At 65.7% G+C, this 57,671-nt stretch carries 47 protein-coding genes, 3 tRNA genes and 3 pseudogenes (1 of these 53 running past the window's edge); 29 read left to right on the top strand and 24 right to left on the bottom strand.

Annotated features, from left to right (window positions below; all coding sequences use genetic code 11):
* On the top strand, window positions 1–2,167 hold the 3' portion of the coding sequence (locus tag AC1D14_RS17870; RefSeq protein WP_230119955.1) for a RecQ family ATP-dependent DNA helicase. It extends 35 nt beyond the left edge of the window; the window shows 2,167 of its 2,202 coding nt (coding positions 36–2,202); the start codon falls outside the window, past its left edge; its stop codon occupies window positions 2,165–2,167.
* On the opposite strand, the gene AC1D14_RS17865 is transcribed toward AC1D14_RS17870, so the two are convergent.
* The 4 genes from AC1D14_RS17865 to AC1D14_RS17850 all read right to left on the bottom strand — a co-directional run bounded on the left by AC1D14_RS17865 (window position 2,112) and on the right by AC1D14_RS17850 (window position 7,892).
* Window positions 2,112–3,671, bottom strand: coding sequence for an MFS transporter (locus AC1D14_RS17865; RefSeq protein ID WP_476968902.1), 1,560 nt, complete (start codon window positions 3,669–3,671; stop codon window positions 2,112–2,114). The genes AC1D14_RS17870 and AC1D14_RS17865 overlap by 56 nt on opposite strands.
* Window positions 3,668–5,296, bottom strand: a complete 1,629-nt coding sequence (locus tag AC1D14_RS17860; RefSeq protein ID WP_476968901.1) for a phytoene desaturase family protein — start codon at window positions 5,294–5,296, stop codon at window positions 3,668–3,670. Before AC1D14_RS17860 ends, AC1D14_RS17865 begins: the two co-directional genes overlap by 4 nt.
* Window positions 5,297–5,417: 121 nt before the next feature.
* Window positions 5,418–5,505: transfer RNA gene (locus AC1D14_RS17855), tRNA-Ser, on the bottom strand.
* 104 nt (window positions 5,506–5,609) lie between these two features.
* Window positions 5,610–7,892 carry a prolyl oligopeptidase family serine peptidase gene (locus tag AC1D14_RS17850; RefSeq protein WP_476968900.1) on the bottom strand — a complete coding sequence of 761 codons (2,283 nt, stop codon included), beginning with the start codon at window positions 7,890–7,892 and terminating at the stop codon, window positions 5,610–5,612.
* A 61-nt stretch (window positions 7,893–7,953) separates the two neighbouring features.
* Here AC1D14_RS17850 and AC1D14_RS17845 point away from each other — a divergent pair, with 61 nt between their 5' ends.
* Entirely contained in the window at window positions 7,954–9,933 is a 1,980-nt protein-coding gene (locus tag AC1D14_RS17845; protein WP_476968899.1) for an FAD/NAD(P)-binding protein, read from the top strand.
* Window position 9,934: 1 nt separating this feature from the next.
* On the opposite strand, the pseudogene AC1D14_RS17840 reads toward AC1D14_RS17845, so the two are convergent.
* From AC1D14_RS17840 to AC1D14_RS17825, 4 genes and pseudogenes are all read right to left on the bottom strand, one after another.
* Window positions 9,935–11,884 (bottom strand): annotated as a pseudogene (locus tag AC1D14_RS17840) (bifunctional metallophosphatase/5'-nucleotidase); the annotation flags it as partial.
* An 83-nt stretch (window positions 11,885–11,967) separates the two neighbouring features.
* Window positions 11,968–12,789: a VOC family protein gene (locus AC1D14_RS17835; protein ID WP_230119950.1), complete on the bottom strand. Its 822-nt coding sequence runs from the start codon at window positions 12,787–12,789 to the stop codon at window positions 11,968–11,970.
* 105 nt (window positions 12,790–12,894) lie between these two features.
* On the bottom strand, window positions 12,895–13,095 hold the full coding sequence (locus AC1D14_RS17830; RefSeq protein WP_230119949.1) for a hypothetical protein: 201 nt from the start codon (window positions 13,093–13,095) through the stop codon (window positions 12,895–12,897).
* 197 nt (window positions 13,096–13,292) lie between these two features.
* Window positions 13,293–13,380, bottom strand: a tRNA-Ser gene (locus AC1D14_RS17825).
* A 114-nt stretch (window positions 13,381–13,494) separates the two neighbouring features.
* Between AC1D14_RS17825 and AC1D14_RS17820 the strand changes: the two genes are divergently transcribed.
* The 8 genes and pseudogenes from AC1D14_RS17820 (at window position 13,495) to AC1D14_RS17785 (ending at window position 20,576) form a co-directional block, all read left to right on the top strand.
* Window positions 13,495–14,478, top strand: a complete 984-nt coding sequence (locus AC1D14_RS17820) for an NAD(P)H-quinone oxidoreductase (RefSeq protein WP_476968898.1) — start codon at window positions 13,495–13,497, stop codon at window positions 14,476–14,478.
* A gap of 150 nt (window positions 14,479–14,628) precedes the next feature.
* Window positions 14,629–15,243, top strand: a complete 615-nt coding sequence (locus tag AC1D14_RS17815; protein ID WP_230119947.1) for a PadR family transcriptional regulator — start codon at window positions 14,629–14,631, stop codon at window positions 15,241–15,243.
* Window positions 15,240–15,677 (top strand): annotated as a pseudogene (locus AC1D14_RS17810) (ABC transporter ATP-binding protein); the annotation flags it as partial. The gene AC1D14_RS17815 and the pseudogene AC1D14_RS17810, both read left to right, overlap by 4 nt.
* Before the next feature lie 287 nt (window positions 15,678–15,964).
* Window positions 15,965–18,065 (top strand): annotated as a pseudogene (locus AC1D14_RS17805) (carbon starvation CstA family protein).
* The gene (locus AC1D14_RS17800) at window positions 18,065–18,316 is read left to right on the top strand and encodes a YbdD/YjiX family protein (RefSeq protein ID WP_230119945.1); all 252 of its coding nucleotides are present in this window, start codon (window positions 18,065–18,067) and stop codon (window positions 18,314–18,316) included. Before AC1D14_RS17805 ends, AC1D14_RS17800 begins: the two are co-directional and overlap by 1 nt.
* Before the next feature lie 146 nt (window positions 18,317–18,462).
* On the top strand, window positions 18,463–19,140 hold the full coding sequence (locus AC1D14_RS17795) for a bacterial proteasome activator family protein (protein ID WP_230119944.1): 678 nt from the start codon (window positions 18,463–18,465) through the stop codon (window positions 19,138–19,140).
* Between the two features lie 7 nt (window positions 19,141–19,147).
* On the top strand, window positions 19,148–19,591 hold the full coding sequence (locus tag AC1D14_RS17790; protein ID WP_230119943.1) for a hypothetical protein: 444 nt from the start codon (window positions 19,148–19,150) through the stop codon (window positions 19,589–19,591).
* Between the two features lie 139 nt (window positions 19,592–19,730).
* Complete coding sequence (locus AC1D14_RS17785) at window positions 19,731–20,576, top strand: aldo/keto reductase (protein WP_476882231.1); 846 nt, start codon at window positions 19,731–19,733, stop codon at window positions 20,574–20,576.
* A gap of 105 nt (window positions 20,577–20,681) precedes the next feature.
* On the opposite strand, the gene AC1D14_RS17780 is transcribed toward AC1D14_RS17785, so the two are convergent.
* The 7 genes from AC1D14_RS17780 to AC1D14_RS17750 form a co-directional block, all read right to left on the bottom strand.
* A complete protein-coding gene (locus AC1D14_RS17780; RefSeq protein WP_476882230.1) occupies window positions 20,682–20,861 on the bottom strand; it encodes a hypothetical protein in 180 nt (59 codons plus the stop codon).
* Window positions 20,862–20,900: 39 nt separating this feature from the next.
* Window positions 20,901–21,866: a hypothetical protein gene (locus AC1D14_RS17775; protein WP_476882229.1), complete on the bottom strand. Its 966-nt coding sequence runs from the start codon at window positions 21,864–21,866 to the stop codon at window positions 20,901–20,903.
* Window positions 21,867–21,908: 42 nt separating this feature from the next.
* Window positions 21,909–22,301: an Hpt domain-containing protein gene (locus AC1D14_RS17770; RefSeq protein ID WP_230119939.1), complete on the bottom strand. Its 393-nt coding sequence runs from the start codon at window positions 22,299–22,301 to the stop codon at window positions 21,909–21,911.
* 160 nt (window positions 22,302–22,461) lie between these two features.
* Window positions 22,462–22,716, bottom strand: coding sequence for a hypothetical protein (locus tag AC1D14_RS17765; RefSeq protein WP_230119938.1), 255 nt, complete (start codon window positions 22,714–22,716; stop codon window positions 22,462–22,464).
* Between the two features lie 582 nt (window positions 22,717–23,298).
* Window positions 23,299–23,637, bottom strand: coding sequence for a hypothetical protein (locus tag AC1D14_RS17760; RefSeq protein ID WP_230119937.1), 339 nt, complete (start codon window positions 23,635–23,637; stop codon window positions 23,299–23,301).
* A gap of 123 nt (window positions 23,638–23,760) precedes the next feature.
* Window positions 23,761–23,934 carry a CsbD family protein gene (locus tag AC1D14_RS17755; protein WP_230119936.1) on the bottom strand — a complete coding sequence of 58 codons (174 nt, stop codon included), beginning with the start codon at window positions 23,932–23,934 and terminating at the stop codon, window positions 23,761–23,763.
* A 671-nt stretch (window positions 23,935–24,605) separates the two neighbouring features.
* Entirely contained in the window at window positions 24,606–24,977 is a 372-nt protein-coding gene (locus tag AC1D14_RS17750) for a hypothetical protein (protein ID WP_230119935.1), read from the bottom strand.
* 40 nt (window positions 24,978–25,017) lie between these two features.
* On the opposite strand from AC1D14_RS17750, the gene AC1D14_RS17745 reads away from it, so the two are divergent.
* Window positions 25,018–25,296: a hypothetical protein gene (locus AC1D14_RS17745; RefSeq protein ID WP_476968897.1), complete on the top strand. Its 279-nt coding sequence runs from the start codon at window positions 25,018–25,020 to the stop codon at window positions 25,294–25,296.
* A 136-nt stretch (window positions 25,297–25,432) separates the two neighbouring features.
* Entirely contained in the window at window positions 25,433–26,506 is a 1,074-nt protein-coding gene (locus tag AC1D14_RS17740) for a DNA polymerase IV (RefSeq protein WP_476968896.1), read from the top strand.
* Between the two features lie 96 nt (window positions 26,507–26,602).
* Here AC1D14_RS17740 and AC1D14_RS17735 read toward each other — a convergent pair.
* The 4 genes from AC1D14_RS17735 to tmk all read right to left on the bottom strand — a co-directional run bounded on the left by AC1D14_RS17735 (window position 26,603) and on the right by tmk (window position 30,248).
* Window positions 26,603–26,675 (bottom strand) — tRNA-Thr (locus tag AC1D14_RS17735).
* A 139-nt stretch (window positions 26,676–26,814) separates the two neighbouring features.
* Window positions 26,815–28,389 carry an alpha/beta hydrolase gene (locus tag AC1D14_RS17730; RefSeq protein ID WP_230119963.1) on the bottom strand — a complete coding sequence of 525 codons (1,575 nt, stop codon included), beginning with the start codon at window positions 28,387–28,389 and terminating at the stop codon, window positions 26,815–26,817.
* A gap of 63 nt (window positions 28,390–28,452) precedes the next feature.
* Window positions 28,453–29,595 (bottom strand): DNA polymerase III subunit delta', encoded by a 1,143-nt coding sequence (locus tag AC1D14_RS17725; RefSeq protein ID WP_230119933.1) that lies wholly within the window; start codon window positions 29,593–29,595, stop codon window positions 28,453–28,455.
* Window positions 29,592–30,248 carry a dTMP kinase gene (gene tmk / locus AC1D14_RS17720; protein ID WP_476968895.1) on the bottom strand — a complete coding sequence of 219 codons (657 nt, stop codon included), beginning with the start codon at window positions 30,246–30,248 and terminating at the stop codon, window positions 29,592–29,594. Before tmk ends, AC1D14_RS17725 begins: the two co-directional genes overlap by 4 nt.
* 86 nt (window positions 30,249–30,334) lie before the next feature.
* On the opposite strand from tmk, the gene AC1D14_RS17715 reads away from it, so the two are divergent.
* Entirely contained in the window at window positions 30,335–31,519 is a 1,185-nt protein-coding gene (locus AC1D14_RS17715) for a trans-sulfuration enzyme family protein (RefSeq protein WP_230119931.1), read from the top strand.
* A gap of 9 nt (window positions 31,520–31,528) precedes the next feature.
* The gene (locus AC1D14_RS17710; protein ID WP_230119930.1) at window positions 31,529–31,885 is read left to right on the top strand and encodes a DUF2516 family protein; all 357 of its coding nucleotides are present in this window, start codon (window positions 31,529–31,531) and stop codon (window positions 31,883–31,885) included.
* Window positions 31,886–31,926: 41 nt separating this feature from the next.
* Here the strand turns inward: AC1D14_RS17710 and AC1D14_RS17705 are convergent, their stop codons facing one another.
* Window positions 31,927–32,769, bottom strand: coding sequence for a class I SAM-dependent methyltransferase (locus AC1D14_RS17705; RefSeq protein ID WP_476968894.1), 843 nt, complete (start codon window positions 32,767–32,769; stop codon window positions 31,927–31,929).
* A 78-nt stretch (window positions 32,770–32,847) separates the two neighbouring features.
* Between AC1D14_RS17705 and AC1D14_RS17700 the strand changes: the two genes are divergently transcribed.
* Window positions 32,848–33,594: a phosphoglyceromutase gene (locus tag AC1D14_RS17700; RefSeq protein WP_476882226.1), complete on the top strand. Its 747-nt coding sequence runs from the start codon at window positions 32,848–32,850 to the stop codon at window positions 33,592–33,594.
* 71 nt (window positions 33,595–33,665) lie between these two features.
* On the opposite strand, the gene phoU is transcribed toward AC1D14_RS17700, so the two are convergent.
* Window positions 33,666–34,331 carry a phosphate signaling complex protein PhoU gene (phoU, locus tag AC1D14_RS17695; RefSeq protein WP_230120756.1) on the bottom strand — a complete coding sequence of 222 codons (666 nt, stop codon included), beginning with the start codon at window positions 34,329–34,331 and terminating at the stop codon, window positions 33,666–33,668.
* 209 nt (window positions 34,332–34,540) lie between these two features.
* Here phoU and AC1D14_RS17690 point away from each other — a divergent pair, with 209 nt between their 5' ends.
* Both AC1D14_RS17690 and AC1D14_RS17685 read left to right on the top strand, forming a co-directional pair.
* Window positions 34,541–35,722, top strand: a complete 1,182-nt coding sequence (locus AC1D14_RS17690) for a sensor histidine kinase (protein ID WP_230120798.1) — start codon at window positions 34,541–34,543, stop codon at window positions 35,720–35,722.
* Window positions 35,719–36,399 (top strand): response regulator transcription factor, encoded by a 681-nt coding sequence (locus AC1D14_RS17685; RefSeq protein WP_230120758.1) that lies wholly within the window; start codon window positions 35,719–35,721, stop codon window positions 36,397–36,399. The genes AC1D14_RS17690 and AC1D14_RS17685 overlap by 4 nt, the downstream gene beginning before the upstream one ends.
* A gap of 131 nt (window positions 36,400–36,530) precedes the next feature.
* Here AC1D14_RS17685 and AC1D14_RS17680 read toward each other — a convergent pair whose 3' ends face one another.
* Window positions 36,531–37,106 carry a hypothetical protein gene (locus AC1D14_RS17680; RefSeq protein WP_230120799.1) on the bottom strand — a complete coding sequence of 192 codons (576 nt, stop codon included), beginning with the start codon at window positions 37,104–37,106 and terminating at the stop codon, window positions 36,531–36,533.
* Between the two features lie 327 nt (window positions 37,107–37,433).
* Here AC1D14_RS17680 and AC1D14_RS17675 point away from each other — a divergent pair, with 327 nt between their 5' ends.
* The 6 genes from AC1D14_RS17675 (at window position 37,434) to rlmB (ending at window position 42,327) form a co-directional block, all read left to right on the top strand.
* The gene (locus AC1D14_RS17675) at window positions 37,434–37,916 is read left to right on the top strand and encodes a CarD family transcriptional regulator (RefSeq protein ID WP_026266570.1); all 483 of its coding nucleotides are present in this window, start codon (window positions 37,434–37,436) and stop codon (window positions 37,914–37,916) included.
* 106 nt (window positions 37,917–38,022) lie between these two features.
* A complete protein-coding gene (ispD, locus tag AC1D14_RS17670; protein WP_230120760.1) occupies window positions 38,023–38,805 on the top strand; it encodes a 2-C-methyl-D-erythritol 4-phosphate cytidylyltransferase in 783 nt (260 codons plus the stop codon).
* A 38-nt stretch (window positions 38,806–38,843) separates the two neighbouring features.
* Window positions 38,844–39,329 (top strand): 2-C-methyl-D-erythritol 2,4-cyclodiphosphate synthase, encoded by a 486-nt coding sequence (ispF, locus tag AC1D14_RS17665; RefSeq protein ID WP_230120806.1) that lies wholly within the window; start codon window positions 38,844–38,846, stop codon window positions 39,327–39,329.
* 99 nt (window positions 39,330–39,428) lie between these two features.
* A complete protein-coding gene (locus AC1D14_RS17660; RefSeq protein WP_230120762.1) occupies window positions 39,429–39,755 on the top strand; it encodes a hypothetical protein in 327 nt (108 codons plus the stop codon).
* Between the two features lie 32 nt (window positions 39,756–39,787).
* A complete protein-coding gene (gene cysS, locus AC1D14_RS17655) occupies window positions 39,788–41,242 on the top strand; it encodes a cysteine--tRNA ligase (protein ID WP_230120764.1) in 1,455 nt (484 codons plus the stop codon).
* A 92-nt stretch (window positions 41,243–41,334) separates the two neighbouring features.
* Window positions 41,335–42,327 carry a 23S rRNA (guanosine(2251)-2'-O)-methyltransferase RlmB gene (rlmB, locus tag AC1D14_RS17650; protein WP_230120771.1) on the top strand — a complete coding sequence of 331 codons (993 nt, stop codon included), beginning with the start codon at window positions 41,335–41,337 and terminating at the stop codon, window positions 42,325–42,327.
* 527 nt (window positions 42,328–42,854) lie between these two features.
* Here rlmB and AC1D14_RS17645 read toward each other — a convergent pair.
* The gene (locus AC1D14_RS17645; protein ID WP_230120773.1) at window positions 42,855–43,664 is read right to left on the bottom strand and encodes a carbon-nitrogen hydrolase family protein; all 810 of its coding nucleotides are present in this window, start codon (window positions 43,662–43,664) and stop codon (window positions 42,855–42,857) included.
* Between the two features lie 114 nt (window positions 43,665–43,778).
* Here AC1D14_RS17645 and glgX point away from each other — a divergent pair, with 114 nt between their 5' ends.
* Genes glgX through AC1D14_RS17630 form a run of 3 tightly spaced genes read left to right on the top strand, consistent with a single transcriptional unit; the run spans window position 43,779 to window position 46,763 of the window.
* Window positions 43,779–45,893 carry a glycogen debranching protein GlgX gene (gene glgX / locus AC1D14_RS17640; protein WP_476968893.1) on the top strand — a complete coding sequence of 705 codons (2,115 nt, stop codon included), beginning with the start codon at window positions 43,779–43,781 and terminating at the stop codon, window positions 45,891–45,893.
* 26 nt (window positions 45,894–45,919) lie between these two features.
* Window positions 45,920–46,402, top strand: coding sequence for a guanyl-specific ribonuclease (locus tag AC1D14_RS17635; RefSeq protein WP_230120777.1), 483 nt, complete (start codon window positions 45,920–45,922; stop codon window positions 46,400–46,402).
* Between the two features lie 4 nt (window positions 46,403–46,406).
* Complete coding sequence (locus AC1D14_RS17630; protein WP_230120779.1) at window positions 46,407–46,763, top strand: barstar family protein; 357 nt, start codon at window positions 46,407–46,409, stop codon at window positions 46,761–46,763.
* A gap of 10 nt (window positions 46,764–46,773) precedes the next feature.
* Here AC1D14_RS17630 and glgP read toward each other — a convergent pair whose 3' ends face one another.
* Window positions 46,774–49,392 carry an alpha-glucan family phosphorylase gene (gene glgP, locus AC1D14_RS17625; protein WP_230120780.1) on the bottom strand — a complete coding sequence of 873 codons (2,619 nt, stop codon included), beginning with the start codon at window positions 49,390–49,392 and terminating at the stop codon, window positions 46,774–46,776.
* Window positions 49,393–49,580: 188 nt separating this feature from the next.
* On the opposite strand from glgP, the gene AC1D14_RS17620 reads away from it, so the two are divergent.
* Genes AC1D14_RS17620 through AC1D14_RS17610 form a run of 3 tightly spaced genes read left to right on the top strand, consistent with a single transcriptional unit; the run spans window position 49,581 to window position 57,162 of the window.
* Window positions 49,581–51,596: an alpha-1,4-glucan--maltose-1-phosphate maltosyltransferase gene (locus AC1D14_RS17620; RefSeq protein ID WP_230120782.1), complete on the top strand. Its 2,016-nt coding sequence runs from the start codon at window positions 49,581–49,583 to the stop codon at window positions 51,594–51,596.
* 6 nt (window positions 51,597–51,602) lie between these two features.
* Window positions 51,603–53,399 (top strand): maltose alpha-D-glucosyltransferase, encoded by a 1,797-nt coding sequence (treS, locus tag AC1D14_RS17615; protein ID WP_230120795.1) that lies wholly within the window; start codon window positions 51,603–51,605, stop codon window positions 53,397–53,399.
* Window position 53,400: 1 nt separating this feature from the next.
* Entirely contained in the window at window positions 53,401–57,162 is a 3,762-nt protein-coding gene (locus AC1D14_RS17610) for a 1,4-alpha-glucan branching enzyme (protein ID WP_476968892.1), read from the top strand.
* Window positions 57,163–57,671: the final 509 nt, after the last annotated feature.

Raw genomic sequence — 57,671 nt, 5'->3', positions numbered from 1 at the left:
CGCCTCAAGCACTCCTTCCGGCACTACCACGGAAGTTTCCGGAACCCGCGGCCAGGCCTTGGAGGTCCTGCGGGAGCTGGTCGGCCACCCCGGCGCCGACTTTCACGACGGCCAGTTTGAGGCGATCGAAGCCCTGGTCGACGGCGGCCGGCGGGCGCTGGTGGTGCAGAGGACGGGCTGGGGAAAATCGGCGGTTTACTTCGTGGCCTCATTGCTGCTCAGGCGGCGCGGGGCAGGGCCCACTCTCATCGTTTCGCCACTTCTGGCGCTGATGAGGGACCAGGTGGCTGCCGCCGCCCGTGCCGGTGTCCGTGCCGTGGCCATCAATTCCGCCAACCAGCTGGAGTGGGACACTGTGCGCGAGCAGCTCGCGGCGGACCAGGTGGACGTCCTGCTGGTTTCGCCTGAGCGGCTCACCAATCCCTCGTTCCGTGAAAACCAGCTGCCCGAGCTGATCCGCCGCACCGGACTCCTGGTCATCGACGAAGCCCACTGCATTTCCGACTGGGGACACGATTTCCGCCCGGACTACCGGCGGATCGCTGACCTCATCACGCAACTGCCGGACACGGTTCCGGTCCTGGCCACGACCGCCACGGCCAACTCCCGCGTGGTCCACGACATCGAAGAGCAGCTGGGCGACGCAGTGCTCACCATCCGCGGCGCCCTGGGAAGGGAATCGCTGCGGCTCGGCGTGCTCACGCTGCCCGACTCCCGTGAACGGCTCGGCTGGCTGCTGACGCACCTGGCGGATCTGCCGGGCAGCGGAATCATCTACACCCTGACGGTGTCGGCGGCGGAGGACACGGCCCGTCTTCTGGCTGAGGCGGGCCACGAGGTGCTGGCATACACGGGCCGCACCGACCCCGCGGACCGCGAACGGGCTGAGCAGCTGCTCAAGGACAATGAAGTCAAGGCGCTCGTGGCCACCTCCGCGCTGGGCATGGGCTTCGACAAGCCGGACCTCGGCTTTGTGGTGCACCTCGGTGCGCCGTCCTCACCGGTGGCGTACTACCAGCAGGTGGGCCGTGCCGGCCGCGGGGCCGCCAACGCCGACGTCCTGCTGCTCCCCGGGGCGGAGGACCGGGACATCTGGCAGTACTTTGCCACGGCCTCCATGCCGTCGGAGGAGAAGGCCGCCGCCGTGCTCACAGCCCTTGCCGAGGCAGGGACGGCGGTGTCCACGGTGGCATTGGAGGCGCGCGTGGACCTGCGGCGGACCCCCTTGGAACTGTTGCTCAAGGTCCTGGCCGTCGACGGCGCAGTGGAGCGTGTGGGTGGCGGCTGGCGGTCAACCGGACTGACCTGGACCTATGACGCCGAACGCTACCGCCGCATCGCGGAAGCCCGGGTGGACGAGCAGGATTCCATGGTCATATACCAGGATACGGCCGGGTGCCGGATGGAATACATCACTTCGGTGCTGGATGATGAGACCGCCCACGCCTGCGGCCGGTGCGACAATTGCGCCGGCCAGTGGTTCCGGGCAGACATCGCAGCCTCGGCCACGGCGGCGGCCGGGCAGACGCTGAGCCGTGCAGGCATGGTGCTGGAGCCGCGGCTGCAATGGCCCAGCGGAATGGACCGGCTGGGCGTGCCGGTCAAAGGAAAGATCAAGCCGGACGAAAGTCTGGCCAACGGCCGCGTGCTTGCCCGTCTGACGGACCTGGGCTGGGGCGGGGCGCTGCGGGAACTCTTCGCCGCCGGTGCCCCGGACCGCGCCGTGGATCCCGGCATGCTGCAGGCCTGCGTCCAGGTGCTGCGCGAATGGGGCGCCGGCGACTCCCGCGTTCCGGGCTGGAGTGGCGCGGGGCGGCCGGCGGCCATCGTCAGCATGCCGTCGCGCGGCAAGCCGGCCCTCGTGGAATCCCTGGCCCGGGGCATCTCCGACATCGGCCGCATCCCGTATCTGGGCCAGCTGGAGATGGAACACGGCGGGCCCACGGGCGGCCGCGGCGGCAACAGCGCCTACCGTCTCGCCGGAGTGTGGGACCGGCTGGTGGTAGGGCCAGAACTGGGAACTGCCGTGGCCGGTCTTGGCGGCCAAAGCGTGATGCTCATTGATGACCTTGTTGACAGCCGCTGGACCGTTACCGTTGCCGGCCGTGCCCTCAGGCGGGCCGGCGCCGGGGCGGTTCTGCCGCTGGCGCTGGCCCAGGCCGGCTGACCTCGGCCCCGGCATGCCGGTGCAGCATCAGGCTGTCGGCCGTGCTGAGGAGCATCAGCAGGGCAATGGACAGGAAGGCCCCGCGGTAGGCGGCCAGGCCGCCGTCGCCCTGCCCCGCACCAAGCACGCCGCCTAATCCGGAGGCCAAAACCGGAGCGGCGTCGAAGACGCGGAGGAGGAGTGCGCCCACGGCGATGCCCGCTCCGGTGGCGAGCTGGACCAGCGTGGCAGATACGGCGTTGGCCGAGGTCAGCTGGCCCGGCACGATGTCTGCGTACTGGACGGAGGCGTAGGCCGAGAACCCGATCGACCGGAACGCCCCGCTGCAAACGAGGAGCACAAATATCAGGGGCTCCGGCGTTCCCGGATTGAGCAGGGCGCATAGGGCGAAGGTCGACGCCGACGCGAGGGAGGCAAAGACGAGGACGGACTTGAACCCGAAGCGTCTGATCAGCGGTGTGGTGGCGGGTTTGATGCCGATGTTCCCGATGAACACCGCCGCCACCATGATGCCCGCGTGCAGGGGGCTCCAACCGAATCCTTCCTGGAACATCAGCGGAAGGAGGAAGGGCACGGCGCTGATGGTCAGCCGGTAGATGAAGCCGCCGGTGTTAGTTGCCCGGAACGTCCGCGTCGAAAATACGGTCAGGTCGAACAGCGGATTGGCAGCCCGGCGCATCCACAGCGCCGCCGCTGCCAAGGCAACAGCTCCGGCTCCTACACTCAGCAGCGTCCATGGCCCCTCTGGATGGGCGCTGGCGAGCTCCAGGCCAACCACCAGCGCCCCCACTCCGGCTGTGGTGAGGACCAGTCCCAGCCAGTCGAGCCTCCGTGTCCGGTCGCCGGTCACGGGTGGCACGAGGCGGAGGGCGGCCAGGAAAGCCGCGGCGCCCAGGGGGAGGTTGACCAGGAAAATCCAGTGCCAGGACAGGTAAGTCGTCAGCGCGCCGCCCACCAGCGGCGCCAGCACCGGGGCCAGAAGCCCGGGCCACACGAGGTAGGCCGTGGCACGCAGCAGCTCGGCCTTGGGCGTGCCGCGGAGCACCACGAGAGTGCCTACTGGAACCATCATGGCCCCGCCGGCCCCTTGCAGAATGCGGCTGAGGGTCAGCATGGTCAGGTCCTGGCTCACGGCACAGAGCAGGGAAGCCACGGTGAAGAGAGCAATGGCCAGGCAGAAGATGCGGCGTGCTCCGAGCCGTTCCGCGAGCCAGCCGCTGAGCGGTATCCCCATGGCCACCGTCATCAGGTAGGCGGTCATGGTGATGTTCACGCCCGCGGCCGCCACATTGAAGTCGTCGGCGATGCTGGGAATTGCTGTGGTCAGCACCGTCCCGTCCAGGAACTCCATGAAGAAGGTGGCCGCCACGAGCAGCGCCAGCCGCGGGTTCCACGGATGGGCCGCCGTTGCCTGACCGCCGGCCGGGGCGCCGCCCAGGGCATTCTCTTTCGGCGCCCCGCCTTCCGGCATATCGCGTCCCGGGCCGTTGACCTCGCCGCTCATGAGTCCCGGGCCAGTGCTGAGTTTCGGGCCAGTTCCAGGACAGCCATGGCGGCGTTGTGCCCGCCGATGGCGCTCACGGCCCCGCCGCGGCGCGCACCGGAGCCGCACAGGAGTATGCGTTCGTCGCTGGTGGCCACGCCCCAGCGGCGGGCCGGACTGTCCAGCGGCGTACCGTCCTCGACGAACGGCCAGTCGAGGCCGCCGTGGAAGATGTTGCCGCGCGGCATGCCCACGGCCCGCTGGATGTCCAGAGTGGTCTTGGTTTCGATGCAGCCAGTGCCGTCCGGTGCGTGCATGATGAGGGGTTCAATGGGTTCGCCGAGCACCGAGTTCAGGGACCTGAGTACGGCCGCCTGCAGTTGCGCGCGCCGGGCCCCGTTGTTCTCCCGGGTGATGAGGCGGTCAGGGACGTGGAGACCGAAAACCGTGAGGGTCTGCGCGCCGGCGGCCTGCAGCTCCGGTGACAGGATGCTGGGGTCCGTCAGCGTGTGGCAGTAGATCTCGCAGGGCAGCGGTTCGGGGATGGCGCCGGACTCCGCTGTCCGGTACGCCTGGTCCAGCTGGTCCCACGTCTCGTTGATGTGGAAGGTTCCGCCGAAGGCGGCCTCCGGGGTGACCCCTTCGTCCAGGAGGCGGGGCAGCCTCCTCAGCAGCAGGTTCACTTTGACCTGGGAGCCTTCGCGGGCGTGGTTCGGGTTCGAAACTCCGGTGCCGGAACCCGCGGGTGGTGTCCGCAGCCGGTCCAGCACGGCCGGGGCAACATTGGCCAGCACCCAGCGGGCCGTCGCCGCACGGTCTTCGGCGGCGCGGCGGTAGCTCACGCATCCGCCGGGGTCGATCGCCGTCACTTCCGCGCCGGTCAGCACGGTGGCCCCTGCCTCGCGGGCGGCACGTTCCAGCTCCGAGGACACCGAGCCCATGCCCCCGATCGGAACATCCCAATCGCCAGTGCCCCCGCCGATCAAGTGGTAGAGGAAGCAAATGTTCTGCTGCAGGTCTTTCCCGCCGGCCTCCGCGAACGTGCCGATCAGGGCATCGGTCAACACGACGCCGCGCACCAGGCCGTGCTGGAGCTGGCCGGCGATGGCCTCGCCGATGGGCCGCTCCATCACGGCATCCCAGGCCTCCGAGGCCCCGGCAGCCGTCGCGACCCGGCGTGCCTCGGACCTCGTCCGCAGCGGGGACATCAGGGTGGGCCACAGCGCTTCGGTGAGCTTGCGGCAGCTGGCGTAGAACCTGGTGAACGCTTCGGCTTCACCGTCGGGGGCGCCGATGGCTGCGAACGACTCTGCAGTGCACGCGGCGTCGCCGCTGTCGATCAGGAGGCCCCGGCCCGGGTGCGACGGGTCCGGCGTGTAGGACGAATAACGACGGCGGGCCAGCCGGACCCGAAGTCCAAGGTCGTCGATGATCCGCTGCGGCAGGAGGCTGACCAGGTATGAGTAGCGCGAGAGGCGCGCGTCGACGCCGTCGAAGGCTTGGGCCGAGACGGCGGCGCCGCCAGCGTGGTCGAGTTTTTCCAGCACGAGCACGCGGAGCCCGGCCTTGGCCAGGTAGGCGGCTGCCGCCAGTCCGTTGTGTCCGCCGCCCACGACGATGGAGTCATATGCCTCGTTGCCAGTCATGCGATTATCCTGCCACCGGAGCGAGGAGCACCGCGCCACGCGTCCGCGACCCGGACGAAACAACGGCCATGCAAAACCCCGGGAACGCAAAAGACCCCGGTCCAGGGACCGGGGCCAAACGCGGAGACGGGGGGATTTGAACCCCCGGTGGAGTTGTGCCCCACACTTCATTAGCAGTGAAGCCCATTCGGCCGCTCTGGCACGTCTCCAATTGCTATTCCTAGCCCACCAAGGATACGCAGAACGGGCCACCCAGTGCAAAACGGCGTCAGAACGCGGCCTAGGAGAGCCGGCGGCGACGTTCCGCCCCGTGTCAGGCGGTCCCGCCCGCGAGGGACCTCCAGAGAAAATGCTGGCTGCGGCTCTGGAGCGCGGCGGCCTGCCTGTTGTCCGAGGCTCCGGCATGCCCGCCTTCAAGCGCCTCGTGGAACCAGACGTTGGGAATGCCCATGGCCTCCATGCGGGCGGCCATCTTGCGGGCCTGCACCGGGCCCACCCGGTCGTCCGATGTCGCGGTCCAGATGAAGGTCTCCGGGTAGTCCACCCCGTCCCTGAGCAGGTGGTACGGCGAGAACGTCCTGATGAATTCCCACTGTTCCGGGACGTCCGGATCACCGTACTCGGCAATCCACGAGTGACCCGCGGAGAGCCTGGTGTACCGGCGCATATCCAGTAGGGGCACGCCGCAGGACACGGCGCCGAACAGTTCCGGGTAGCGCGTCAGCATGTTGCCCACGAGGAGCCCGCCGTTGGAGCCGCCCACACAGCCAAGGCGCTCCCGGCTCGTGACACCCCGCGAGATAAGGTCCTTTGCGACGGCGGCGAAGTCCTCGAACGCGCGGTGCCGGTTCTCCTGCAGCGCAGCCCGGTGCCAGGAAGGACCGTATTCTCCGCCGCCGCGGATGTTGGCCACCACATAGACGCCGCCGCGGCTGTGGGGCGCTGCACCGTCGGCGCCGGCCGATTCCGCGGTCCGCCGCTCCAGCCAGGCCCGGCCCACCGCGCCGCTGTAGGCGGGCGTGCGCGAGACCTCGAAGCCGCCGTACCCGGAGAGCTGGGTGGGGTTCTGCCCGTCGAGCACCAGGTTGCGCGCCGCAATCTGGAAGTACGGCACCCGGGTGCCGTCCTCGGACGCGGCAAAGTGCTGCTGCACTTCGTAGCCGGCATCGTTGAAGAACGACGGCGATGCCTTGACCACTGCATGGCTGCTCACCACGCCTGCGTCCTGGGCGTGGTTTTCCCTTGACAGGGTTCCGCGGGTCAGCGTGGTGGGGGTGGTGAAGCCGGTGGCGACGAGCCAGAAATCGTCGCCTGCCCCTCGCGGTCCGCCGGGGGAGCGGTGCCCGCCGTCGGAGCCGCCTTCTGCGTCGTCCTCGTCGTCCACGGCGAAGGCGTTGACGTCGTGCAGGGGAGGGCACGCATCCAGCAGGGAGGAGGCCCAGGCGCCGGCCCGATGGTCAGCGTCAGATTCAGCCACTGCCCCCGAAGCAGGCTGCGACGGGTCCAGCACCCGGATTTCCGAGGAGACGTCACGCAGGAGGTTCAGCAGCAGGAAGTTCCGCGTCCAGCTCCAGGACTGCAGCGACGTGCGGGCATCCGGGGTGAAGAGGACCGTCAGCCTGCGCTCGCCGGCAACGTAGCGGTCAAAATCCGCCGCGAGCAGCGAACCCGCCGGATAGCTCGTTCCGTCCACTGTCCACTCGCGCTGCGGCCGGAAGAGCAGCCATTCCCGGTGCGCGCTGAGGTTCACGTCCGTGGGCGCATCGACTGCCGTCCAGGACCCGTCCCGCAGCACAGAGGTTGTCCGGTTGAAGAAGTCGATCCAGTCAACGGCGAAGGTCCGTTCAAACCCCGGCGTGGAGTCGTGGGCCACGATCGCCATCATATGGTCCTCGGGGATCTCGAAGATCCTGGCCGCATCGGCCAGGGACTGGCCGCGGTGCAGTTTCACGCCGGTGCGTGCGTAGGATGAGGCGGTCCGCGGCAGGGCGTCCGCCGTGCTGGCTACCAGCAGCGTATCCGCGTCAAGCCACGAAACGTTGCCCTTCGCCGTCGGAAGGTCAAAGCCGCCGGCGACGGGGTCAACGAAACTGCGGGTCTCGACGTCGAACTCGCGGTAGCGGTTGGCGTCGCCTCCGTCAGGGGAGAGGGCCAGCAGCGCCAGCCGGTAGGGCAGGCCGGGTTCCGGCCGGAGGAAGTTTGCCCCGTGGAAGACCCATTCCTCACCTTCGGCGGCGGCGAGCGCATCCACATCGAGCAGCACGTCCCATTCGGGGGCGTCGGTGCAGTAGCTCTCCCAGGTGGTCCGGCGCCACAGGCCCTTCGGGTTCTGCCGGTCCTTCCAGAAGTTGTAGTACCAGTCGCCACGCTTGCTCACCATGGCGATCTTGTCCGTGGAGTCCAGCACTTCGAGGATCTCGCCCTCGAGGCGGGCATAGTCCGCGTCCTCCAGAAGGTCCTCCGTCCTGGCATTCTGCTCCCGGACCCAGGCCAGCTGTTCCTCGCCGTAGATGTCCTCGAGCCAGATGTTTTCATCGGTGGGCTCGGGCGCGGTTTCGGGGGGAACGGCGGCGGAATCAGCTGCAGTGGTGGTCATGGCCCCAACCAAACAACATCCCGGCTCAGCTAGCAAGTCACATGCCGATACTCTGGATGCCGTGGTCACATCGCAAAGCATCCGGACGGTACTGATAGGCGCCGGGCCGAGGGGTACCAGCGTGCTGGAGCGGCTGCTCGCTAACTGGGCCCCGGCGGCCCCGTCCGGATCTGTTTCATCCGGTTCGTCGTCCGAATCGGCGCCGGTACAGGCGAAAGCCGGCCTGCACATCGACGTGGTCGATCCCTACCCGGCCGGCGCGGGGCATGTGTGGCAGCCCGGACAGTCGCGGCTTTACCTGATGAACACGCAGTCGTTCTACCCCACGCTCATCCCGGAGGACCCGCAGCTTGCCGCCCCGGTTGCCGGCACAACGTTTGACCGCTGGCGGGTCCGGCAGCAGCAGGATCCCCTTCCCGGGCTGACCGAAGAGGAACTCGCGGAACTGGCCGTGCTCGGCTCCGATGACTTCCCCAGCCGTGCCCTGTACGGCCGCTACCTCCGCTCCACGCTTGAGGAACTCCTCGCGCTGGTGCCCGACGGCGTCACGGTGGACTTCCACGAAACGTCGGCCACCGCCGTGCGCCCCTCGCCGGACGGAACGTTCGACGTCGAACTGGCCGGCGGCGGGACGCTTGCCGCCGATTCCGTGGTGTTGGCACTGGGCCACCTGGACTCCAGGCTTAGCCCAGAGCAGCGCCAACTGCAGGCAGCTGCCGCCCAATTCGGACTGCGCTACTTTCCGCCCGCTGTTCCTGCCGACGTCGACTGGTCGACTATTCCAGCCCGCGAACCGGTGCTGGTCCGCGGGATGGGGCTGAACTTCTTTGACGTCATGGGCCAGCTCACCGAGGGCCGGGGCGGGAAGTTCGTGGACGCCGGAGACGCCCTTGAGTACCTGCCCTCAGGCCAGGAACCGCTGATCATCGCCGCGTCCCGGCGCGGCACGCCGTACCGTTCCAAGGCCACCCTTGAGAGCTACTACCCGGCGTCGGTGACCCTGCGGTACTGCACCGGGGCCGCCTTGCGGAGGTTCGCCGCAGCCGGCATCGTTCCGGCCTTCGACCACGACCTCTGGCCGCTCCTGCACCGCGATGCCCTGTGGGCGTACTACTCCACGCTGGTGCGTTCCGAGCCTGCAGCCGTGCAGGATCCGGCCAGGTTCCTGAAGGAACTGGACGAGGCGCTGCACCCACATGCCCACACGACGGCAAAATGGGAAGAGATTGTCAGGGCGGTCATCGAAGGACATGTCCGCCCCGACAGCAGGCTGGATCTGCTGAGCCTCGCGGCGCCGCTGGCGGGACAGCCGTTCGGTTCCCGCGCGGAGCTGGACGCCGCCGTCGTCGACTATCTGCTCGACGACGCCCGCCGCTCTGCCCTCGGCGAGGACGACCCCCTGAAGATGACCATCGGTGCGCTGCACCACGGCCGTGCCGTGCTGAAGTCAGTGGTGGCCGACGGCGGCATCACCGACGAGTCGTGGGTCGCCGGGCTGCGGGGCTGGTTTGAGTCGTTTGTGGAAGGCCTCGCCAGCGGGCCCCCGGCGCTCCGTGCCGAGCAGCTGGCCGCATTGGCCCGCGCAGGCGTGGTCAGTTTCGTGGGACCCGACCCCAAATTCGGGCTGGACCGGAAGGCGGGGTTCTTTACCGCCGCGTCACCGTGGGTGAAGGACGCCGCCGCGAAGGCCCGCACCATGGTTGAGGCCCTGGCACCGGCCAACCGGGTGTCCGTCAACGAGTCTCCGCTGCTGGAACAGCTCCTCGCCGACGGGCTGGTGCGGCCGCGGACGATGATGACGGTTGAAGGAACACCGGTGCAGTCCTCGGGACTGGATGTCAGCCCGCATCCTTACCGGCCGGTGGCAGCCAACGGAGAAGTTGCCAAGCGGGTCTTCGTGCTGGGCCTCCAGCTCTCGGCAACCCAGTGGGGAACGGCGATCGCCGCCGAAGCCGTGCAGCAGGCCGGCCCGGTCTACGCCAGCGGCCAGCGCACCCTGCGCGACGCCGACGAAATCGCCCGCGCCATCCTCAAGCCCTGACGGGGCCGACGGCAGAGACCACGACGGTGACCTTCACCACGGTTCCCGACTCAATGGCGGTGAGGGTCAGCGTTCCGACGCCGGCTGCAGCCTTTGCTGGCACCGCGAGGTTCACTGTGGCTGCCCCGGAGGCCGCGGGAACCGTGCCCAGCGGGGTGGACGTGCCGGCCGCGTCCGTGAAAACCGCAGTCAATGACTTGTTGGCCGGGCTGCCCAGCGAGGCCAGGTCCAGCTTGGAGACTTCGAGCGTCATGGCGTCGCCGCCCTTGACCGCCGCCGCCGTCGTGTTGACGACGGACACGGTGCGCCGGGCAAAGTCAGGGGACGCGGGGTTGTGCTCCTGCAGGTACCTGATCCATGCGTCGCGGTCCACGAGGCCGGAGTCTTTGGTGCCCGTGCCTTCCTTGAAGACCCGGAAGTTGTCGCCGCCCGTTGCCAGGAAGCTGAACATCCCGATCCGGCAGGGCTTGGCCGGATCAAGCGGTTTCCCATTCACCCGGATCGCGGTAATGCGGTCTCCCGCTGCGCGGGCGGCATCGTAGGTGTAGTTGACGTTCTCGGACAGGCCCAGCTGCTGGTAGGCGCGGCTCGGGACGCTGCCGTCGGGGTTGGTCTGCCACTGCTGTTCCAGGAGCGTCTTGAACTGTGCCCCGCTGAGGGACGTGGTCCACAGGTTGTTCACGAATGGCAGGACGGAATTGGCCTCGGCGTACGTGATAGTTCCGTCGGGTGCGAAGTACAGCTCGTTGCGCAGCCCGCCGGGATTCACGACGCCGATTTCGGCTCCGCCCAGTTCCGGCGCCTTGAGCGCATCCACGAGAGAGTCGGCCACGAGGTTGCCCAGGGTGGACTCGCCCGCGCGGTCGTCCCGCTTCGCCGGAGTGGTGTCCGTGACGGGAGTGAACGCCGTGGTGATATCAGCGGTCACCCTGCCCACCGGCTGGTTTCCGATTTCCGCAGCCTCGGCGATGGCCTTCCTGACGATCACGCCGACGGCGGCGACCCTCGGGTAGACGGCCACAAGGTCCGCGGCGGCATCAGTGGTGCGCTTGACGTTTCCTGCCTTGTAGCCGGTGACAGCCTTCGTCCTGGTGTCCACGGTCAGCTGGATCTGTCCAATGTTCTCGCCGTAGTTGCCGGTCTGCACAATGGGCCGGGTCTTGCCCTCCACCCCGGGAACGGGAGCATCCCACGCGTACTCCTTGTGGGTGTGGCCGTTGAAGATCGCATCCACGTCGGCGGATGTTTCGGAGACCAGCTTGGCGAAGGGGCCGCCGGCGGCCACCTCCTGCTCCAAAGTGGCGCCTTCCGGTGTTCCGGACCCTGCGCCGTCGTGGTTTTCCACGACGATCACGTCTGCCAGGTCCTCCGCCTTGATCCTGGCCGCAACGCGGTTGATGGCGTCGACGGGATCGCCGAACTCAAGCCCAGTGATCCCGGCAGGAGTGACGAGGGAGGGCACTTCCTGGGTCACGGTGCCGATGACGGCCACCTTGATGCCGCTCATCTCGAGGACCGTGAACTCCGGCAGCACGGGCTCCGAGGTGCCCTTCCTGTAGACGTTGGCGCCGAGGTAGGGAAACTTGGCGTTGCTGCCGCCGGCGACGCGGTCGCGCAAATCCGCCCAGCCGCCGTCGAACTCGTGGTTGCCCACCGCGGAGGCCCTCAGCTCCAGTGTGTTGAGGACATCGAGGGTGGGCTGGTCCCTTGCAGCAGAGGACGCGAACAGCGATGCCCCGATGTTGTCCCCCGCGGAGAGGAAAGCACTGGGGCCCGGTGCAGCGGCGCGCAACATCTCCACGGTGCCGGCGAACAGCACCGTGTTGGTGTCGATGCGGCCGTGGAAATCGTTGATGCCCAGGAAGTTCAGGTCAACGGTGGCCGGAGTGGCAGGGCCGGCCGGCAGGTCAAGGCCAGCGAGCACGGGGTCGTGGTCGCTGGCCCTGTACTGGCCGATACCGGCCAGTCGCTTCGCTGGAAGGTCCTGGCCGGTATTTTTCACAGGAATTTACTTGCGGTGGACGGTTTTAGCGATCAGGCCTCCACAGCCTCCGCCTCCGCGGTCTGGGTCTGGGCGCCCTGCCCAGTGTCCTGCACGATCCTGAACCTGGCGCCGGTGGGATCCGCCAAGGTGGCCAGCCGCCCGAAGGGTGTGTCGTCGGGTCCGTCGACGACGGTGGCGCCCAGGCTGACGGCCTTCTCGATGGATGTATCGGCGTCCCCCACGGCGAAATAGACGACCCAGTTCGACGGGACCTCGGCTGGCAGGTCCGCCGCTGCATCGTAGATCCCGGCCTTCGCGTCTCTGCCCGCGCCCAGAGTTGTGTAGCGGAACTCCGGGGTATCGCTCATGACGTCCGTGTTCCAGCCAAAGACGTCCTGGTAGAACTTCACAGCGGTGGCGTAATCCTTGGTGTGAAGCTCGTGCCACGCAGGGGTGCCGGGTTCGGCAACCACTTCATACCCGCGCATTTCGCGGGGCTGCCATACGCCGATGGCAGCGCCGGACGGATCGCCGAAGAACGCCATGTGGCCCTGTTCCGGGACGTCCATGGGCTCCATGTACACCTGGCCGCCGTTGGCCGTGACTGCGGTGGCCGTGGCGGCGGCGTCGTCAGTGCGCAGGTACGTGGACCACATGTCCGGCATGGCCGCCTGGTCCTCCTGCTTCTGCATGATTCCCGCGACCAGTTTGCCGTTCTTGTTGGCGGTGATGTAGCCGCCGTATTTTTCCTGGTCCCCGGTCTGGAAGTCCCAGCCGAACAGTTCGCCATAGAACTGTCGGGAAGTGTCGGTGTTGGAGGTCATCAGGTCAATCCAGCAGGGTGCTCCGGGCGTGATGTCTGGGGTGGGCATTGTCAGCTCCTGTAGTGGGCCGCGAAACAAGTCCGCAGGTCAAAGGGATATGGAGACAGGATCGACACTATGCCCGCGGTATGACAGTTTCAATGGCTCCGGCAGTCAGAGCCGGTCGGAATACGAGGTGGCGGGTTCGTTGTCGTCGTCGGCTTCGACCCACTCGATGAAGTCCTTGAGCGACATGCACCAGTAGTAGTCCGAGTACCTCAGTCTCTGCTTTTCGGCCTTGCTCACGACGGCTACATCTCCCCAATAGCAGCAGGTGCGGAACGGTGCCCTTTCGCGGAATCTGAAGTTGAGCACCGCTGATTCCTTCCAGTGAACGCCAACAGGGCTGTCTTCGCATGAGTGGTGCGTACTCGATTTTTCGGCGGGCAGGTACTCGCCGGTACTTGGTTTAGGGCGCCGAATGCGGGGTCTACCTGCCCATGAAAAAGGCCGGCCGAACCAACCTTGCGATTGGCTCAACCGGCCCCTGACTGTGCGCAGATTGCGCTACGCGGAAGGTAAGAGATTCGAACTCTTGGTACGGGGTTACCGCACACTGGTTTTCAAGACCAGCTCCTTCGGCCGCTCGGACAACCTTCCGTGACTAGTAGTGTTTCATAGGCAGTTGGCTGCAACAAAAACCGAAAGGTGGCCGTTGCTGTCAGTGCACACTATTTTTGGGGCAGGAATGAGCAAGAAAATCGGGAGTTCTCCATGAAAGCCGTCTACATCTCGGAGCCGGGCGGGCCGGAAATGCTGGAAATCCGCGACGTTCCGCCTCCCGTTCCGGGCCAGGGCGAGGTCCTGATCGACGTCGTGGCCGCGGGCCTGAACCGTGCAGACGTGCAGCAGCGGAGGGGCTTCTACCCGCCGCTTCCGGGTGCATCGGAAATTCCGGGGCTCGAGGTTTCCGGCCGCATCGCCGGATTCGGGCCGGGGGTCACCAAGGCGTTTTCCATCGGGGACAAGGTGGTGGCCTTGCTGGCCGGCGGCGGCTACGCCCAGCAGGTCGCGGTCCGCTCGGAGCAGGTTCTGAGGATTCCCGACGGCGTTGACCTGGTCACCGCTGCCGCCCTCCCGGAGGTTGCGGCCACCGTGTACTCGAACCTCATCATGACTGCGCAGCTCCAGCCGGGAGAGACGGTCCTGATCCACGGCGCCACCGGCGGCATCGGCACCATGGCCATTCAGTTCGCCAAGGCATTCGGTGCGACTGTTGCCACCACGGCCGGCACTGACGAGAAAGTCAGCACGGCCAAAGCCTTCCTCGGTGCCGATATTGCGATCAACTATGCCGAGGAGAACTTCCCGGAGAGCCTCCGGGCCCAGAACGGCGGCAAGGGCGCGGACGTGATCCTCGACGTCGTGGGCGCCAAGTACCTGCAGCAGAACATTGACGCCCTGGCCGACTACGGCCGGCTCATCGTCATCGGACTGCAGGGCGGTGCCAAGGGCGAACTGGATCTCGGGCAGCTGCTGCGGAAACGCGCGGCGGTCGTCGCCACGGCGCTCCGGCCCCGTCCGGTCGAAGAGAAGGGCGTGATCATGACCTCCGTCAGGGATGCCGTCTGGCCACTTATCGCCGACGGCCGGATCCACCCCCTCGTGGCCAAGACCTTTCCGCTGGACCAGGTCAGGGCGGCCCATAAATACTTCGACTCGGGCGAGCACGTGGGCAAGATCCTCCTGGTCATGTAGGCCCGCGCAGGCCGCCGGTGCCAGCGGTAGGGACTCCATGCATACCCGGTATTGCCATGTCCGGGCAATGCCGCTAGGCTCGCCATATACGCGGTATGCACTGGTCTTGGGGGCCGGTGCATGCCGCGGCCTTCCCAGCCAAGGAGCACCATGTCCATCCGCCACAGCCTCCTCGCCCTGCTACAGGACCAGCCGCGCTACGGCTACCAGCTCAGGGTCGAATTCGAAGACCGCACCGGGTCCACCTGGCCCCTGAATATCGGGCAGGTCTACACCACACTGGACCGCCTCGAACGCGACGGCCTGGTCAGGAACGATGGCGGCGACGGCGAAGGCCACGTGGTCTACAGCATCACCGCTGCCGGCACTGCCGAGGTCCAGGGCTGGTTCGCCACCCCGGTGGAGCGCAGCAATCCGCCGCGGAATGAGCTCGCCATCAAACTGGCCCTCGCCGTCACGCTACCCGGCGTGGACGTGGCCTCCATCATTCAGGCCCAACGCGTGGCGTCCATGCGGGCACTTCAGGACTACACGAAGTCCCGGCGGGACACGGCCGCCAGCCAGCGCCCGGGTGACACTGCCTGGCTGCTGGTGATCGACTCGCTGATTTTCCAGACCGAAGCGGAGGTCCGCTGGCTGGATCTCTGCGAAGCCCGCATGGTCCAGCTCTCACAGACGGCCGGCACTCACAGCGCAGCACGCAAAACATCCAACGGGGTCACTGTGGAAGAGGCCGCCCCGCTCAACGCGGAGACGCGCCGGTGAGCGTCCTGGGGCCGCGGCAGGTCCTGGAGCTCGCCAAGGTCAGCAGGACTTTCGGCCGGGGCGCGACGGCGGTTGCCGCCCTGCGCGACGTCGACCTCGCCGTCAGCGCGGGCGAGTTCGTTGCGGTGATGGGGCCGTCGGGATCCGGCAAATCATCGCTGCTGGCGCTGGCCGGCGGACTGGACCGGCCGACGTCGGGCGGTGTCCTTGTGGAGTCCACACCCTTGGCAGGGCTGGGACTCAACGAACTCGCGCGGCTGTGCCGCCGGGCCGTGGGCTACGTCTTCCAGGACTTCAACCTGATCCCCACCCTCACGGCGGCGGAAAACGTCGCCCTGCCGCTGGAACTGGACGGTGTGCCGGCCAGGAAAGCCCACCGTCAGGCAATCGATGCCCTGCGGCAGGTCGGCATCCCCGAACTCACCGACCCGTACCAGTTGCTCGCCCTGCTGGTGGCCGTGCCGCTGACCGGAGGGGTCCTGGCGTGACTGTTTACGCGGGCCCGTCTGCCGATGTCCCGGCGCGGCGTGGGTACCTAGCCCCGCCGGATTCCCGGCCTGCCGCAGTGACCGAACGGCCGGAGAAACCCGTTCACCGCCTCTGCTGCACCGCTCGGCGCTTCGCCGGGCGGCACCTGGCCGTTGTCGGCTCGATTCTTGGCGCCCGTTGGTAGGGTGCGCCGGAGAGGATTGTCACATTATTTAGATCTCAAGGAGGAGACATGGGCACTATGCCTCATGGCAGCGGCCGGACAGCGGACGGGAATCTGGACTTTGTTCCGGACCCGTCGCTTCCGGCCACGTCCCTGGATGATTCCGTCCGGGAAGCGGAAGACCGCAAATGGACTCCGGCCAAGATTGCCGTCTGGGTTGCCATCGCGCTCCTGGGTGGAGTGGCCTGGTTCATGTTGGCCGTTGTCCGCGGCGAAACGGTCAACGCCATCTGGTTCGTCTTTCATTGCGGCCCAGATGGGGTATCTGCCCGGCACCATCTGGATCATCATCGGCGTCGTCCTCGCAGGAGCCGTCCAGGACTATCTGGTCATGTTCTTCTCCATGCGTCGCGGCGGCCGGTCGCTGGGCCAAATGGCCCGCGAGGAACTAGGCGTCATCGGCGGCACCGCCGCCCTCGTGGCCACCCTCCTGATTATGGTGATCATCGTCGCCATCCTGGCGCTCGTCGTCGTGAATGCCCTCGGCGAAAGCCCCTGGGGCGTCTTCTCGGTGGCCATGACCATCCCCATTGCACTGTTCATGGGCGTGTACCTGCGGTTCATCCGGCCCGGCAAGGTCATGGAAGTCTCGATCATCGGCTTCGTGCTGCTCATGGGCGCCATCATTGGGGGCGGGGCAGTTGCCGGCACCGAATGGGGTGCCGCCGTCTTCCACCTGGACAAGGTGACCATCGCATGGGGCCTTATCGTGTACGGCTTCATCGCCGCGATCCTGCCCGTGTGGCTGCTGCTGGCTCCGCGCGACTACCTTTCCACCTTCATGAAGATCGGCGTGATCGTGATGCTGGCCCTGGCCATCATCGTGGTGCGCCCGGAAATCACTGTCCCGGCCTTCAGCGAGTTCGCCGGCCGGGACAACGGACCGGTGTTCCCTGGCGCGCTGTTCCCGTTCCTGTTTGTGACCATTGCCTGTGGAGCCCTGTCCGGCTTCCATGCGCTGATCTCGTCCGGCACCACGCCCAAGCTCATTGAGAAGGAGCGGCAGACGCGCTTCATCGGCTACGGCGGCATGCTCATGGAATCCTTCGTCGCCATCATGGCGCTGGTGGCCGCAATCTCGATCGACCGCGGCATTTACTTCGCCATGAACGCGCCTGCGGCGCTGACCGGCGGCACCGTGGAAACTGCGGCGCAGTGGGTCAACGGCCTCGGCCTGGCCGGCGTCAACATCACTCCCGATCTCCTGGCGCAGACCGCTTCCAATGTGGGGGAGGAGAGCATCATCTCGCGTTCGGGCGGCGCGCCCACCCTGGCAGTAGGCCTCGCCCACATCATGCAGCAGTTCATCGGCGGCACAGCCATGATGGCTTTCTGGTACCACTTCGCCATCATGTTTGAAGCGCTCTTCATCCTGACCGCCGTTGACGCCGGAACCCGCGTTGCGCGGTTCATGCTGCAGGATTCCATCGGCAACTTCGTGCCGAAGTTCAAAGAAGCCTCCTGGCGGCCAGGAGCATGGCTCTGCACGGCGGTCATGGTCGGCGCGTGGGGTGCTGTGCTCCTGATGGGCGTCACGGATCCGCTGGGCGGCATCAACACGCTGTTCCCGCTGTTCGGCATCGCCAACCAGCTGCTGGCGGCCATCGCGCTCGCGGTCTGCATGGCCATCGCGGCCAAACGCGGTGCGTTCAAGTACCTGTGGATCGTCGCGTTGCCGCTGGCGTTTACTGCCGTCGTCACCATCACGGCGAGTTTCCAGAAGATCTTCTCTGACGTGCCGGCCGTGGGTTACTTCGCCAACAACGCCGCCTTCTCGAAGGCCCTCGCTGACGGCAAGACGTCCTTCGGCACGGCGAAGACCGTGACGGCCATGGAAGCCGTGGTCCGCAACACCATGATCCAGGGCTGGCTATCGGTGATTTTCGTGGTGCTGAGCATCGTCGTCATCGTTACCGCGCTGGTGGCCACGGTGAAGGCGTTCCGCAACAGCGCCGCCGGCGTTCCGAATGCCGACCACGAGGACACGCCGCAGCCGTCCCGCGTCTACGCTCCGGCCGGATTGATCCCCACTCCCGCCGAGCGCGAGCTTATGGCCGAGTGGACCAGGCTTCCGGCGGACCAGCGCTTCGAGAGGGCGGGCCATCACTGATGGGCACCGGGCAGGGAACTGCGGCGCCGGGGTCCGCAGGGCACGGCTCCGCCGGACCGCAGAACGCCGTTGCCGCGGGCTTACGCGGCTTCGCCCGGTACTTTCAGGGCGTCATGGGCGCGGACGCGTATGCGAAGTACCTGGAGCATCACTCGGCCGCCGGCCAAGGCACTCCGCCCATGGGCGAGCGGGAATTCTGGCGCGACCGGACCGACCGCCAGGACAGCAACCCGCAGGGGCGGTGCTGTTGAGCAGGCGGGGGCGACCCCGTGGCTGGCCGGCACCCGCCAGGCGTACTGGCGCCGAAAACGGGGTTTCGCTACGGACGAAACGAAATCCAGGTCAAGGAGCTTCATTGACTGGACTCGGCGTTCCGGGCTCGTGAGAGTATGAACGCATGAGCGATCCGAACGACACTCAAACCGCCCGGGCGGCCGCCACCGATGCCGGTTCACAGGCCGGGTCCCGTCCCGGTGAGGACGTCCCCGTGGAGGGCACCACACTTGACCCTGACGCGGTCCCGGCAGGTGGCAACTACGCTTCGGAGCCGTCGAAGCCCAAGGGCAGCAGCCTTCAGGACCTGGTGGATGAGCCCGCCAAGGTGATGCGGATCGGCACGATGATCCGGCAGTTGCTGGACGAGGTGAAGTCGGCGCCCTTGGACGACGCCGCCCGCGGCAGGCTGGCGGAGATTCATGAGCGCTCCATCAAGGAACTCGAGGACGGGCTGGCCCCGGAACTCGTTGCCGAGCTGGAACGCATCAGCCTTCCGTTCCCGGACAATGCCACGCCGTCCGACGCTGAGCTGCGGATTGCCCAGGCCCAGCTGGTCGGCTGGCTGGAAGGCCTGTTCCACGGCATCCAAACCGCCGTTGCTGCCCAGCACGCGGCCCGGGATCATGCCATGGCCCAAGTGCAGCTGCGCCAGCTTCCGCCGGGCACTGTCATCGCTCCCGGCGTGGTTATGGGAGAGAACGGGGAGCCCCAGCGGGCCAAGGCTCCGCAGCCGGGATCCGATCCGCTCAAGCCTGGGCGGCAGGAAGACCCTGACCACGGTCCGGGTCAGTACCTGTAGGTTCGGCTTGGGGTTTTTTACCGCTGCCCGGCAAGGGCGGAAAGACGACGCCGAACTCGGTAAAGGGCTGTGGCGGCGAGCCCACGACCGCTTCCACCGGGGTCTGGACCGCTACCACCAGGTTCTTGAAGGCGTGGAGGACGAGCAGCTCTATGGCGAACTCGTCGAGATCGCGAACCAGCTGGCGGAGCTGTCCGGCCGCGTCCGGCAGGTCTGCGTTGAGGCGCAGCGGCGCTCTCCCAGCGACGGGCTGGACATCCCGCACGCGCTGTCCGGCGTCCACCGCGCGCTGTCGAAGGCGGGAAACTCGCTGGCGGCCACGGCCGAAGCCGCGGCAATGCTCCGCCTCGCCGTTGGTCCCGTTCCCGTGGGCGCGGCATCGGTGTGGCGGCGGGCCGAGACGGTCTTCGAGCAGGTGGCCGACGCGGAGCGGCAGCTCGCCGAAGCCTGACCTGGCCCAAGACCGGGACAGCTGTCGCCCGGTCGCCCGGCGGGCATGCAAAAAATTCCCGGATTCCGGGTGTTAAGCGCCTAGCTTAGCTTCCGGCCATTGCGTGCACCGAAGCGGGAATCGTTGGCAGGATGGACAGATGACTTCTTCACCGACACTGACATTCAATGACGGCAATACCATTCCCCAGCTCGGCTACGGCGTGTGGCAGGTCGAGGACGATGTAGCTGAAAAGGTCGTCTTCCAGGCGTTCCAGGCGGGGTTCCGCCACATCGACACGGCCAAGATCTACGGCAACGAGTCCGGCGTGGGCCGCGCCATCGCGAGCTCCGGGCTGTCGCCCGAGGAAATCTTCATCACCACCAAGCTGTGGAACGCGGACCAGGGCTACGAGTCCACGCTGGCGGCGTTCGAGGAATCCCTGGAGCGCCTGGGCCTCGAATGCCTTGACCTGTACCTGATCCACTGGCTCCAGCCGAAGCAGGACAAATACGTGGACACCTGGAAGGCGCTGATCGAGCTGCAGAAACGCGGCCGGGTCAAGTCCATCGGTGTTTCCAACTTCACCGTTGAGGGCCTGCAGCGCGTCATCGATGAGACCGGAGTGGTGCCGGCCATCAACCAGGTGGAACTGCATCCCTTCTTTAACCAGGCCGAGCTCCGGGAATTCAATGCCTCCAAGGGCATTCTGACCCAGGCGTGGTCCCCGCTGGGCCAAGGCGGTGAGCTCCTTGAGGACGCCACCATCACGGCAATCGCGGACAAGCACGGCGCCACTCCCGCGCAGGTTGTCATCGCCTGGCACCTGGCCATCGGCAACGTGGTCATCCCCAAGTCGGTGACCGAGTCACGCATCCGCGAGAACTACGATGCGCTGAACGTGACGCTTGACGCGTCCGACGTCGAAGCCATCAACGGCCTGGACCGCACGGCGGCGGGAACGGGACGCATCGGGCCGGACCCGGCCGTGTCCGACTTCGCCTGACCTTTAGCCGCGCAGGCCCCGCCCGCTGAGCTGATCCACCGGATCTGCTGCAGTGCAGCTGACCTCAGCCGGGCGGGGCCTTTGCTGTCCAGATGGCAGCGGCGGTTAAGCCGCTGCTTTGGCCTGCTGGGCAGCCACGGCATCAACGACGGCCCAGTCGTGCTCGCCGGAGAGGCAGCGGCTGGCGAACCGTTCGGCGTCGGCTGCGGTATCGAAGACCTCGGTCCGGACCCGCCCGCAGTCGGCTTCAAAGTACGTTACGTGGAATTCCTGGTTCATTTCCATGACTCAATGGTGCAACCGGGGTCTGACATTATTTGTCCTTCAGTCCGGTGTGTTGCGCAACCGGAGCACCCGTTCCTTCGCCAGCATGGCCGTTCGCTTGCTCTTCTCGGCGGCCCTGGCTGACTGCTTCGCCTCGGCAGCTGCCGTTTCAAGGTCCTTCCGGACGGCTTCCAGGGAGTCTTCCGCCTTCCTGAGCCGCTGTCTTGTCTCGCGCACCTCGGCCGTGAGGCGGGTGAACTCCGCTGCCGCGTCCTGCAGGGTTTCGTCACGGGACTCGGCCTCCGTGGCGGCTGCCTGAGCCGCGGCTTCAGCCTCGGCGAGTGCCGCCAAGGCTTTGTCCAGGACCGACGGCGATGAGGGGCGGGGCGTCCGTCGCACCGCCTGCATCCGCGGTTTCTCAGGCCCCTCCGGCGGCTGCCGGCGGCTGACCTTTGGAGGCGGCCCCGCATGCCCGCCGGTGACCCGCGGGGGCTGCTGCAGCGGCCCCAGGGCGGCAGGAACCGCAACTGCGCCGCTGAGATCAACCTGGTCCACGCCGTCGGCCGTGAGAACCCGCAGCAGCAGCCCGCTCTGTACGGCAGCCGCGGCAGCCGTGTCGGCCGTGGCGGCCCGCAGGGTCTCTTCCACCTCCGAGGCCACCGCCCCGCTAATGGAACGGCCCTGCTCCTCTGCTGCGCGCCGGGCGGTATTCACGGCCGCTGCAAGAAGCTTGCGCCGCTCCCGGGACAGCTCCCGCAGGGCGGCGGCGTCGAGCGCGGCCTGGGCCCCCTGCATCGTCTGCCCGAGGTCGCGGAGCTCCCGCACCGCGTCTGGCCGGTGATGCGCCAGCATATTGACAGTCCAGGCTGCGATGGAGGGCTTGGGGAGTGCCTTGATGGCCTGGGCCAGCGGTCCGTTGGACTCTGCTGCCGCAGCCTTCCCGGCCGCAGTGCGGGCAGCCACGAATTCGTCGAAGGGCAGCGCATACAGGCGTCCCGCAACGTCCGCCAGTTCCTGCTCCTCCATGCCAGCCATCTTAGGACGGCATGACAGGAAAAGCCGGGCACCCTAGCCGGCTTCCGGACCTTTAGGCCGCGGTCCGGGGAGGTGGCCTTGGCGGTTAGCTTCGCGGACCAGCAGCCGGATGTTCGCGAACAGCACCGCCTTAGCAGCTTTCGGATCGGGCCAGTGTCCACGGTTCAGTGCGCGTTCAAGGTCCCGACAGTATGCTTCGAGACGAAGTGCTCCTGCCATGGCGGATGTTGCTCTCAGGCTCACCAGTGCCTCGGCGGCTGAGTCCGCGTCGTGGCCCGCTAGACCGCGAAGGATTTTTGCGGCGCGGACGGGCAGCATCTGCAGGTACTCGTCCATGAACGTATGCGCTGCGGCGGGGCCGGCTTCGTCCGCAAGAGACTGCAGGGCGCCGCTGTCCAGCACTGGCACGTCGTTCTCGTCTGTCACAGCAGCCCCCTAAATCCCGAGAAGAGCCGCGACGCTGCTGCACGGCTCTTTGAATAGTCCAGGGAGGACCTCAAGACCGTGGAAGAGTTCCCACAGGATCCGATCAAGAGTGGAAATATCGGCGGCCAGAAGAACTAAGCGCGGATGGGTACGGCAACCGTCAGTGCGGGACAGGCGTTCCGCCCCGGCGCCTGCGGGGTCTGCGGAGCCGGTCGGTCAGTGTCGCTAACGGCCGGATGAGGGTCCTGTGCAGGCCGGAGGCCACGGCATTCAGGAGAAGGAGCGCCAACTGTACAGCCCCGGCCAGAAGCAGGAGGAGGGACAGAATGATGAAGGCGGGCAGAAACATGATGAAGACGGCGATCATGGTCGCGAAGTAGCCAAGACCGTAGCCGACGAGCGTCGCCTGGTCCACCGGGATTCCATTCCAGCTGAGGGAGTTTCCGTGCTGCCGATTCCATCTTGCAGCGTTGGTGATGTGGCCCCCGGCCGCTTCCGCAACCGGGGACCACGTTGCGGGAGGGACAATCCGTGCGCTGTCTGCTGCAGGTGCGCGACAATGCGCCTTGGCGTACTTTAGAAGCCCACCGCCCAAAAAACAGCCTTAGCGTGTTCCGGCATCCCATCCCGGTCCATGAGGCGATCTGATGTAGCTGACCTTCGCATAATCTCCTTTGAAACCTCCCGATAAGGCTGTTCTAGCACCGCTGGGACGGCCTGACAATAAGATTTTTTGGGCTACGGAACCGCCCGCTGGCGGTCACCCTGCGAAGCCCAGCGTGCAGAACTACGGGAGGCACCTGTGCGTTTCCGGTGCGTGCGCCACAGTTCCGGACCAGGCCGGCCCGCGCGCTCGGGCGCATTGAAAGGGCCGACGGCGGCTGGGGGGACCGCCCTGGTCTCAGACAGGCGGCTCCGCCGCCGGCCCAGCCCCGGTGATCCACTTCTTATTATCGTCCCTGCCTGCAATTCCGGCGAGGGGCACTTCCAAACGTGGCTACGATCGGGTGGTTCGCACGGCTCCTCGAAGCGCGATCCCTGACGCGGCCACCACCGGGACCAGGCTCAGCAGAACAGCGATGGTGTTGGGCCGGAACACGAGGTGGCCGCCGCTGGCGCGGCTGTAAGCTCCAAGCGGGAAGACGAAGCCGCCTCCGCCGCCACCGGATGCACCGCCACGGCCGCCGCCTTCTGCGTTGGTGCCGCCGCCGAACCCGAAGGACACCAGGGCAACGGGGAGCAGCTCTGCGCCGCCGACCTGGACCGGAGGGCCGTACGCCCGGGACACGCCCACGTTCTTGAACGCTTCCAGCAGAGAAGAAAAAGTATCAGCCATGTCATCACTCTAGGCACCGGCGCCGGCCAACTCCATGGTGGCAATCCGAGGCTGATGACCTCTTGATGCACCAGAAGGGTGCAGCCCGCGCTCGAGCTGCACCCTTCTGAATTCTGCAGAGGACTATTCCTTGAAGGCGTCCTTGACCTTTTCGCCGGCCTGCTTCACGTCCGACTTTGCCTGGTCGCCCTGGCCTTCGGCTTTGAGGCTGTCATCGCCCGTGGCCTCGCCGGCAGCTTCCTTGCCCTTGCCGCCAAGCTTTTCGGCAGCGTTTCCGATCTTGTCATCCAAACCCATGGTGTTTCTCCCTACGGTTGGCTCCGCGGCGGGTCCGCCGGCGGCTTACCTTTTTACCCTAGCCCAGATCCTCGTCTAATACTAAGCATGCTGACTGCTCCGGCCGCCACCGGCCCATCCTGCGGCGGCCGCTGCACCTCTGGACTCGGGTGATAAGTAGGCTTACGATTAAATCGCGTAACGGAGCCTTTGGGCTCCGGGGGGCAGCCCAATTTGGGGGAGGCCTCGAACGCCGTCGGCGGCGTGTCTCACCGGCTAGCCCCAGTGCGAACCGCCGCCGACACCACAGCTGCTAGGCCGACTCTCAGTCCTTGCGTCGGGGGAGCACCAAGAGGGCATCCCCGACGGCGCGCTGTCCGGCTGCGCCGGAGGGGGTTGACGACCTTCCCGTCCACGACCATGGTGGTGGGGGAAGTTGCCTACGTAAACCTTGGAGCCGCCCCCTCAATTCTGGGCGGCACTGATGCAACCCTCGGTGCCAGATCCCGCGGTTATCCCATGATGTGCAGGCAAGACTGGTCCTGTCCTGGAATTGAAGGTGCCGCGACCTGACAACCAGAACGGCCGGGTCCGGACGCGCTCCCCCAGCAGCACCGGACCCGGCAACTCCAAGCCAGGCGTGCCAAAGCGACTCCTGTCGTAGGAGGATTCAGGCATGGCAGCTGAGACGCTCAAGCCGGCGCGACGGCAAAGATGACCCAGAGCAAAGCTGCGACGACGGCCGAGGAGATCATCGACCTCCGCGTGACGGGATGGGACGGCAGCTCGATGCCCTCGTCCCGCAGCTGGCGTGTCTCCAGGACGGCGGCCCGCATCAGTGGAACGAAGACGGCAGCCAACACGGCCACCACGAGCAGCTCGCGCCAGGGCTGCACGATGCCCGTTGCCTCCAAGGCGGATCCCAGCAGCGAGCCGAGCAGTAAGAACCAGAAGATCGCCCAACCTGCCAGTCGCCTCCGTTTCGGCGGCATGCCCTCGAGCGAATCCGGCGGCCAGTCCTGCCACTCGTACTTGTTGTCGTCCCTGCCTGTTCCCGCGGCCATGGCCATAGAGTAGCGGTGTTCCGACTGCTACAGTCTGGCCATGGTCAGCTGGTTCAGAAGCAAGGCCCTCAGCCAGGGGGAGCTCAGCTACGCCAGGGCCTCGATGATCGTCCTTGCCATCCTCAACCTCCTCAACGCGGCCCTGACCATCTCGGAGCATGAGGCCGAGAGCCGCGTTCCGCTTAGCGCCTGGGGATCCATCGGGATTTCGGTCTTCTGTGTCATGGCCGCGACCTACTACCAGAAGCGCCTGGATCAGGCACGAGCTATGGCCGGGATCATGCGCGACCCGGATCGGGCTAAGGAACAACTGGGCTGACCTCGGGAAAGCGTCAAACGCCCGGCCTGCGCAGTCGGGTGGCGGCCAGTGGCCGAAGGTCGAGGCCCGTCTGCATTCCGCGGCCGCATCATCGAGAGCCGATGCTTGCCAGGGATGTTTAGGGCAGACTGGTGGCGTGAGCGGAATCCGGTGGGTGTTACACGTCGATCTTGACCAGTTCATCGCGGCGGTCGAAGTGCTCCGGCGGCCGGAGCTTGCGGGCAAGCCGATCATTGTCGGCGGTCGGGGCGACCCCACGGAACGAGCCGTGGTGTCGACCGCATCCTACGAAGCCAGGGCGTTCGGCGTGGGTTCCGGAATGCCCTTACGCATTGCGGCCCGGAAAGTGCCCGACGCTGTGATCCTGCCCGTCGATCAGGAGGCTTACCTCGCGGCGTCTGAAACGGTGATGGCCACCCTGCGCGCGCAGCGCGGGGCCACCGTGCAGGTGCTTGGTTGGGATGAAGCCTTTATAGGCACTGAGACAGAGAATCCAGAATCCTACGCCCGGCAGGTGCAGGCCGCCGTCCTGGAGCGAACACAGCTGCATTGCAGCGTTGGCATCGGCGACACCCTGGTCCGAGCCAAAGTCGCCACCGGTTTCGGCAAACCGGCTGGCGTCTTCCGTCTCACTTCCGGGAACTGGCTCGACGTCATGGGCAGTCGGCCCACCAAGGACCTGTGGGGCGTCGGGACCAAGGTGTCGGTCCGGCTGGCCAAACTCGGCATCAACACAGTCGCGGAGCTCGCCGCGTCCGACCCCCAAGACCTGGTTCCGGAGTTTGGCCCCAGGATGGGTCCTTGGTACGCGGAGCTCGGACGCGGGGACGGCGCCAGCGTTGTGGACGACACCCCGTGGGTTGCCCGCGGGCATAGCCGGGAGACCACCTTCCAGCGGGACCTGACCGAGCCCGCCCAGGTGGACGACGCCGTGAGGGAGCTGACAGCGCATGTCCTTGAGGATGTTGTGGCGGAAGGACGGCCCGTGGTTGGGCTGACCCTCAAGGTTCGGTACGCGCCGTTCTTCACCAAAACCCACGCAAGAAAGATTCCCGAGACATTCGACCGGAACGAAATCCTCGCGCGAGCCTTGGACCTCGCAGCCGGAATCGAAGCGGGCCGTCCGATCCGACTCCTGGGCCTGCGGGCCGAAATGGCAATGCCCGACGATGCCCGAAAGGGACATACGCCCACGCGCGGCGGTTGGTGAAAGTGGGTATGCCCTGTGCCTGCCCAGGCAATTCCCCACAATCAGCAGAAAACCCCGCATCCCCGCTGTATCAGCGGAAATACGGGGTTCTTCTCGAGCTTCCTATCAGAATCGAACTGATGACCTTTTCATTACGAGTGAAACGCTCTACCGACTGAGCTAAGGAAGCACCGCACTAAACAACCAGGAAAACCCGGCCGGTTCATGCAAGAGTCAACTGTAATCGAGTCCCCGCGCCCGGGTCAAAATGACGTGCCGCGAAGGCCGAAATCGGACTGCGCACGGGCCTGCCCGGCTGAACGGCCAAGTCAGCAGACGGTGTTGTCCGCCGGCTTCTTGCCGTCAACGAGGTAGTTGTCCACGGCGTTGCTGATGCAGCTGTTAGACCGGCCGTACGCCGTGTGGCCCTCGCCCTTCCAAGTCAGCAGTGAGGCGTTGCCCAGCTGTTTCCGGAGGGCGCTGGCCCACTCCACGGGCGTGGCGGGGTCACCCGTGGTGCCGACCACCACGATCGGGGAAGAGCCGCTGTACTCGACCGGTGCCGGCGTCCGCAGGTTCTTGTAGGGCCAGCTGGCACAGTTGGCGCCACCATACGCGAAGAAGTACCCCAGGGTGGGGGACACCTGGCGGAGCTGCTGCTCTTCGGCCCGCATGGCCGCCGGATTGCTGTTCGTCGGGTAATCCAGGCAGTTGATCGCGCCGAAGGCCAAGGCTGTGTTGGACGTGTATTTGCCGTTCGGTGCACGGTCCGCGCCCAGATCCGCCAGGCGCAGCATCAGGCTGACGTCGCCCTTCATGGCCGCGTCCAGGGCCTGGGTCAGGGCAGGCCAGCTTTCATTGCCGTACATCGGCACGATCAGACCGCTGACGAACGTGTTGCCGCCTACGGTACGGCCGTCCTTGGCGGTGCGGGGTGTCGCGATTACGGACCGGATGATGTCGTGGATCTGCCGGATACCGTCGTCCACGGTGCCGCTCAGGGGGCAGCCTTCCTCGTTCAGGCAGTGCGCAACGTAGGCGTGCAGCGCTTTGTCGAAGGCCTTTGCCTGGCCTGCAGTCAGCTCTTCAGCGCTGAGCGACGGGTCGAGGGCGCCATCGAGGACCATCCGGCCCACGTTGTCGGGGAACAGCGAAGCGTAGGTTGAACCGAGGAAAGTTCCGTAGGAGAACCCCATGTAGTGGAGCTTGGAGTCATTGACCACGGCACGGAGGACATCGAGGTCCTTGGCCGCGCTGACGGTGTCGATGTGCCCCAGTACGGGGCCGGTCTGCTGGGCACATTTCGCCGCGATGGCCTTGTTGTCGGCGAGGAGAGCGGCCAGGCCGGCGTCAGTTTCAGGAGAGTAGATCTTGGCCCGGGACTCGTCCCGTTCGTTGTCCGTCAGGCAGCTGACGGGCGCCGAACGCTTGACGCCGCGGGGGTCGAAACCGATGAGGTCGTAGTTGGCCCGCACCTTGTCGGAGAAGTGGCTGTTTCCGGCGTCCCTCACGAAGTCGTAGCCGGAGGCACCGGGCCCGCCCGGGTTGACCAGCAGACTGCCCTGCTTGTTGGCTCCGGTGCTGGCGATCTTTAGGGCCGCGATTTCAATCGTTTCGCCGTCCGGCTTCGCATAATCCAGCGGCACCTTGACCTTGGCGCACTGCATCTTGTCCTCGCACGGCCCCCACACCACCTTTTGGGAGTAAAAAGCCTGCAGCCCTTTCGGAGCTGCCGCCGCAATGGAGGGGTCCGCCTGCCCTGTGGAATTCCCCTGCGAGGCACCGTCCTTGGACAGCCCCAAGAAGCTGCACGACGTCAGGAGCACGACCACCGCCATGGCTCCGGCAGCCCGCAGCGCCGTAGCGAAGGAGCGCGATCGCGCGGTCAGGGGAAGTGTGGACATCATGCGGTACTCCTTGGGCAGAGGCGTTAGGCGTCGTCGGGCAGGTGGTCTGTGGACCGGAACCTAAATCAGGCCCGCGGCCATCGCCTCTATGGTCAAAAGCGGTGCAACGTTCGTGGTGGTGATGCGTTTACGCGCCTTGTTGATGGCATCCATCCTGGCGAGGGTGACCTCCGGGCCCGAGCCGGCTGCGAAATCTTCCAGCTCGCTCCTCAACTCAACGTTGACGAGTTCCACGGAGTTTCCCATCTGGATGATCAGCACATCCCGGTAAAAGGACAGGAGATCGGTCAGCGTCCGGTCCAGGGAATCAGTCACGGAGCGCTTCGCACGACGCTTCTGGTCATCTTCCAGCTGTTTCACCTGGCTGCGCATGGCGGGCGGCAGCGTTCCGGACTCGGGGGCACCCAATGTGGCCAGCAGGGAGGCCTTCTCGGCGGCGTCCCGCTCCTCATTGGAGCTGTTGGCCTCCTCGGTGGCGATCTTGACCAGTTTATCAGCCATCATCACAGCGGCCGTAATGCCCCGGAGGCCCAGCGGGAAGCGGACTGTTTCCAACCGCCGTTCCCTGGCCTCGGCGTCGCGGGCCAGGCGCCGGGCAATTCCCACGTGACTCTGCGCCGCGCGGGCCGCGCGTTCGGCCACCGCCGGATCCACGCCGTCGCGCTTTACCAGCAGCGCCGCGACGTCGGCGGCCGGCGGCAGCCGCAGTGCCACTGCCCGGCACCGGGACCGGATGGTCACCAGGACATCCGCGGGGGAGGGGGCGCAGAGCATCCAGACGGTCCGCGGGGTGGGTTCTTCGATGGCCTTCAGCAGCACGTTCGTGGTGCGTTCGGCCATGCGGTCGGCATCCTCCACCACGATGATCCGCCACCGCCCAGACGAGGGCCTGTTGCCGGCCGTGGAAACGAGGTCCCGGGCCTCCTCGATGGTGATGGTCACCTTTTCGGTGCGGACGAAGGCGACGTCGGCGTGGGTTTCGCCGAGGATGGTCCTGCAGGCGTGGCACTCGCCGCAGCCACGCAGGGAGACGTCGTCCTGGTCACAGTTCAGCGCCGCGGCAAAGGCCTTGGCAGCGTTTGAGCGTCCCGAGCCGGGAGGGCCGGTGAACAGCCACGCGTGCGTCAGTCCTTCGCCCGTGGCTGCCTGCTGCAGCTGGGCGACGACGGCGGACTGGCCCTGAAGGTCATCCCAAACTGTCATCGCGGGGCCCTGCCGGGAGCGGCCAGAAGCCGGTTCACACGGTCAAGGATGGAGGCGGCAAGCTCATCCACGGACAACTGCGCCTCAAGCACCAGGTAACTGTCCGGCCGCGCTGCGGCGAGGTCCAGGAATGCCTGGCGGATCCGGGCGTGGAATTCGTCGGCTTCCGATTCCAGCCGGTCCTCCTGGGCGTCCCCGGCCGTGCGGCGGCTCCGGCCGTCGGCCGGATGGACATCCAGCAGGACGGTAAGGTCCGGCTGCAGCCCCGACGTGGCCCACTCGTTGATGCTCCGGACGGCGTCTGTGCCAAGATCCCGGCCGGCCCCCTGATAAGCCACGGAGGAATCGATGTAGCGGTCAGTGAGGACCACTTCGCCGCGCTCCAGGGCAGGCCGGATGACCTGGCTGGCGTGCGCGGCACGGGAGGCCGCGAAGATCAGCGCCTCCGTAAGCGCGTCGATGTGGCCGTGGCCGTGATCCAGGACCAGAGAGCGCAGTTTTTCGCCAATCGGCGTGCCGCCAGGTTCCCTGGTCCGCAGCACGGTCAGGCCGCGTGATTCAAGCGTCCCGGCCAGCCGGGCGGCCTGCGTGGACTTGCCGGCGCCGTCACCGCCTTCGAAGGCGATGAAAAGTCCGGGATTCTGATTATTCACTGGTCCAGCCTACCGACAATCACTGACAGGAAGCCGCGCCAGTAGCCGCTTTTCCGCCCAGCAGGTGCCCAACGTACGCTTTGTTCATGAGCCTTTCCCAACAGCACGCCGCGTCCCTTTCGGCCGAGACCGTAGTCGTGGCCGCCGGCCGTCCTGCCCGCGAACACGACGAGCCTGTCAACCCGCCCATCGTGCTGTCCTCCACATATTTCGGCACCGGTGCGCTGGATGACGGCGACCGCGGCTACGGCCGCTACGCCAACCCCACCTGGGATCCGTTCGAAGAAGCCCTGGGACAGCTTGAAGGCGCCACGCTGCCGGGCCTCCTCTATGCTTCGGGACTGGCTGCCGTCAGCTCCGCGCTGTCCCTCATTCCCGCGGGCGGTGTGCTGGTCATGCCGTCCCACAGCTATTCGGGCTCACTGCTCATGGCGGCCGAGCTGGCAGAAAAGGGCTTCATCGAGCTCCGCACGGTTGACATCGCGGATACGGATGCTGTCATCGAGCTGCTCGCCCCGGCGGGAGGAAAGCCCGCGGACATGCTCTGGCTCGAGAGCCCGACGAACCCCATGCTCGGCATCGCGGACATCCGGGCACTGACCCAGGCGGCGCACGACGCCGGAGCAATCGTTGTCACGGACAACACCTTCTCCACGCCGCTGGTGCAGCAGCCACTCAGCCTGGGGTCCGACGTCGTCCTTCACTCGGTGACCAAATACCTGGCGGGACATTCCGACGTGGTGCTGGGCGCCCTCGTCACCTCGAACGCGGAACTGCGGGAAACCCTGCTCCATCACCGCATCATCCACGGCGGAATAGCGGGCCCCTTCGAGGCATGGTTGGCGCTGCGCGGGCTGCGGACGCTTGCGTTGCGGATCGAGCGCTCGCAGGCTTCGGCCGCGGTGCTCGCCGAAAGGCTCAGCACCCACCCGCAGATCGAAAGCGTCCGGTACCCCGGCCTGGCGTCGGATCCGGGACATGACCGGGCCAAGTCCCAGATGTCCGGCTTCGGGTCCGTCCTCTGCGTCCAGGTTGCGCCCGCCGGAGACCTCAACGGCGCCGATGCCGCAGACAAGCTGGTCCGCTCGCTCCAGCTCTGGCTGCCGGCCACCTCGCTCGGCGGCGTGGAATCACTGATTGAACGACGACGGCGGCACGCGGCCGAGCCGGTCAGCGTTCCGGAGAATCTGGTCAGGTTGAGCGTCGGCATCGAAAACGTCGAGGACCTTTGGTCCGATTTGCAGCAGGCATTGGACGCTTTGGACAGTTAGGCTGGTCGGGTGGACGGAACAGTACTGATCAATGTCGTTGAGAGCACGGTCTACTACATCCTGGGACTGGTGGCGCTGGTGCTTGAGGTGTGGGCCTTCTTCGACTGTGTCCGCCACAAGGCCAACGCTTTTGAGGCTGTGGGCAAAAGGACCAAGGCCTTCTGGCTGGCATTGACCGGCGGCGGCGTGGCCGTCGGCGCGCTGTCGGTGCTGGCCGGCGGAGGAGGCGGACTCATCGGGCCGCTCGGCCTCTTCGGCCTGGCCGCGGTGGTGGCTGCATCCGTCTACCTGGCGGACGTCCGCCCGGCGGTGAAGGACGCCGGCCGGGGCGGCAGCCGCAACATGGGCCCGTACGGCCCCTGGTAACCGGAGTCCGCTCGCTGGTGGGGCGCCCGTCGAAATCCGGATCAGTCCGCTGATCCCAGCGGCGCCACTGCTTCCCAGCTGACGGTAAGTTCCCCCAGCCGCCAGCGTGACGGTCCGTCCTTGACCGGCCACCCGCCGTCGAGCAGTGCCTTGCACATGGCCGTCCACCGCTGCCGGTTCCCGAACGACGCAAGGGGCGCCGACTCCAGCCACGCTTTGTCCATGGCCTGCAGCAGCCCGTGGATGCGCTCACCCGGAACGTTCCGGTGGATGAGCGCCTTGGGCAGGCGTTCGGCTACCTCCGAGGGCAGGTCGAAACTGCCGAAGCGCACGGACATGCTCAGCGTAAGCGGGCGTTCGGAATCCAGCGCAATCCAGGTGACGCGGCGGCCGATCTCGTCGCACGTTCCGTCAATGAACAGCCCGTCCGGCGCGAGCCTGTCCTGCACCAGACGCCAGATACCTGGAACGTCGGCCTCCTCGTATTGCCGGAGCACGTTGAACGCCCGCACCAGGACAGGCTTTCCCGGCACCGGGAGTTCGAACCCGCCCACGACGAAGCTGAGGCCGGGACGCTCGAGCGATTTGGCCGCCCGCACCCGCTCAGGCTCGATTTCGATGCCGCAAACCCGTACATCGGGCCGGACGGCGGCGAGCCTTTCGAAAAGCTCGACGGCGGTGGCGGGGGACGCGCCGTACCCCAGGTCGACCACCAGTGGGTCGTCCGCTGACCGGAGCCGCCAGGCCTGCGGCCCGGCCAGCCAGCGGTCCAGCCTGCGCATCCGGTTGGGATTGGTGGTGCCCCGCGTTACGTTGCCCACCGGCMGGCCGCGGTGTCCGCGGTTGCCAGGGTTTGTCGCCACCCGCTCTGCTTTCTGCACCACCGCCCCAGACTATCCAACGGCGCAGCACGGAATGTAACGCTCGGCGTCGGCGGCCTCTGCTCGGCTAGGATGAAAATCATGACTTACAAGCTGATTCTGCTGCGCCACGGCCACAGCGACTGGAACGCCAAGAACCTGTTCACCGGCTGGGTGGATGTTGACCTCAACGACCAGGGACGTCAGGAGGCACTCCGCGGGGGAGAGCTCCTGGTTGAGCACGACGTGCTCCCGGACATCCTGTACACGTCGCTCCTGAAGCGGGCCATCAACACCGCCAACATCGCCCTGGACAAGGCCGACCGCGGCTGGATTCCTGTCAAGCGCGACTGGCGACTCAACGAGCGTCACTACGGTGCCCTGCAGGGCAAGGACAAGGCCCAGACTCTCGCCGAATTCGGCGAAGAGCAGTTCATGCTTTGGCGCCGCTCTTACGACACCCCGCCGCCGGTCCTGGACGATAGCTCTGAATTCTCCCAGGTGGGCGACCCCCGCTACGCCGACCTCGGTGACACCATTCCGCGCACGGAGTGCCTGAAGGACGTTCTGATCCGTCTCATGCCGTACTGGGAATCGGACATCAAGGAAGACCTCAAGACCGGAAAGACCGTCTTGGTCACCGCCCACGGAAACTCCCTGCGTGCGCTGGTCAAGCATCTTGACGGCATCAGCGACGAAGCGATCGCCGGCCTGAACATCCCCACCGGCATCCCCCTCGTCTACGACCTGGACGAGGACTTCCAGCCCATCAAGACGGGCGGAACCTACCTCGACCCCGAGGCTGCCGCCGAAGCCATCCAGGCTGTGGCCAACCAGGGCAAAAAGTAAAGTAAAGCGGACGACGGCGGCTGGTCACCTCAGGTGACCAGCCGCCGTCGTTTGCTGTTAGGCCGGGAACCTCAGCCGTGCTCGATGCTGCTGTTCGGGTGCCAGGCGCCGGTCACGAGATACGTGACTTTCTGGGCCACGGACACGCCGTGGTCGGCAAATCGCTCGAAGTAGCGGCTGGCCAGGGCCACGTCCACGGTGGTGGCAGGGGATTCCTGCCAGTCGCTGCGGGCGATCGCCTTGAATACGCTCAGGTGCAGGTCGTTCACCGCAGTGTTGGCTTTGAGGATGTCGCGGGCAACTTCAAGATCCCGGGTCTCCAGCAGCTCGGTGAGCTTGGTGGCGATCTGGATGTCCTGTTCAGCGAAGCTCTTGAAGGTCTCCGTGAGCGACGCCGGAATCACCGTGGAGGGGAAGCGGAGACGCGCCAGCTGGGCAATGTGGCGGGCGAGGTCACCCATGCGTTCCAGGGAGGCGCTCATCCGCAGCGATCCGACGATCATGCGCAGGTCGCTGGCGACGGGACCCTGAAGGGCAAGGATGTCAATGGCGCGCTCGTCGAGGCTGTTCTGCAGGAAGTCGATCCGGGCATCCGCAGCGATGACGTCCTGGGCAAGGTCGACGTCGGCGACCTCAAATGACGTCGTTGCCTTGACGATCGCCTCGCTGACCAGCTTTGAAATCTCGATGAGGTCTTCGCCCACCTGGGCGAGCTCTTCCTGAAAAACCTTACGCACGTAGGCGTCCTTTCCTTAGAGATTCCGCCCCGCCGCCGCAGCGGCGGTCAGAATCTCGTGTCACCGTTCCGGCAGTCCAACTCGCCACTCTTCCAGCGCCGGGTGAACTGTTACGCACCTCTAGATGAACGTTAGCTGAATCCGGCCCGTTCTGGTCGTGAAGCGGCTGTTGGCGCTTTTTGAAAGCATAAGCTGGAGCCGTGGATCCAATGCTCATCGGTGTCATCGCCGGCCTGCTCGGCCTGTCGTTCGGCGTCTTTGGCGTGCTCGCGTTCAGGGTCAGTGAGCAGCAAAGGAAACTCGTGGACGTCGAATACGACGAGCCCGCACTGCCGCCGGGATCCGCCGAGGTGCTCGCCGTCGTCGGCAAGGCCTTCGTGGTGGTGGACGCCATCGATGGCGTGGTCCGGGCAAGTCCCGCCGCCTACGCGTACGGTCTGGTGCGCGGCCATACCGTGGTGCACCGCGAGCTCCTTGACATGACGGCGAATGTCCGCCGGGACGGTGTCATTCTGGAGAAGCGCCTCGAGCTGCCGCGCGGGCCTCTGGGGCAGGGGACCATCATCGTGCAGGTCCGGGCAGCCATGCTTGGGGAGGAATATATCCTCCTGCTGGCCGACGACCGGACCGAGATCACCCGCACCGAGGAGATCCGCAACGACTTCGTGGCCAACGTGTCCCATGAACTGAAAACGCCCGTGGGCGCCATTTCCCTCCTCGCGGAGGCGCTTGAATCGTCCGCGGACGACGAAGAAGCCGTTCGGCGGTTCGCCACGCGCATGCACAAGGAGTCAGCACGGCTCGCCGCCCTGGTGCAGGACATCATCGAATTGTCACGCCTGCAGGGCGCGGACGTGGCGCAGCAGGGCCACGCCGTGGACATCAATGACGTGATCTCCGAGTCCGTGGACCGTTCACAGCTGCCGGCCGAGAGCAAGAACATCCAGATCGTCATCGGCGGCCGCGTTGATGCAAAGGTCTACGGCGACCAGGACCTTCTCGTCACAGCCCTGCGCAACCTTATCGACAACGCCATCCGCTATTCACCGGAGAACACCCGCGTGGGGATCGGAGTGCGTGCGAAGGAAGGCCTGATTGCGATCTCCGTGACCGACCAGGGCGAAGGCCTGTCGGCCGAAGACCAGGAACGAATTTTTGAACGTTTCTATCGTGTGGATGCAGCACGTTCGCGGCACACCGGCGGCACCGGACTGGGCCTGAGCATCGTCAAGCATGTCATTTCCAACCATGGCGGAGAGGTCACCGTGTGGTCGCAGCCGGGGCAGGGGTCCACGTTCACCCTCCGCCTGCCTGAAATGGAAGGGCAATCGCCGAATGACAAAGAACCGAACGACGCCGCCGGCGTCCATAAACGAGGAGCTACCGCTTGAGCAGGATTCTTATAGTTGAGGACGAGGAGTCGTTCAGCGACCCCCTGTCCTATCTGCTGGGCAAGGAAGGGTTCGAGGTGGAGGTCGTCGACAACGGGCTGGACGCGATTACCGAATTTGACCGCAACGGGGCCGACCTCGTGCTGCTGGACCTGCAGCTGCCGGGCCTGTCAGGTACGGAAGTGTGCCGCCAGCTGCGCCAGCGATCCAGCGTGCCGGTGATTATGCTGACCGCCAAGGACTCAGAAATAGATAAAGTCGTGGGTCTTGAACTTGGTGCCGACGACTACGTCACCAAGCCGTACTCGTCACGCGAGCTGGTGGCCCGGGTCCGGGCCGTGCTCCGGCGCCAGGGGGAGCCGGAGGAACTTGTTTCCTCCACAGTGCAGGCGGGCCCGGTACGGATGGACATCGAACGCCACGTTGTCAGCGTCGGTGGCGAGCAGGTTTCACTCCCGCTGAAGGAATTTGAGCTCCTCGAGATGCTGCTGCGGAATTCAGGCAGGGTGCTGACCCGCGGCCAGCTGATTGACCGGGTCTGGGGTTCCGATTACGTGGGTGACACGAAGACCCTTGACGTCCACGTCAAACGACTGCGCAGCAAGATCGAACCCGACCCGTCCCTCCCGAGGTACCTGGTGACCGTCCGCGGACTGGGTTACAAGTTCGAACCCTAGAGCCGGCTCCAGCCGTGGCCAGCAGGTGTGACATGCAAAGTCTGACCTGGCAAAGAAGGAGGGGCTCCCGGGTGGGAGCCCCTCCTTCTTCAATACGTCAGGTGTGCGGTGGTCCGCTGACCGGCGAGGCGTCAGTGGCTTTCGCTGGGCGTCGGCGTGCTGCTTTCGCTCGGGGTTGCGGACTCACTCGGAGTTGCCGAGTCGCTCGGCGATGCCGTCCCGCTGGGGCTAGCGCCAGGAACGTACTGTGCGTACTCCTTGAGCGTGCCGTCAACGACGGGGATCTTGACGGTCTTGTTGACGTTGGTTCCGTCTTCGGTGGCCTTGACGTCCACGACGGCGCCGGGCTTGGCGCCGGCGGTGCTCAGGATGGCCTCGTCCGCGGAATTGTTGAGCAGCGTGTAGGAGTTCTTCTTCACCGACACCTCAGTCTGCGAGCCCTCGGCTCCGTTGAGGGTGAGCTTGACGTCCTTGGAAGAGGAGTTGTAGACAGCGCCGATCAGACGGCCGGGCTGATTTTCGCCGGAAGCAACGATCAGCATGTTCCGCAGCTGCAGCGGGCCAACGTCGGAGCGGGTTCCGTCGGAGGCGGCGTACTGCTCGGAGGTCTGCTGGGCGTTGATGTAGCTGCAGCCCGTCAGTGCCAGCAGTCCGACGCTCAGGGCGGCAGCCGCCATTGCCAACTTGCCGTGCTGGCCCCGGTTCATCGCAGTGAAACGCACGTCACGCACTCCTAGAAAGTCTTGAAACAGTTTTCAGCCATAGCCTATCGGCAAACGGGGCCAAACAAGGATTCGGCCAGTACACATAAGCGCCCGCTTCGGAACCTCCTGCGGAGCGAACCAGGCTCGCTGGCTACCCGTGCGTAACGCTTGTCGGCGGGTGGCGGATGCACTATTATCCGCTTTCGTCAAGGGGTCTGAGCGGCTGATTCGGGCCATTTTCCGCGGATTCTCGCGGTTCCGGACCCCGATCCGTGCCAGTCATATGCCTTAATCGTGATAAACTGGTCTGCGGGAAAGGGGAAAGTCCACATGGTTTTTGAGGTCGGCGAGACAGTAGTTTACCCTCACCACGGTGCAGCAAAAATTGAAGAAATCAAGATGCGCACTGTCAAGGGCGAAGAGAAGATGTATCTCAAGCTCAAGGTGGCTCAGGGTGATCTGACCATTGAAGTTCCAGCAGAGAACGTTGACCTCGTTGGGGTACGCGACGTAGTGGGCAAGGAAGGTTTGGAGCACGTATTCGATGTGCTCCGGGCCGAGTTCACTGAAGAGCCCACCAACTGGTCGCGTCGTTACAAGGCAAATCTGGAGAAGCTTGCTTCCGGTGACGTTATCAAGGTTGCAGAGGTCGTCCGCGACCTGTGGCGCCGGGATCACGATCGGGGCCTTTCCGCAGGCGAGAAGCGAATGCTGGCCAAGGCACGGCAGATTCTGATTTCAGAGTTGGCTTTGGCTGAAAAGACCGACGAAGAGAAGGCTGCAAGCGTTCTCGACGAGGTTCTGGCTTCCTGAGAATTGAACCCCGGTGGCAGAAATGCCGCCGGGGTTTCTTTTTGCCCAAAAACACCAACTGCGCGTAATGGGCTGGGGCGGCCGGCCGGGACGTAGGCTAGACCGCATGAGCGATGCACCCACGCGCCCCGTCACCGCCGTCATCCTGGTCGCCGCAGGATCCGGGCAGCGGCTTGGCTACGGCATGCCGAAGGCCGCCGTGCCGCTCGGCGGCGACCCCATCCTCCTGCACGCCCTCCGCGGGATCGTCGCCGCCGGCGTAGCAGGCCAGGTCTGCGTGGCGCTGCCCCCGGGAGATGACGGGCTGCGGCAGATGCTGGACGACTTCCGGCTGGAGCTGGCGGATGGCGGCCCGCTCCTGACGACGGTCGACGGCGGGGCCACCAGGGCGGATTCCGTCCGGTCGGCGCTGGCCGCCCTGGAGGACGGGACCGAGGCGGTGCTCGTCCACGACGCGGCCCGTGCGCTGGCCCCCGAGTCGGTATTCCATCGGGTGGCTCAGGCGCTGGCCGCCGGAGCCTTGGCTGTCATCCCGGTCATCCCGGTGGTGGACACCGTCAAGACCGTTGCGGCCACCACCGGCGAAGACTCGGACATTGCCCCCGAGCTCGTGACGGGAACTGCCCCCCGGGACGAACTGCGGGCGGTCCAGACCCCGCAGGGTTTCAGCTTTGCAACCTTGAAAGCGGCCCATGAGGCCGCCCTGCAGTTTGACGAAAGCCGCGCGGCCGCGGTGACTGACGACGCCATGCTGGTGGAGCTTCTCGGCGTGCCGGTCCACGCCGTGCGCGGAGCCAGCCAGTCCCTGAAAATCACCACCCCTTTGGATCTCATCATTGCTGAAGGCCTCCTGGAGGGTCCCCTGGGTGCCCGCTGGGTGGAGGGCTGAAGAGCGTGAGCGTAGAAGAGCCGACTGAGGCAGCGAGGATGATCCTGCCCCGCACCGGCATCGGCATTGACGTGCATGCCTTCGCCCCGGAAAGTGAACCGCGGGCGCTGTGGCTGGGCGGGTTGTTGTGGGAGGGAGAGCAGGGGCTGGCCGGCCATTCCGACGGCGATGCGGTGGCCCATGCCGCCGCCGACGCCCTGTTCTCCGCGAGCGGGATCGGCGATCTTGGTACGCATTTCGGCACGGACCGGCCGGAGTTGGCAGGCGCCTCCGGCGTCACCCTGTTGGCTGAAGCGGCCAGGATCGTCCGGGCTGCGGGCTTTGAGATCGGCAATGTCGCCGTCCAGTTCGTGGGGAACAGGCCCAAGTTCGGTCCCCGCCGCGAAGAGTCGCAGCGCATCCTGACTGAGGCCGCTGGTGCTCCGGTGAGCGTCACGGCCACCACCAGCGACGGGCTCGGCTTCACAGGCCGCGGGGAAGGTATCTCCGCCGTCGCCACTGCACTCGTTTACCCGGCTCTCTAGCTGTCACTCCACACGGCCGCATCGCCTAGGCTGGAATACAGCACCGGCCGCACCCAGTGAGCCGAGAACAGCCCGCACCGCCACATCAGGAGACCCGCCGTGAAAAAGCTGCTTCCCGCCGTCGTGATTGCCTGCCTGCTCCTTGCGGGCTGTGCCGGAACGCCCCGGATGAGCGTCGGCGAGAGCTGCACCTTCCTCCAGGGCGACACGTTCAAGCCGACCGGAAACCAGCAGCAGCAGGCGGACCAGATCGCCAAGCACTACCAGGAGGTTGCCGACAAGGTGGCCCAGGAACTCGCCGATCCGATCCAGAAGATGGCCGACGTCATGAAGCAGGTGGCCGGTACGTCGCTGGGGGACAAGAGCGCAGAGCAGCTGGACGAGCTCAAAAAGCAGAACAACAGGATCGGCGAGGTCTGCAAGTAAGCGCCACCAATGGCATCGGCTAATCTGGAGCGGTGACCCTGCGCTTTTACGACACTGCATCCGCCGAAGTCCGGAACTTCGTTCCCCTGGTACCCGGCAAAGCGAGCCTGTACTACTGCGGTGCCACGGTGCAGGGAATGCCGCATGTGGGACATATTCGCTCTGCCATTGCGTTCGACCAGCTAACCCGCTGGCTGCAGTACCGCGGCCTGCGCGTCACCGTGGTCCGGAACGTCACGGACATCGACGACAAGATCCTGGCCAAGTCTGCGGCATCCTTTGAGCCCGACATCGAGCAGGAACCGGATACCGTCCGGGAAGAGGAATGGTGGGCACTGGCCTACCGGTATGAGCAGGAGTTCCTCAAGGCCTACGACACTCTTGGCGTCTCGCGCCCCACCTACGAACCGCGCGCCACCGGCCACATCCCGGAGATGCACGCGCTGATCCAGCAGCTGATCGACCGCGGCCACGCCTACCCCGCCCTGGACGGCTCGGGTGATGTCTACTTCGACGTGCGCTCCTGGAACAAGTACGGCTCGCTGACGCGCCAGAAGCTCGACGACATGCAGGGGGCAACTGACGCTGACCCTCGCGGCAAGAAGGACCCGCGCGACTTCGCGCTCTGGAAAGGCCACAAAGAAGGGGAGCCGACGACGGCGAGCTGGGTTTCGCCGTGGGGCGCCGGCCGCCCGGGCTGGCACCTTGAATGCTCTGCCATGGTCACCAAATACCTCGGCACGGAGTTCGACATCCACGGCGGCGGCCTCGACCTGCGCTTCCCACACCACGAGAACGAGATGGCCCAGTCCCAGGCTGCAGGCCACGGCTTCGCGAACTTCTGGATGCACAACGGCATGGTCACGTACCAGGGCGAGAAGATGTCCAAATCCGTGGGCAACACCGTGAGCCCCGCCGAGATGCTTGACCTAGCTTCGCCGCGCGTCGTCCGTTATTACCTTGGGCAGGCGCAGTACCGCTCGGTGCTGGACTACCAGCCGACCTCACTGCAGGAGGCCACCGCCGCCGTCGAACGCATTGACGGCTTCATTGCGCGTGCGGTCCGGACGCTTTCAGCTGACGGCGCGCTGCTCTTCGGCAGCTACGGCACGGTGCCGGACGCGTTCGCCGCAGCCATGGACGACGACCTGAACGTCCCACAGGCCCTTGCGGTGCTGCACGATACGGTCCGGGCAGGAAACTCCGCCCTCGTCGCCGGCGATCTCGAGGCCGCACGGCGGGCGCTGGCCAGTGTCACCGACATGCTCCGGGTCTTGGGAATCAGTGACGCGGCGCAGCCAGCCGTCGACGATCAAGCCGCCGCAGCGCTCGGTGTGCTCGTGGAGGCGCAGCTGGCCGCCAGGGCCGACGCCCGGTCAAAGAAGGATTGGACGGCCTCGGACGCCATCCGCGACACCCTCACGGCCGCCGGCGTCGTGGTGGAAGACGGCGCCGACGGAGCCACCTGGAGCCTCCAGCGCGGTTGAGCCGGCCGTCCCCGCTCCGCCCGGGTCAACGATTTAACTTGAGTCAGTAGACTGGAGTTCAGACTTACTCAATACAACCAAGGGTGGAACTCATGGCCAACAACGGTCGCCCGGGCGCAATCCGCAAGCTCAAGAAGGGCCCCACCACCGGAACCGGTGGCCACGGCCGTAAGGCCCTCGAAGGCAAGGGGCCCACCCCCAAGGCCGAGGATCGTCCCTATCACAAGGCGTACAAGAGCAAGCAGCTCTCGGAGCGCTCCGAGGCCAAGCGGTCCGGCGGCGGCCGCAACGCCGGCGCACGCTCCGGCCCGAAGGGCCGTGCCACGGAAGAAGTGGTCACCGGCCGCAACTCCGTCGTCGAGGCCCTCCGCGCCGGTATTCCTGCGAAGGCCCTGCACGTGGCGATCCGGATCGAAATGGACGACCGTGTGAAGGAGTCCCTCAAGCTTGCGGCCGAACGCGGCATCCCGCTGCTGGAAACCGGCAAGCCCGAGCTGGACCGCATGACCGACGACGCCGTGCACCAGGGCCTCGTGCTGCAGATCCCGCCGTACGAGTACCAGGACGCCTACGACCTCGCCGAGCAGACAGTCGACCGGTGGAAGAAGGGGCATGTGTCCAACGCGCCCCTGTTCGTCGCGCTCGATGGCATCACTGATCCCCGCAACCTTGGCGCCATCATCCGCTCGGTCTCGGCCTTCAGCGGCCACGGCGTGATCGTCCCGGAACGCCGTTCCGTGGGTGTCACGGCCTCCGCCTGGAAGACTAGCGCCGGCGCTGCCGTCCGCGTGCCCGTCGCCCGCGCCTCCAACCTGAACAACGCGCTCAAGCAGTTCAAGAACATGGGCATCTTCGTCCTGGGGCTCGACGGCGATGGCGACGTCTCGCTGCCGGACCTCACCCTGGCCACCGAGCCGGTCTGCATCGTGGTGGGTTCCGAGGGCAAGGGCCTCAGCCGTCTCGTCCGGGAAAACTGCGACCAGATCGTCTCGATCCCCATTGACTCCGCCATGGAATCACTCAACGCCTCCATGGCCGTCGGTATCTCCCTCTACGAAGTCAGCCGCCAGCGCGCCGTCAAGTAAGTCCAGTTGCGGCCAGTCCGCCGTCAACGCAGTTTTGCCGTCTGGCCCCCAAGGGTCCACCGCAGCAGCCGCTTTGCCGTCGCTTAGCGGGATGCCCCTTCCCAAACTTCGGAAGCTCAGTTCGGGGCCCTCAGGGCATCCCTTCCTCCCGCCGCCTCATCCGGCCGCGGGCGGCCTTCTTCAGCTCTGGTCGGCGATGCGCTCCTTAGCAAAACGGCTGCTGCGGTTCGGCGGTTGTCTCACCAACAGCTACTGTCCAGAATCCCTCTCTCACCTTTCGCGCATAAATTGGAAACGCTGTCGCACTTCTCGTCGGAAAACGGGAAACGCTCTCGCACATGACGTGCGGGAGCTTTTCCTCTCTTGGAGAGAGAGCGTAAGACGACGGCCGCCGCAAAACCAGCGGTCGGCGATGAAGGGCCGAACACTAAGCGACGGCAAGGCGTCGGCGCCCGCGGAAGCGAACATCGGCAGTCGGCCGGCGGCAGCCCGCATAGAGACGGTCGGGCCGCCTAAGGCGTAGGCGTTTAGAACTCGCGGCGGTTGGCCAGGACCGGCAGCTTGGTTTGGGCTTCCTTGACGGCGGCGGGATCCAGGTCGGCGAACAGGAGGCCGGGGGCGGCGTCGAGCTCTTCCAGGACTTCGCCGAACGGCGAGACGACGGCGGAGTGCCCCACGCCTGTGGGCGCCGCGCCGCGCGGCTCAATCCCTTGCGTGGCCGGGTCGCCCTGGCCGCAGGCGAGCACGTAGGTGGTCGTATCCACAGCGCGGGCGCGGGCCAGGAGCTGCCACTGTTCCACCTTGCCTGGCCCTGAGCCCCAGGAGGCGCAGATGATGTTGGCAACTGCTCCGCGGTCGGCGTTGGCCGTAAAGAGGGCGGGGAAACGGATGTCGTAGCAGGTGGCCAGGCCGAAGGTGACGCCGCCGGCGTCGAAAGTCACGGGCCCTGTTCCCGCGTCCACGGTGTCAGATTCGAGGAAGCCGAAAGCGTCGAAGAGATGCACCTTGTCGTAGCTCGCTTCCACGCCCGGGCCAGTGACCAGCAGCGTGTTCCGGACCTTGAGGGGGCCTTCGCCGGATGATGCCCCCGGAGTGAACATGCCGGCCACGATCACGATGCCCATGTCGGCGGCAATGGCGCGGACCCGGGTGGCCCACGGACCGTTGAGGGGTTCGGCGATGTCAATTAGGGAATTCCCGAACGCCCGCATGGTGGCCTCCGGAAACACCACGAGCCCGGCTCCGCCGTCCTTGGCTCGGCGGGCATGCTCCTCGACCAGTGCGAGATTGGCTTCGACATCGCGGCCGGTGATGATCTGGGCCAGTGCAATCTTCACAAATACCTCCACTCGGTGCGTCTTCCAGTATGCAGCGGAGCCGCGATCGGGGCCGCCGCACGTCACATGCCGGAATACATCGGCTTTTTGAACGTGACAGTTAAGCTTTAATCGATGGTAATGCCCTTAGTAGACACAGCCTCGACCGTGGACGCCTCGCACGCGTTCCCCCTCGGCGTAAGTTCAGTGCGCCCGGGGTCCTCCGACGGCTCGAAAAGCGGGCGCGCCAACGTAGCGGTCTATGCTCCCGGCATCCTTACCCTGGAAATCGGATACCTCGCTCCCGGCGGCGACTGGCAGATCCAGACCCTGCCGAACGTCACCAATGGCGTTCATCACGGCATCCTCGAGGGATTCCCGATCGGCTCGCGCTACGGCTTCCGCGCCGCCCCCGATGGGGAGGTTCTACCGCTTTCAGTTCCCACCGTGAATTTTGACGACTACGACGGCGACCGGCAGCCGCTGCTGCTCGATCCCTACGGACGCGCTGTAGACCAGCGGGACGGTTTTCTGACGAGTGTCCGGATGTCCAGCGATTTCGACTGGGGCGCCGATGATCGCCTGCATACGCCGTGGCGCAACACCATAATCTACGAGGCACATGTCCGCGGGCAAAGCATGCTGCACCCGGACATTCCAGAGCCGCTGCGCGGCACTTACGCCGGCATGGCACACCCCGCGATGATTGAGCACCTGACAGGACTCGGAATTACCGCAGTGCAGCTGCTGCCGGTACATTTCCACCTCGACGAACCGCATCTTCAAAACCTGGGCCTGACCAATTACTGGGGCTACAACACGGCGGCCTTCTTTGCCCCGCACCCCGGGTACGCTACGCGGTCCGCGCAGGAGTCCGGCCCGCAGGCGGTCCAGGATGAGTTCAAGGGCATGGTCAAGCTCTTGCACGCCGCAGGTATCGAAGTGATCCTGGACGTGGTCTATAACCACACCGCCGAAGGCGGACACGACGGGCACACAGTTTCGTTCCGCGGCCTGGGGGAAAAGAAGTACTACCGCTCCGACGACAGCGGGAAATACATCGACACCACAGGCTGTGGGAATTCGCTCAACTTCGGCGAGCCCCGTGTGATCCAGCTCGTTCTGGACTCGCTCCGCTACTGGGTGGACGAATTCCACATCGACGGTTTCCGTTTCGACCTGGCCGTGACGCTCTGCCGGAATGCCGCCAACGATTTTGATCCGAACCACCCGTTCCTGGTGGCCGTCGCCGGCGATCCGGTGCTCTCCAGGGTCAAGCTGATCGCCGAACCCTGGGACGTCGGCTATGGGGGCTGGCAGACAGGCCGGTTCCCGGGTGGCTGGGTGGACTGGAACGACCACTACCGCGACGCCCTGCGCTCGTTCTGGCTTGCTGACCGCGCGGCGATCGACGCCGGTGGCCAGGGCGGATCCGTGGCCCGGCTGGCAGATGCCATGTCCGGTTCTGCGAGCCTGTTCCAGCCCTCAGGCCGTTCACGGCTCGCGTCGCTGAACTTCATCACGTCCCACGACGGTTTCACCCTGGCCGACTTGGTGTCCTATGACCGCAAGCACAACGAGGCCAACGGGGAGCAGAACCGCGACGGGCACGGCGACAACCGCAGCTACAACCACGGGTTTGAAGGCCGCACCGAGGATGAAACTATCCTTGCACGGAGGGCGCAGACCCGGCGGAATCTGATGGCTTCGCTCATGATCTCTCTCGGCGTCCCCATGATCACGGCGGGCGATGAACTGGGCCGCACGCAGCAAGGCAACAACAACGCCTATTGCCAGGACAACCCCCTCGCCTGGGTCGACTGGACCAGCACCCCGGAATCCCACGCCATGCTCCGGAGCACCAAGCGGGTCATTCGGCTCCGACGGGAATTCCTTGCAGGCCAGCCGCACGATTACCCGGTGCGGGACGCGCAGTCGTACCTGTACTGGTATGACCAGGATGGCGAGCCGATGACCATGGAGCGGTGGAATGATCCGCGGCACCGCGTGGTGCAGCTGCTGCTGGGCTCCGATGACGGGCAGGTGGCCGGGCTGGTTGTGGTCAACGGCGGCCGCGATGACGTCAGGGTCACCCTTCCCCAGGTCACCAATGACGACGGCGTCGGCAAAAGGATGTTCGAACTGCGCCTCACCACCTCCGATCTTCATGACCGCCGCCAAGGCTTCCGCGTGGCGTCGGGGGAGCGGGACCTCGTACAGGCCAACACGATCAACATCTACCGCACCTAGTATCAGCAGACAGGGAAAGCATAGATATGCGCCGTTTACTGGCTGCGGTGGTGCTGATTGCGCTGCTCGGATTGGCACTTGTCGTGTCCAACGGGCTGCAGCCACAGGCCGGCAGTCCCGCACAGGCACCGTCCGGAACCGTTGCACCGTCCCGCACCCCCGCCCCCGCGTCCTCTCGCGCACCCTCGGCTGCTGGCCAGACCACAGGCATCCCCAACCCCTCCGGCCTCGCCACGATCAGGGAGTCCCAGCTCCCCGCCGAAGGCCGCCGGATTCTCACGCTCATACGCCAGGGCGGTCCGTTCCCTTATGAGCGCGATGGAGTGACCTTCGGAAACCTTGAACGCATCCTGCCGCGCAAGTCGGGCGGCTACTACAGGGAGTACACCGTTCCCACTCCCGGGGAATCCGACCGGGGCGCCCGAAGGATCGTGGCAGGCAAGTCCGGCGAAAAGTACTACACCCCGGACCACTACGAGTCGTTCAAGTTCATAGCAGAGGGTAAGTAGCACCATGAAAATCTATTCCGTGGACACCTGGACAGTCGACGAGCTGCGTGACCAGCTTGCGGACGCCGGCCGCCGCAGCCTCCTGATCCCGGCAGCGGGCTCCAAGAAAGAGGTGCTGACCCGTTTCGGGGAAGCCCTGGATTTCCCGGAGCACTACGGAGTGAACCTGGACGCCCTCAACGACTCGCTGCACGACTTCGCCGACGCCATTTCCGACGACGGCCAGGAACCAGTGACGGTCATCTGGCAGGTGCCAGCGGCCTTCCGCAGCGACAGGTCCTTCGGAGTCATCTGCGAGGTCCTGCAGGACGCCGAAAGCTACGCCGGCAAGGACCTGTCAGTCATCGCCGTGTTCCTCTAGCAACCTCTGCCTACGCGTTCACGATCAGGCCCAGCTCGGCCTTGGACGCCAGTGCCTCGTGCTTGGGCAACACCCGCACTGTGTAGCCGAAGGATCCGGAGCGGTCGATCACGATTGAGCCTGTGAACAGGTACCGGCCGCTGCCGAGCTCATCCTTCGGCTCCAGTTCCACAAGGGTCACGTTGGCGAGTTCGTCGCTTTCCTCGGCCTGGCCGTACGCAACTTCCACAGACACGTCGTCGGGCGTCAGGTCGTGCAGCCCCACGTACGCGTTGACCTGCAGAGTATCGCCGATCTGCGGTTCCTCGGACACTCCCAGGGAGTCCACGTGTTCCACATGCAGCTGGGGCCAGGCCTCGCGGACCCTGGACGTCCAGGCTGCGAGTTCCCTGGCCTGGGCGAAGGAATCCGCAACGGCGTGCCGGCCCGAAATGGCAGCAGGCCTGTACAGGATGTTGACGTAGTCCTGCAGCATCCGTTCGGCGGACACCGCCGGTCCCAGGTGGGCGAGCGTGTGCTTGATCATGGACACCCAGTGGGTGGGGATCTTCTCCCGCCCTGAAGACGACGGCCCGGCAGCGCCGGCCGCCTCGGACACAGTACTGCCGTAGAAGCGCGGTGCCACCTGCGTCTCAAGCAGTTCGTACAGCGCCGCGGCCTCGATATCGTCGCGTTCCTCCGATGAGGCTCCGTTGTTGGCGGTCGGAATCGCCCAGCCGTTCTCGCCGTCGTACATCTCATCCCACCAGCCGTCGAGCACCGAAAGGTTGAGGGATCCGTTGATGGCGGCCTTCATGCCGGACGTGCCGCAGGCTTCCAGCGGGCGCAGCGGGTTGTTGAGCCAGACGTCGCAGCCCGGGAAGAGCGTGCGGGCCATGGCGATGTCGTAGTTCGGCAGGAAGACGATACGGTGCCGGACCTTCGGGTCATCCGTAAAGCGCACCAGGTCCTGGATCATCTTCTTGCCGGCATCGTCTGCGGGGTGCGACTTGCCGGCAATGACCAGCTGGATGGGGTGCTCCTTGTGCAGCAGCAGAGCCTTGAGCCGTTCCGGTTCGCGCAGCATCAGCGTCAGCCGCTTGTAGGTGGGCACGCGCCGGGCGAAGCCGATGGTCAGGACATCCGGGTCAAGCACCGAGTCCGTCCAGCCGAGTTCGGCGTCGGCGGCGCCTCGTTTCTTCCACGCCGCACGCAGCCGGCGCCGGACGTCCTCGACGAGCGAGACGCGCATTTCGCGCCGGAGCGCCCAGACTTCGGCGTCGCTGACGTTGTAGGCGAGGTCCCACCGGCCCATTACTTCAGCTTCCACGCCGAATCTTTCACGGGCGAGCTTGGAAATCCTCGAGTCGACCCACGTGGGTACGTGCACGCCGTTGGTCACGGACGTGATGGGCACCTCGGAATGGTCGAATCCCGGCCAGAGCGCCGCGAACATGCCGCGGGATACTTCACCGTGTAGTTTGGCCACGCCGTTGGCCCGCTGCGCGAGGCGGAGCCCCATGACGGCCATGTTGAACACGAAGGGGTTGCCGTCGGCGAAGTCTTCGCGTCCCAGATCCAGGATCCGGGACGTGGGGACGTCCGGGGCAAGGCCCGCCTCGAAGAAATGCTGGATCTGCGCGACTTCGAAGCGGTCGATGCCGGCCGGAACAGGGGTGTGCGTGGTGAACACAGTCGATGCGCGCCCCGCGGCAAGGGCCTCATTGAACGTGAGTGACTGCTCCCCGGCCATCAGTTCCTGGATCCGTTCGATCCCGAGGAAACCGGCGTGGCCTTCGTTGGTGTGGAACACCTCCGGCGCTGTGGTGCCCGTGAGCCGCTGGTAGACGCGCAGCGCCTTCACCCCGCCCATGCCCAGCAGCAGTTCCTGCTGCAGACGGTGGTCGCCTCCGCCGCCGTACAGGCGGTCTGTGATGCCGCGGGCGGCGTCGTCGTTGCCGGGAACGTTGGAGTCCAACAGCAGGAGGGGGACACGTCCGACGTCGGCACGCCAGATGTGCGCCAAAAGGCGCCGCCCGCTGGGCAGCGGCAGCGCGATCTGGATGGGCTTGCCGTTTCCGTCCGCCGACGGCTCCCGGAGCAGCGTCAGGGGCAGGCCATCCGGATCAATCACCGGATAGGTTTCCTGCTGCCAGGCGTCGCGGGACAGGGACTGCTTGAAGTAGCCGGCCTGGTACAGCAAACCCACACCGATCAATGGAACGCCGAGGTCCGAGGCAGCCTTCAAGTGGTCGCCGGCGAGGATGCCGAGGCCGCCGGAGTACTGCGGGAGAACCTCCGTGATGCCGAATTCTGGTGAGAAGTACGCGATGGAGGCGGGGGCGTCGTCCCCCAGGCTCTGGTACCAGCGCGGCTCTTGAAGGTACCGGTCCAGGTCCTCGGCCGCGGAGTGCACACGCGCCACGACATCCTGGTCGGTCGCCAGCCGGTGCATTTCCTCCCGGCCGACAAGACCGAGGAAGTTGACCGGATCGTTGCCGCTTTCAGCCCAAACTTTGGGGTTGAGTCCCTCGAAGAGTTCCCTGGTGGGCCGGTGCCAGGACCAGCGCAGGTTGGTGGCCAAGCGGGCAAGCGGCCGGATCGGTTCAGGAAGAACGGTTCGGACGGTAAATCTGCGGATTGCCTTCACCTGCGTCACACTAACGGACAAGATGAACGGCCGGAACCGGATTGGATTACTTTCCGGTAAATGACGAATCAGTTCGCTAATTAAGATCGCAGGCTTAGCATTTCCCTCCTTTTCTCGCTAACGTCGAGCCTGTGACGACTAACACGCGAACCAGTGCCCCCTCCAAGCAAACGCCGAAAGTTTCGATCATGGATGGCCTTCGATTCGGCCGTTTCCCGATCACCAACGTTCAGCCGGTTGTGGAAGGGGGGAAGTACCCCGCCAAGGCGCTCCCCGGCGAAGGGATCGTGGTCAGCGCACAGTCGTTCCGCGAAGGCCACGACATGTTGGGGGTCAGCGCCGTCCTCCTGGATCCCAAGGGCAAAGAGCGCCAGCGCGTGCGCCTTCAGCCGCCGGCCGGTGACCGTGGCAAGGGTACAGACCTTTGGGAGGGTATGCTGACTCCCACTTCCACCGGCAACTGGTCCTTCGTGATCGAAGCATGGCATGACCGCTATGGCACGTGGCACCACAACGCCGAGGTCAAGGTCGAGGCGGGCATCGACGTAGAGCTGATGCTCGATGAAGGCGCCGCCCTGTTGTCGCAGGCGGCAGAGGAGCCGTTCCGCAACTCCACCGACAGGCGGACGCTTCGTACCGCCGTCGTCGGTCTCTCCGACACCTCCAGGTCCGCCGAAGAGCGTCTGGCTGCCGGCTTCGGCGCGGACGTTGCCGAGATTGTGGGCCGCGAGCCGATCCGCGAGCTTGTTACAGTCTCCGAACCGTTTCCCCTGCTGGTTGAGCGGGATCTCGCCGGCCGCGGATCCTGGTATGAGTTCTTCCCCCGTTCCGAGGGCGCCGTCCGCAACCACGAGACCGGCGCCTGGACGTCCGGCACCTTCAGGACTGCGGCCAACAGGCTGCCGGCCGTCGCGGACATGGGTTTCGACGTCATCTACATGCCCCCGATCCACCCCATTGGCATCCAGCACCGCAAAGGCCCCAACAACACGCTGATCGCGGGCCCGAACGACCCCGGATCCCCGTGGGCCATCGGGGCCAAAGAGGGCGGCCACGACGCCATCCACCCGGAACTCGGCACGTTCGAGGACTTCGACGCGTTCGTGGCCCGCGCCAACGAGCTGGGCCTCGAAGTCGCGCTGGATCTGGCCCTCCAGGCCGCGCCTGACCACCCGTGGGTCACGTCCAACCCGGAATGGTTCACCACCCGCGTGGATGGCAGCATCGCATACGCTGAAAATCCTCCGAAAAAGTACCAGGACATCTATCCCCTCAACTTCGACAACGATCCCGAGGGCCTGTCCAGGGAAATCCTGCGCATCGTCCAGCTCTGGGTCAGCCACGGGGTGAAGATCTTCCGCGTGGACAACCCGCACACCAAACCTGTCTGGTTCTGGGAGTGGCTCATCGGCAAGGTCAACAAGAAAAACCCGGAAGTCGTCTTCCTAGCGGAGGCCTTCACCCGGCCCGCCATGATGCACGCGCTCGGCAGGGCCGGCTTCCAGCAGTCCTACACGTACTTCACGTGGCGGAACACCAAGAAGGAACTGGAGGAGTACTTCCAGGAGGTCAGCCACGACTCGCCGGCGTACTTCCGGCCGAATTTCTTCGTCAATACTCCGGATATCCTCACCGAGTACCTCCAGTACGGTGGTCCCGCGGCGTTCAAGATCCGTGCTGCACTTGCGGCGACGGCCAGCCCGTTGTGGGGCGTGTACGCCGGCTTCGAACTGTACGAACATGTGGCCAGGCCCGGGGCGGAAGAGTACATCGACAACGAGAAGTTCGAGTACAAGGCCAGGGACTGGGAGGCCGCTGCCGCGTCGGGGCGGACGCTGGCCCCTTACCTGACCAGGCTCAACGAGATCCGCAAGACCCACCCGGCGCTGGGGGACCTGCAGAACCTGACTGTGCACCGCAGCACGGATGACGCCACAGTGGTCTATTCCAAGCACAAGACACTCCCGGATGGCACCAAGGACACCCTCATCGTGGTGGTCAACGTGGATCCGCACAGCACGCGGGAAAGCACGGTATCGCTTGATCTCGCCGCGCTGCAGCTCGACCCGGCAGACCTCACGCCGAACGGCGGCTTCAGGGTGGATGATTTGATCTCGGGCGAGACGTGGGAATGGGGCGAATACAACTACGTCAGACTCGATGCCCATGTAGAACCTGCACACATCCTGAACATCCGGAGGTAGCCTCAATTGAGTTTCAGCCCGCAGAACCCGAGTCACCACTTCACACCGAAGAGCACGTTCGAGCTCAATGCGCCGGGATTGCAACACGATCCTCTGTGGTACCGGAAGGCGGTGTTCTATGAAGTGCTTGTCCGGGGCTTCGCGGATGCGAACGGCGACGGTTCAGGCGACTTCCACGGACTGATCGAGAAACTCGACTACCTGCAGTGGCTGGGCGTTGACTGCCTTTGGCTTCCGCCTTTCTTCCAGTCGCCGCTCCGGGACGGCGGCTATGACATCTCCGACTACAACTCGGTGCTGGACGAGTTTGGAACCATCAGTGACTTCAAGCGGCTCGTGGCCGAGGCCCATGCCCGCGGCGTTCGGGTCATCATCGATCTCCCGCTGAACCACACCTCGGACCAACACCCGTGGTTCCAGGAGTCGCGGAAGGATCCGGACGGTCCTTTCGGCGACTTCTACGTGTGGAGCGACACCGACGAAAAGTACCAGGATGCCCGCATCATCTTCGTGGACACGGAGGAGTCCAACTGGACCTTCGACCCCATCCGGCGCCAGTTCTTCTGGCACCGTTTTTTCAGCCACCAGCCCGACCTCAATTTCGAGAACCCCAAGGTCATCGACGCTCTGTTCGACGTCGTGCGGTTCTGGCTGGACCAGGGAATCGACGGCTTCCGCGCCGACGCGATCCCCTACCTCTTCGAGGAGGAAGGCACCAACTGCGAGAACCTGCCTGCCACCCACGAGTTCCTCCGCAAGCTGCGGAAGATGGTGGATGAGAGCTATCCCGGCAGGGTGATCATCGCGGAGGCCAACCAGCCGCCCAACGAAGTGGTGGAGTATTTCGGCACCGAGGAGGAACCGGAGTGCCACATGGCTTTCCACTTCCCGATCATGCCTCGGCTGTACTACGCGCTGCGCGACCAAAAGGCAGCCCCGATCATCGAGACCATGCATGACACGCCGGAGATCCCCGAGGGTGCGCAATGGGGAACCTTCCTTCGAAACCACGATGAGCTGACGCTGGAAATGGTCACCGCCGACGAACGGGCGGCGATGCTTGGCTGGTATGCCCCGGATCCGCGCATGCGGGCCAACATCGGCATCCGGCGCCGGCTGGCGCCGCTGCTGGATAACTCCAGGGCGGAAATCGAACTCATCAACGCGATGCTGCTGTCCTTGCCGGGGAGCCCCTTTCTTTACTACGGTGACGAAATCGGCATGGGCGACAACATCTGGCTGGAAGACCGCGACGCCGTCCGCACACCCATGCAGTGGAACCCGGACCGGAACGCCGGGTTCTCCAACGCGGATCCCGGCAAGCTCTACCTTCCGGTGATCCAGTCGCTGGTCTACAACTACAACATGGCCAATGTTGAGGCCGAGGCCGCGCACTCAGGGTCGCTGCTTCGCTGGACACGGCAGATCCTGAGTGTCCGGCGCAACCACGCGGCGTTCGGGCTGGGCGGCTTCAAGCACGTGGAAGCCGACCACGAAGTGGTGCTGGCCTACGTGCGCGAATTGCCGGAAGGTAACTCCGCCGGCGAACCGCCCGAAACCATCCTGTGCGCCTTCAACCTCTCGCAGCACCCCGTGGCGACCACGCTGAGGCTTCCGCAGTTTGCGGGACGCGGGCTCCGGGACGTGTTCGGCGGCCAGCCCTTTCCCGGCGTCGGAGACGACGGGAACCTGACCCTTACCCTTGGCAGCCACGACTTCTTCTGGCTCCGGGTACGTTCGGCTGCGTCCAACCCGGCGTCACCTTTCACCCAGGCGATGCCCATCCTGTCCATTGAGGGGTGACATGAGCCAATCTACGCTGACACCAACGCTCGAAGAGCTGCTTCGCCAATGGCTGCCGCGCCAGCGGTGGTTCCCGGTGAAGTCCGCCGAATTCTCGCTTGCTCCCGTGGGCGGACTCATCCTCAACGAGTCGTCGGGTGAGGTGGGCCTTGAGGTCTTCCTCGCCGCCGTGGTCTCCGAAACTGCCGACGGCGGCCCCCGCACCGATGTGGTGCAGGTGCCGCTCAGCTACCGGCGCGAACCGCTGCCCGGGGCCGAGAGCGCGCTCATCGGCGAAAGTGACCACGCGGATTTGGGGCACCGTTGGGTCTACGACGCCGTCCATGATCCGGTGTTCATTGCCGAATGGCTGGAGCTTATGCGGACGGAGGGAACCGCGGCGGCCGGCACGGCCAGCGGGCACCTCTCCGGCGCCGGCCAGCCCCTTCCGCGTGCCACCGGCACGGTCCGGGTCCTGTCGGGCGAACAGTCCAACAGTTCGGTGATCGTCGACGACGGCGCCTCCGCGGCTATCGTGAAATTCTTCCGTGTGCTTTCGGCCGGCCGCAATCCGGAGGTGGAAGTGGGGGCAGCCCTGTCCGCCGCGAGGACCTCTGAAGTCCCGGCCACCCTCGGCTGGGTCACAGGCGAGTGGTTTCCGCAGCGGGCGCGGACATCGTCCGCAGGGTCCGGCCCGGAGACCGCTGCGGCAGGCACGGCCCAGGGCGAATTGGCGGTAGCCCACGAGTTCCTGGCCGGAGGCCGGGATGCCTGGCGGCTGGCGGTTGATGCGGCCAGCGCAGGAGCGGACTTCACCGAGCAGGCGCACTCGCTGGGCCATGCCACGGCCACCGTCCACCGTCGGCTCGCCGAGACGCTGGGGGTTTCCTCAGAAGCCGTCCCGGGCGGGGTCATAGCGCCTGGAGTAGCCCAGCGGGTGCGGCAGGCCTGGAGCGAGGCCGGCCCCGCCGTCGGGCCCCACGAAAGCGAGCTGGAAAGCCTCCTTAAGCAACTCGAGGGTGTCCCGGCGGGTGCGCTCCAGCGCATCCACGGTGACCTCCACCTTGGCCAGATCCTCCAAGTTCCGGGCCGTGAAGGCGACTCGGACCGGTGGGCCATTCTTGACTTCGAGGGTGAGCCGCTGCGGCCCATCTCTGAACGGAACTTCCCCGACGTCCCGCTAAGGGACGTGGTGGGCATGCTGCGCTCATTTGACTATGCCGCGGGAGCCGCGGAGCGCGAGGGGAGCGGTGCCCGGGTGCCCGAGTCGTGGGTGGACGACTGCGCCGAGGCCTTCCTGGCCGGCTACTTGGAAGTCACCCCCGGCACCATAGACCGGAACTCCCCGCTCTTTGTGGCATTGTGGCTGGACAAGGCGTTATACGAAGTCGTGTATGAATTGCGCAACAGGCCCGACTGGCTGGCTATTCCGGTGAATGCATCCAGGCGGCTCCTCAGCAAGAAAGGCCCCGGCGAACCGGCCGCGGCCGCAGCGGAAGGTAAGAAGATGACAGGCTCTGCACCTACAGATCGGCCCCAGGCCCCTCTCCATGTGGATGCGCATACGCTTTCGCGCGTGGCGGCCGGAGAGCACCACGCCCCACACTCTGTGCTTGGTGCCCATCTGGATGACTACGGCCACGTAACCATCCGCACCGTCAAGCACCTGGCCGAAGCCGTCACTGTGGTGACCGCGGCCGGTTCGATGCCGATGACCCACGAATCAGAGGGCGTGTGGGTTGCCGTGCTGGAGCCCCTGCAGGCCGGTCACGTGCCGGACTATCGGCTTGAGGTGACATACGAGGGTGCGGAACCTGTGACGGTGGACGAACCGTACCGCTACCTTCCGACGGTGGGCGAAGTGGATCTGCACCTGATCGGAGAGGGCCGCCACGAGACGCTCTGGACGGTGCTCGGCGCCCACGTCCAGCACTATAAGTCCTCGCTGGGGGACGTCGACGGCGTGTCCTTCGCCGTGTGGGCCCCCAACGCCGAGGCCGTGCGCGTGAAGGGTGACTTCAATGCCTGGGACGGGCGCGAAAACTCATTGCGCTCCCTTGGCTCCTCCGGCGTCTGGGAATTGTTCGTCCCGGGCGTTGTAGCAGGCGCGTGCTACAAATACGAGATCAAGACCAAGGCCGGCCACTGGGTTGAGAAGGCCGACCCCCTGGCATTCGGCACCGAGGTCCCGCCGCTGACCGCCTCGAGGGTGGTTGACTCCCACTACCGGTTCGAGGACGCGGACTGGATGAAGGCCCGGGCCGAGCGGGACCCGCACAACTCGCCCATGAGCGTCTACGAGGTCCACCTCGGATCGTGGCGCCTCGGCCTGAGCTACCGCGAACTGGCCAAGGAACTCGTTGACTATGTGCAGTGGCTTGGCTTCAGCCACGTTGAGTTCATGCCGGTGGCCGAACACCCCTTCGGCGGCTCCTGGGGCTATCAGGTCACCTCCTACTTTGCCCCGACGTCACGCTTCGGCCACCCTGACGAGTTCCGGTACCTGGTGGATGCGCTCCACCAGGCTGGCATCGGGGTCCTCCTTGACTGGGTCCCGGCGCACTTCCCCAAGGACAACTGGGCCCTGGCCCAGTTCGACGGTCAGCCGCTGTACGAACATGCCGATCCCAACCTGGGGGAACACCCGGACTGGGGAACCCTGATCTTCGACTTCGGCCGCACCGAGGTCCGCAACTTCCTCGTGGCCAACGCGCTCTACTGGCTCGATGAATTCCACATCGACGGACTGCGCGTGGACGCGGTCGCGTCCATGCTCTATCTGGATTACTCCCGTGAAGAGGGTCAGTGGCAGCCGAACAGGTTCGGCGGCCGCGAAAACCTGGAGGCTATCTCCTTCCTCCAGGAGACCAACGCCACGGTCTACAAGACGCATCCCGGCGCGGTCATGATCGCTGAAGAATCCACCGCATTCCCTGGCGTGACGGGTCCCACCAGCCACGGCGGGCTGGGCTTCGGGCTCAAGTGGAACATGGGCTGGATGCACGATTCGCTCAAGTACGCGTCGGAAGATCCAGTCAACCGGAAGTGGCACCACGGGACGGTCACGTTCTCGCTGGTCTATGCCTTCACTGAGAACTTCCTGCTCCCCATCAGCCATGACGAGGTTGTCCACGGCAAGGGCTCGATGCTCCGCAAGATGCCCGGCGACCGCTGGCAGCAACTGGCGAACCTGCGGGCCTTCCTCGGTTACCAGTGGGCGCACCCGGGCAAGCAACTGATCTTCATGGGGACCGAGTTCGGCCAGGAAGCCGAATGGTCCGAGCAGCACGGCCTGGACTGGTGGCTGGCCGACATTCCGGCCCACCGCGGGATTCAGCTCCTCACGAAGGATCTGAACGAGCTGTACAAGTCCACTCCTGCGTTGTATTCACGCGACAACGAGCCCGGCGGATTCCAGTGGATCAACGGGGCTGACGCGGACCGCAATGTGCTGACCTTTGTCCGTTGGGACACTGAGGGCAACCCGCTGGTCGTAGCGGTTAACTTCTCGGGTGGGCCGCACAAGGAGTACGCCCTTGGGGTGCCGTCCGCCGGTGCCTGGACTGAAGTACTCAACACCGATGCGCCGGCATACGGTGGTTCCGGCGTTCTCAACGCGGGGAACCTGACGGCGGAGGACGAAGGTCTCGATGGCCAGCCCGCCACCCTGACTGTGACGCTGCCGCCGCTGGGTGCTGCATACTTCAAGCCGGCAGGCACGGGCGCTCCGAAACTGCAGAGCCGGTCAGCTGCAGCAGAAGCGCCGGACACCACGGTGAGTTGAGGCCGTCTGGTTCAGCCGGCCGTAGGGTCAGCCGACCGTAAGTGTCGGCAGAACACCTTTTCAAGGCCGGCTGATGAGGCCCGGAATCCGCGTGATTCCGGGCCTCATCCGTCCCTTCTGCGCCTGGGTTGGCCTCTGGCAAAAGTAGTGGTAGAGTTTATTTCCGCGCCGCTCCCCGGAGTTGGTCGGTAAAGCGAGTAGGATGCCCCAGGGCGTCACGAAGCCGCGGACGCCGATTTGACCAGGGTGAAGCGAGCGGGTAAGCTTGAAAAGTTGCTCCGGAGCGATCTGCGACTGGTTGTTTGGTTGTGGTGGTGCCGGGTGTGTCTGTTGTTTGAGAACTCAATAGTGTGCCAAGTTTGTTGATACCGGTTTATTTTATATGAATTGGTTGAATTGACCAGGTTGCGCCGCCCCTGTGGTGTGGTCTGGTTTTTACAGCTGGTTTCAAATTTTGTGCAGCTTGGTTCCGCGTTTTCCCGTGGTTCCTGGTTGTGTCTGTTTTGTTT

This window comes from Arthrobacter sp. P1_B11 (genome assembly GCF_056406715.1).
The sequence above is the reverse complement of the archived record's forward strand: the minus strand, read 5'-3'. Positions and strand labels throughout refer to the sequence as shown.

Bases quoted from the DNA above. Each gene is read 5' to 3' on its own strand.
- AC1D14_RS17865 (WP_476968902.1), bottom strand. From the start codon at position 3,671: ATGAGCGGCGAGGTCAACGGCCCGGGACGCGATATGCCGGAAGGCGGG.
- AC1D14_RS17860 (WP_476968901.1), bottom strand. From the start codon at position 5,296: ATGACTGGCAACGAGGCATATGACTCCATCGTCGTGGGCGGCGGACAC.
- AC1D14_RS17850 (WP_476968900.1), bottom strand. From the start codon at position 7,892: ATGACCACCACTGCAGCTGATTCCGCCGCCGTTCCCCCCGAAACCGCG.
- AC1D14_RS17835 (WP_230119950.1), bottom strand. From the start codon at position 12,789: ATGCCCACCCCAGACATCACGCCCGGAGCACCCTGCTGGATTGACCTG.
- AC1D14_RS17820 (WP_476968898.1), top strand. From the start codon at position 13,495: ATGAAAGCCGTCTACATCTCGGAGCCGGGCGGGCCGGAAATGCTGGAA.
- AC1D14_RS17815 (WP_230119947.1), top strand. From the start codon at position 14,629: ATGTCCATCCGCCACAGCCTCCTCGCCCTGCTACAGGACCAGCCGCGC.
- AC1D14_RS17800 (WP_230119945.1), top strand. From the start codon at position 18,065: ATGGGCACCGGGCAGGGAACTGCGGCGCCGGGGTCCGCAGGGCACGGC.
- AC1D14_RS17795 (WP_230119944.1), top strand. From the start codon at position 18,463: ATGAGCGATCCGAACGACACTCAAACCGCCCGGGCGGCCGCCACCGAT.
- AC1D14_RS17785 (WP_476882231.1), top strand. From the start codon at position 19,731: ATGACTTCTTCACCGACACTGACATTCAATGACGGCAATACCATTCCC.
- AC1D14_RS17780 (WP_476882230.1), bottom strand. From the start codon at position 20,861: ATGGAAATGAACCAGGAATTCCACGTAACGTACTTTGAAGCCGACTGC.
- AC1D14_RS17775 (WP_476882229.1), bottom strand. From the start codon at position 21,866: ATGGAGGAGCAGGAACTGGCGGACGTTGCGGGACGCCTGTATGCGCTG.
- AC1D14_RS17760 (WP_230119937.1), bottom strand. From the start codon at position 23,637: ATGGCTGATACTTTTTCTTCTCTGCTGGAAGCGTTCAAGAACGTGGGC.
- AC1D14_RS17755 (WP_230119936.1), bottom strand. From the start codon at position 23,934: ATGGGTTTGGATGACAAGATCGGAAACGCTGCCGAAAAGCTTGGCGGC.
- AC1D14_RS17750 (WP_230119935.1), bottom strand. From the start codon at position 24,977: ATGGCCGCGGGAACAGGCAGGGACGACAACAAGTACGAGTGGCAGGAC.
- AC1D14_RS17745 (WP_476968897.1), top strand. From the start codon at position 25,018: ATGGTCAGCTGGTTCAGAAGCAAGGCCCTCAGCCAGGGGGAGCTCAGC.
- AC1D14_RS17730 (WP_230119963.1), bottom strand. From the start codon at position 28,389: ATGTCCACACTTCCCCTGACCGCGCGATCGCGCTCCTTCGCTACGGCG.
- AC1D14_RS17725 (WP_230119933.1), bottom strand. From the start codon at position 29,595: ATGACAGTTTGGGATGACCTTCAGGGCCAGTCCGCCGTCGTCGCCCAG.
- AC1D14_RS17715 (WP_230119931.1), top strand. From the start codon at position 30,335: ATGAGCCTTTCCCAACAGCACGCCGCGTCCCTTTCGGCCGAGACCGTA.
- AC1D14_RS17700 (WP_476882226.1), top strand. From the start codon at position 32,848: ATGACTTACAAGCTGATTCTGCTGCGCCACGGCCACAGCGACTGGAAC.
- AC1D14_RS17690 (WP_230120798.1), top strand. From the start codon at position 34,541: ATGCTCATCGGTGTCATCGCCGGCCTGCTCGGCCTGTCGTTCGGCGTC.
- AC1D14_RS17680 (WP_230120799.1), bottom strand. From the start codon at position 37,106: ATGAACCGGGGCCAGCACGGCAAGTTGGCAATGGCGGCTGCCGCCCTG.
- AC1D14_RS17675 (WP_026266570.1), top strand. From the start codon at position 37,434: ATGGTTTTTGAGGTCGGCGAGACAGTAGTTTACCCTCACCACGGTGCA.
- ispD (WP_230120760.1), top strand. From the start codon at position 38,023: ATGAGCGATGCACCCACGCGCCCCGTCACCGCCGTCATCCTGGTCGCC.
- ispF (WP_230120806.1), top strand. From the start codon at position 38,844: ATGATCCTGCCCCGCACCGGCATCGGCATTGACGTGCATGCCTTCGCC.
- rlmB (WP_230120771.1), top strand. From the start codon at position 41,335: ATGGCCAACAACGGTCGCCCGGGCGCAATCCGCAAGCTCAAGAAGGGC.
- glgX (WP_476968893.1), top strand. From the start codon at position 43,779: ATGGTAATGCCCTTAGTAGACACAGCCTCGACCGTGGACGCCTCGCAC.
- AC1D14_RS17635 (WP_230120777.1), top strand. From the start codon at position 45,920: ATGCGCCGTTTACTGGCTGCGGTGGTGCTGATTGCGCTGCTCGGATTG.
- AC1D14_RS17630 (WP_230120779.1), top strand. From the start codon at position 46,407: ATGAAAATCTATTCCGTGGACACCTGGACAGTCGACGAGCTGCGTGAC.
- AC1D14_RS17620 (WP_230120782.1), top strand. From the start codon at position 49,581: ATGGATGGCCTTCGATTCGGCCGTTTCCCGATCACCAACGTTCAGCCG.
- AC1D14_RS17610 (WP_476968892.1), top strand. From the start codon at position 53,401: ATGAGCCAATCTACGCTGACACCAACGCTCGAAGAGCTGCTTCGCCAA.